General features: G+C 61.4%; 44 protein-coding genes (1 of these 44 running past the window's edge). 21 read left to right on the top strand and 23 right to left on the bottom strand.

Going from position 1 to position 57,671, the window contains the following annotated elements:
- Positions 1 to 212, bottom strand: partial view of a GntR family transcriptional regulator gene (locus tag GV818_RS15435; RefSeq protein WP_161753246.1) — the 5' end (the start) only. The gene continues 448 nt to the left of window position 1, outside the view; the window shows 212 of its 660 coding nt (coding positions 1-212); it begins with the start codon at positions 210 to 212; its stop codon lies beyond the left edge, outside the window.
- A gap of 358 nt (positions 213 to 570) precedes the next feature.
- Here GV818_RS15435 and xdhA point away from each other — a divergent pair, with 358 nt between their 5' ends.
- From xdhA to guaD, 4 genes are all read left to right on the top strand, one after another.
- The gene (xdhA, locus tag GV818_RS15430) at positions 571 to 2,025 is read left to right on the top strand and encodes a xanthine dehydrogenase small subunit (RefSeq protein ID WP_161753248.1); all 1,455 of its coding nucleotides are present in this window, start codon (positions 571 to 573) and stop codon (positions 2,023 to 2,025) included.
- On the top strand, positions 2,018 to 4,417 hold the full coding sequence (gene xdhB, locus GV818_RS15425) for a xanthine dehydrogenase molybdopterin binding subunit (RefSeq protein ID WP_161776940.1): 2,400 nt from the start codon (positions 2,018 to 2,020) through the stop codon (positions 4,415 to 4,417). Before xdhA ends, xdhB begins: the two co-directional genes overlap by 8 nt.
- A gap of 96 nt (positions 4,418 to 4,513) precedes the next feature.
- The gene (gene xdhC, locus GV818_RS15420) at positions 4,514 to 5,356 is read left to right on the top strand and encodes a xanthine dehydrogenase accessory protein XdhC (protein ID WP_161776939.1); all 843 of its coding nucleotides are present in this window, start codon (positions 4,514 to 4,516) and stop codon (positions 5,354 to 5,356) included.
- Between the two features lie 23 nt (positions 5,357 to 5,379).
- The gene (gene guaD / locus GV818_RS15415; protein WP_161776938.1) at positions 5,380 to 6,684 is read left to right on the top strand and encodes a guanine deaminase; all 1,305 of its coding nucleotides are present in this window, start codon (positions 5,380 to 5,382) and stop codon (positions 6,682 to 6,684) included.
- A gap of 81 nt (positions 6,685 to 6,765) precedes the next feature.
- Here the strand turns inward: guaD and GV818_RS15410 are convergent, their stop codons facing one another.
- The 3 genes from GV818_RS15410 to GV818_RS15400 form a co-directional block, all read right to left on the bottom strand.
- The gene (locus tag GV818_RS15410) at positions 6,766 to 7,599 is read right to left on the bottom strand and encodes a nucleoside-binding protein (RefSeq protein ID WP_161753256.1); all 834 of its coding nucleotides are present in this window, start codon (positions 7,597 to 7,599) and stop codon (positions 6,766 to 6,768) included.
- A gap of 148 nt (positions 7,600 to 7,747) precedes the next feature.
- Positions 7,748 to 8,698, bottom strand: coding sequence for a LysR family transcriptional regulator (locus tag GV818_RS15405; protein ID WP_161753258.1), 951 nt, complete (start codon positions 8,696 to 8,698; stop codon positions 7,748 to 7,750).
- Between the two features lie 199 nt (positions 8,699 to 8,897).
- Positions 8,898 to 9,662, bottom strand: coding sequence for a GntR family transcriptional regulator (locus GV818_RS15400; protein ID WP_025128787.1), 765 nt, complete (start codon positions 9,660 to 9,662; stop codon positions 8,898 to 8,900).
- A 318-nt stretch (positions 9,663 to 9,980) separates the two neighbouring features.
- Between GV818_RS15400 and GV818_RS15395 the strand changes: the two genes are divergently transcribed.
- Positions 9,981 to 11,171 (top strand): benzoate/H(+) symporter BenE family transporter, encoded by a 1,191-nt coding sequence (locus tag GV818_RS15395; RefSeq protein ID WP_161776937.1) that lies wholly within the window; start codon positions 9,981 to 9,983, stop codon positions 11,169 to 11,171.
- A gap of 187 nt (positions 11,172 to 11,358) precedes the next feature.
- Here GV818_RS15395 and GV818_RS15390 read toward each other — a convergent pair whose 3' ends face one another.
- Positions 11,359 to 11,703, bottom strand: coding sequence for a YggL family protein (locus GV818_RS15390; protein ID WP_161753261.1), 345 nt, complete (start codon positions 11,701 to 11,703; stop codon positions 11,359 to 11,361).
- A 234-nt stretch (positions 11,704 to 11,937) separates the two neighbouring features.
- Between GV818_RS15390 and dacB the strand changes: the two genes are divergently transcribed.
- A complete protein-coding gene (gene dacB, locus GV818_RS15385) occupies positions 11,938 to 13,398 on the top strand; it encodes a D-alanyl-D-alanine carboxypeptidase/D-alanyl-D-alanine endopeptidase (protein ID WP_161776936.1) in 1,461 nt (486 codons plus the stop codon).
- Between the two features lie 45 nt (positions 13,399 to 13,443).
- On the opposite strand, the gene GV818_RS15380 is transcribed toward dacB, so the two are convergent.
- Both GV818_RS15380 and rlmKL read right to left on the bottom strand, forming a co-directional pair.
- A complete protein-coding gene (locus GV818_RS15380; RefSeq protein WP_161776935.1) occupies positions 13,444 to 15,837 on the bottom strand; it encodes a sensor domain-containing diguanylate cyclase in 2,394 nt (797 codons plus the stop codon).
- A 137-nt stretch (positions 15,838 to 15,974) separates the two neighbouring features.
- Positions 15,975 to 18,254 carry a bifunctional 23S rRNA (guanine(2069)-N(7))-methyltransferase RlmK/23S rRNA (guanine(2445)-N(2))-methyltransferase RlmL gene (rlmKL, locus tag GV818_RS15375; RefSeq protein ID WP_161753267.1) on the bottom strand — a complete coding sequence of 760 codons (2,280 nt, stop codon included), beginning with the start codon at positions 18,252 to 18,254 and terminating at the stop codon, positions 15,975 to 15,977.
- A 545-nt stretch (positions 18,255 to 18,799) separates the two neighbouring features.
- On the opposite strand from rlmKL, the gene rmf reads away from it, so the two are divergent.
- Positions 18,800 to 19,015 (top strand): ribosome modulation factor, encoded by a 216-nt coding sequence (rmf, locus tag GV818_RS15370; protein WP_015634760.1) that lies wholly within the window; start codon positions 18,800 to 18,802, stop codon positions 19,013 to 19,015.
- Positions 19,016 to 19,159: 144 nt separating this feature from the next.
- On the opposite strand, the gene GV818_RS15365 is transcribed toward rmf, so the two are convergent.
- On the bottom strand, positions 19,160 to 20,179 hold the full coding sequence (locus GV818_RS15365; RefSeq protein WP_161753269.1) for a quinone-dependent dihydroorotate dehydrogenase: 1,020 nt from the start codon (positions 20,177 to 20,179) through the stop codon (positions 19,160 to 19,162).
- Positions 20,180 to 20,407: 228 nt separating this feature from the next.
- Here GV818_RS15365 and GV818_RS15360 point away from each other — a divergent pair, with 228 nt between their 5' ends.
- From GV818_RS15360 to cobA, 8 genes are all read left to right on the top strand, one after another.
- Positions 20,408 to 21,619 carry a CmpA/NrtA family ABC transporter substrate-binding protein gene (locus GV818_RS15360; RefSeq protein ID WP_161776934.1) on the top strand — a complete coding sequence of 404 codons (1,212 nt, stop codon included), beginning with the start codon at positions 20,408 to 20,410 and terminating at the stop codon, positions 21,617 to 21,619.
- Positions 21,620 to 21,634: 15 nt separating this feature from the next.
- The gene (locus GV818_RS15355) at positions 21,635 to 22,210 is read left to right on the top strand and encodes an ANTAR domain-containing response regulator (protein ID WP_161753273.1); all 576 of its coding nucleotides are present in this window, start codon (positions 21,635 to 21,637) and stop codon (positions 22,208 to 22,210) included.
- Between the two features lie 361 nt (positions 22,211 to 22,571).
- On the top strand, positions 22,572 to 23,783 hold the full coding sequence (locus tag GV818_RS15350) for a nitrate/nitrite transporter (protein WP_161776933.1): 1,212 nt from the start codon (positions 22,572 to 22,574) through the stop codon (positions 23,781 to 23,783).
- A gap of 7 nt (positions 23,784 to 23,790) precedes the next feature.
- Positions 23,791 to 25,461: a bifunctional protein-serine/threonine kinase/phosphatase gene (locus GV818_RS15345; protein WP_161753277.1), complete on the top strand. Its 1,671-nt coding sequence runs from the start codon at positions 23,791 to 23,793 to the stop codon at positions 25,459 to 25,461.
- Between the two features lie 328 nt (positions 25,462 to 25,789).
- Entirely contained in the window at positions 25,790 to 28,243 is a 2,454-nt protein-coding gene (gene nirB / locus GV818_RS15340) for a nitrite reductase large subunit NirB (protein ID WP_161776932.1), read from the top strand.
- Entirely contained in the window at positions 28,240 to 28,557 is a 318-nt protein-coding gene (gene nirD, locus GV818_RS15335; protein ID WP_161753281.1) for a nitrite reductase small subunit NirD, read from the top strand. Before nirB ends, nirD begins: the two co-directional genes overlap by 4 nt.
- Positions 28,557 to 31,274 carry a nitrate reductase gene (locus tag GV818_RS15330; RefSeq protein WP_161776931.1) on the top strand — a complete coding sequence of 906 codons (2,718 nt, stop codon included), beginning with the start codon at positions 28,557 to 28,559 and terminating at the stop codon, positions 31,272 to 31,274. The genes nirD and GV818_RS15330 overlap by 1 nt, the downstream gene beginning before the upstream one ends.
- A 9-nt stretch (positions 31,275 to 31,283) precedes the next feature.
- A complete protein-coding gene (gene cobA, locus GV818_RS15325; protein WP_161776930.1) occupies positions 31,284 to 32,024 on the top strand; it encodes a uroporphyrinogen-III C-methyltransferase in 741 nt (246 codons plus the stop codon).
- 78 nt (positions 32,025 to 32,102) lie between these two features.
- Here cobA and GV818_RS15320 read toward each other — a convergent pair whose 3' ends face one another.
- The 8 genes from GV818_RS15320 to ppsA form a co-directional block, all read right to left on the bottom strand.
- A complete protein-coding gene (locus tag GV818_RS15320; protein ID WP_161753287.1) occupies positions 32,103 to 33,080 on the bottom strand; it encodes an OmpA family protein in 978 nt (325 codons plus the stop codon).
- A 107-nt stretch (positions 33,081 to 33,187) separates the two neighbouring features.
- The gene (gene sigX, locus GV818_RS15315; RefSeq protein WP_161753289.1) at positions 33,188 to 33,778 is read right to left on the bottom strand and encodes an RNA polymerase sigma factor SigX; all 591 of its coding nucleotides are present in this window, start codon (positions 33,776 to 33,778) and stop codon (positions 33,188 to 33,190) included.
- Positions 33,779 to 33,867: 89 nt separating this feature from the next.
- On the bottom strand, positions 33,868 to 34,692 hold the full coding sequence (locus GV818_RS15310) for a mechanosensitive ion channel family protein (protein ID WP_008048604.1): 825 nt from the start codon (positions 34,690 to 34,692) through the stop codon (positions 33,868 to 33,870).
- Positions 34,693 to 34,694: 2 nt separating this feature from the next.
- Positions 34,695 to 34,940, bottom strand: coding sequence for a CrfX protein (locus tag GV818_RS15305; protein ID WP_161753291.1), 246 nt, complete (start codon positions 34,938 to 34,940; stop codon positions 34,695 to 34,697).
- Positions 34,941 to 35,003: 63 nt separating this feature from the next.
- On the bottom strand, positions 35,004 to 35,999 hold the full coding sequence (locus tag GV818_RS15300; RefSeq protein ID WP_161776929.1) for a zinc transporter ZntB: 996 nt from the start codon (positions 35,997 to 35,999) through the stop codon (positions 35,004 to 35,006).
- A gap of 25 nt (positions 36,000 to 36,024) precedes the next feature.
- Entirely contained in the window at positions 36,025 to 36,516 is a 492-nt protein-coding gene (rraA, locus tag GV818_RS15295) for a ribonuclease E activity regulator RraA (RefSeq protein ID WP_161753295.1), read from the bottom strand.
- Between the two features lie 255 nt (positions 36,517 to 36,771).
- Complete coding sequence (locus tag GV818_RS15290; RefSeq protein ID WP_161753297.1) at positions 36,772 to 37,761, bottom strand: alpha/beta fold hydrolase; 990 nt, start codon at positions 37,759 to 37,761, stop codon at positions 36,772 to 36,774.
- Positions 37,762 to 37,863: 102 nt separating this feature from the next.
- Positions 37,864 to 40,239, bottom strand: coding sequence for a phosphoenolpyruvate synthase (gene ppsA / locus GV818_RS15285; RefSeq protein WP_161753298.1), 2,376 nt, complete (start codon positions 40,237 to 40,239; stop codon positions 37,864 to 37,866).
- Positions 40,240 to 40,413: 174 nt separating this feature from the next.
- On the opposite strand from ppsA, the gene ppsR reads away from it, so the two are divergent.
- Entirely contained in the window at positions 40,414 to 41,232 is an 819-nt protein-coding gene (gene ppsR, locus GV818_RS15280; protein WP_161753300.1) for a posphoenolpyruvate synthetase regulatory kinase/phosphorylase PpsR, read from the top strand.
- Positions 41,233 to 41,387: 155 nt separating this feature from the next.
- Here ppsR and GV818_RS15275 read toward each other — a convergent pair whose 3' ends face one another.
- Positions 41,388 to 42,812: a PLP-dependent aminotransferase family protein gene (locus tag GV818_RS15275; protein WP_161753302.1), complete on the bottom strand. Its 1,425-nt coding sequence runs from the start codon at positions 42,810 to 42,812 to the stop codon at positions 41,388 to 41,390.
- 93 nt (positions 42,813 to 42,905) lie between these two features.
- Between GV818_RS15275 and GV818_RS15270 the strand changes: the two genes are divergently transcribed.
- Positions 42,906 to 43,856 (top strand): DMT family transporter, encoded by a 951-nt coding sequence (locus tag GV818_RS15270; RefSeq protein ID WP_161776928.1) that lies wholly within the window; start codon positions 42,906 to 42,908, stop codon positions 43,854 to 43,856.
- Between the two features lie 56 nt (positions 43,857 to 43,912).
- Here GV818_RS15270 and prpD read toward each other — a convergent pair whose 3' ends face one another.
- The 6 genes from prpD to GV818_RS15240 all read right to left on the bottom strand — a co-directional run bounded on the left by prpD (position 43,913) and on the right by GV818_RS15240 (position 52,423).
- The gene (gene prpD, locus GV818_RS15265; protein WP_161753306.1) at positions 43,913 to 45,397 is read right to left on the bottom strand and encodes a 2-methylcitrate dehydratase; all 1,485 of its coding nucleotides are present in this window, start codon (positions 45,395 to 45,397) and stop codon (positions 43,913 to 43,915) included.
- Positions 45,398 to 45,566: 169 nt separating this feature from the next.
- Entirely contained in the window at positions 45,567 to 46,757 is a 1,191-nt protein-coding gene (gene prpF / locus GV818_RS15260; protein ID WP_161753308.1) for a 2-methylaconitate cis-trans isomerase PrpF, read from the bottom strand.
- Positions 46,758 to 46,818: 61 nt separating this feature from the next.
- A complete protein-coding gene (gene acnD / locus GV818_RS15255; RefSeq protein ID WP_161753310.1) occupies positions 46,819 to 49,413 on the bottom strand; it encodes a Fe/S-dependent 2-methylisocitrate dehydratase AcnD in 2,595 nt (864 codons plus the stop codon).
- A 200-nt stretch (positions 49,414 to 49,613) separates the two neighbouring features.
- Positions 49,614 to 50,741, bottom strand: coding sequence for a bifunctional 2-methylcitrate synthase/citrate synthase (prpC, locus tag GV818_RS15250; protein ID WP_161753312.1), 1,128 nt, complete (start codon positions 50,739 to 50,741; stop codon positions 49,614 to 49,616).
- Between the two features lie 69 nt (positions 50,742 to 50,810).
- A complete protein-coding gene (gene prpB, locus GV818_RS15245; protein ID WP_161753314.1) occupies positions 50,811 to 51,704 on the bottom strand; it encodes a methylisocitrate lyase in 894 nt (297 codons plus the stop codon).
- The gene (locus GV818_RS15240) at positions 51,701 to 52,423 is read right to left on the bottom strand and encodes a GntR family transcriptional regulator (protein WP_161753316.1); all 723 of its coding nucleotides are present in this window, start codon (positions 52,421 to 52,423) and stop codon (positions 51,701 to 51,703) included. The genes prpB and GV818_RS15240 overlap by 4 nt, the downstream gene beginning before the upstream one ends.
- 270 nt (positions 52,424 to 52,693) lie before the next feature.
- On the opposite strand from GV818_RS15240, the gene GV818_RS15235 reads away from it, so the two are divergent.
- The 4 genes from GV818_RS15235 (at position 52,694) to pabB (ending at position 57,282) form a co-directional block, all read left to right on the top strand.
- Positions 52,694 to 53,230, top strand: a complete 537-nt coding sequence (locus tag GV818_RS15235) for an ATP-dependent zinc protease family protein (RefSeq protein WP_161753318.1) — start codon at positions 52,694 to 52,696, stop codon at positions 53,228 to 53,230.
- A 5-nt stretch (positions 53,231 to 53,235) separates the two neighbouring features.
- Positions 53,236 to 54,768: an inactive transglutaminase family protein gene (locus tag GV818_RS15230; protein ID WP_161753321.1), complete on the top strand. Its 1,533-nt coding sequence runs from the start codon at positions 53,236 to 53,238 to the stop codon at positions 54,766 to 54,768.
- Positions 54,768 to 55,754, top strand: coding sequence for an alpha-L-glutamate ligase-like protein (locus GV818_RS15225; RefSeq protein ID WP_161753323.1), 987 nt, complete (start codon positions 54,768 to 54,770; stop codon positions 55,752 to 55,754). The genes GV818_RS15230 and GV818_RS15225 overlap by 1 nt, the downstream gene beginning before the upstream one ends.
- A 184-nt stretch (positions 55,755 to 55,938) precedes the next feature.
- The gene (gene pabB, locus GV818_RS15220) at positions 55,939 to 57,282 is read left to right on the top strand and encodes an aminodeoxychorismate synthase component I (protein WP_161776993.1); all 1,344 of its coding nucleotides are present in this window, start codon (positions 55,939 to 55,941) and stop codon (positions 57,280 to 57,282) included.
- Positions 57,283 to 57,671: the final 389 nt, after the last annotated feature.

Genomic DNA, 57,671 nt, shown 5'->3' with positions numbered 1-57,671 from the left:
ACGTGGGCACCGCGGCGCGGCAGGATCGCGATCAGATGGCGACGCTCGAGAATCAGCAAGGCCTCGCGCACCGATCCACGGCTGACATTGAGGGCCAAGGTGACCTTCTGTTCCTGAATCCGCTCCCCAGGCTTGAGATCCCCGCGAATGATACGTTCGGCGAGGTGGTGAGCAATTTGCTCGGCGAGGCTGTCCGGCGCCTTGAACGTCATGGTTTTCCTTCAAAATCTTTAATCGGCACAAGCCGCGCAGTGTAGCGCAATTGATACCTCATGGCGGAGTGCCCCAACAGGGGAATTTGGCATGAAACAAGCAGATTGATACGGACTCTGTAGCCGCTGCCGCGGGCTGCGATCGCTTCCAGGGGCAGTGACCCTGTCGATCATGCACAAGGCCCTTCAGGCCTTATCGCAGCCCGCGGCAGCAGCGACCGGGATACCGTTCATACTTGAAATGTTGACCATCGAAATTTCCTGACCTTAAAGTCAGAAAATCATTGACCGAAAAGTCAGACATGACTAAATTCGGCTCACGTCGGTTAACAATAATAATGAGTCTGCGAGGCCTTCCGTGATCCAGTTTTTACTCAACCAGGAACTCCGTAGCGAGCACGCCCTGGACCCCAATCTGACCGTGCTCAACTATCTGCGCGAGCACTTGGGCAAACCCGGCACCAAAGAAGGTTGCGCCAGCGGTGACTGCGGCGCCTGCACCGTGGTGGTGGGCGAGCTGCAGGTGGATGCCCAGGGCAGCGAATCCATTCGCTATCGCAGCCTCAACTCATGCCTGACCTTCGTTTCGTCCCTGCACGGCAAGCATCTGATCAGCGTCGAAGGGCTCAAGCACCAGGGTCAACTGCACAGCGTGCAACAGGCCATGGTCGACTGCCACGGCTCGCAGTGCGGCTTCTGTACCCCGGGCTTCGTCATGTCACTGTTCGCCCTGCAAAAGAACAGCTCTGAACCCGACCTCCACAAGGCCCACGAAGCCCTGGCCGGCAACCTCTGCCGCTGCACCGGCTACCGGCCGATTCTCGCCGCAGCCGAACAATCCTGCTGCGGCCAGCAGCGCGATCAGTTCGATGCCCGCCAGGCCGAGACCATCGCCCGCCTCAAGGCCATTGCGCCCAAGGACACCGGCGAGCTCAACAGCGGTGACAAACGCTGCCTGGTGCCGCTGACCGTCGCCGACCTGGCCGACCTCTACGACGCCTATCCGCAAGCCCGGCTGCTGGCCGGCGGCACCGACCTGGCGCTGGAGGTGACCCAGTTCCATCGAACCCTGCCGGTCATGATCTACGTCGGCAACATTGCCGAGATGAAGCGCATCGAACGCTTCGACGATCGCCTGGAAATCGGCGCCGCCACCGCCCTCACCGACTGTTATGACGCACTGCATGCCGAGTACCCGGATTTCGGCGAACTGCTGCAGCGCTTCGCCTCATTGCAGATCCGTAACCAGGGCACCCTGGGCGGCAATATCGGCAATGCTTCGCCGATCGGCGACTCGCCGCCCCTGCTGATAGCCCTGGGCGCGCAGATCGTACTGTGCAAGGGCGACGTACGCCGGACCTTGGCCCTGGAAGACTATTTTATCGATTACCGGGTCACCGCCCGCCAGGACAGCGAGTTCATCGAAAAGATCATCGTGCCCCGGGCCAGTGCCGAACGGCTGTTCCGCGCCTACAAGGTGTCCAAGCGCCTGGATGACGATATTTCTGCGGTCTGCGCGGCCTTCAACCTGCGGATCGAAAACGGCATGGTCAGCGATGCCCGCATTGCCTTCGGCGGCATGGCGGCGATTCCGAAACGGGCCAAGAGCTGTGAAGCCGCCCTGGTCGGCGCGCCCTGGAACCAGGCCACCGTAGAACGCGCCTGCGCGGCTCTCGCGCAAGACTTCACCCCGCTCTCGGATTTTCGCGCGAGCAAGGAATACCGCCTGCTCAGCGCACAGAACCTGCTGCGCAAATACTTCATCGAACTGCACACACCGCACATCGAGACCCGGGTGACCGCTTATGTCTAATCATCACAAAGTCGAGAAGACCCAAGCCGAACTGACGGCCCTGTTTCACCAGGACCTGACCACCGGCGTCGGCCGCAGCGTCAAGCACGACAGCGCCGCCAAACACGTGTCAGGTGAAGCGGTGTACATCGACGACCGCCTGGAATTCCCCAACCAACTGCACGTCTTTGCACGACTCTCGGACCGTGCCCATGCCCGGGTCATCAGCATCGACACCGCGCCCTGCTACGCCTTCGAAGGGGTGCGCATCGCCATTACCCACGAGGATATTCCCGGCCTCAAGGACATTGGCCCGCTATTGCCCGGCGACCCGTTGCTGGCCATCGACACCGTCGAGTTTGTCGGCCAGCCGGTGCTGGCCGTAGCGGCCAAGGACCTGGATACCGCGCGCAAGGCGGCGATGGCCGCAATCATCGAATACCAGGACCTGGAGCCGGTGCTGGATGTGGTGGAAGCCCTGCGCAAACGCCACTTCGTGCTGGATAGCCACACCCACCAGCGCGGCGATTCGGCCGGCGCACTGGCCAGCGCCGAACACCGCATTCAAGGCACCTTGCACATCGGCGGCCAGGAACATTTCTACCTGGAAACCCAGATCTCCTCGGTGATGCCTACCGAAGACGGCGGCATGATCGTCTACTGCTCGACCCAGAACCCCACCGAAGTACAGAAACTGGTGGCGGAAGTGCTCGACGTATCAATGAACAAGATCGTGGTCGACATGCGGCGCATGGGCGGCGGTTTTGGCGGCAAGGAAACCCAGGCCGCCAGCCCCGCCTGCCTGTGCGCGGTGATCGCACGCCTCACCGGCCAGCCGACCAAGATGCGCCTGCCGCGGGTCGAAGACATGCTGATGACAGGTAAGCGTCACCCCTTCTACGTCGAGTACGACGTCGGCTTCGACAATAACGGTCGCCTGCACGGCATCCAGCTGGAGCTGGCGGGCAACTGCGGCTGCTCGCCGGACCTCTCGGCGTCTATCGTCGACCGGGCGATGTTCCATGCCGACAACGCCTACTACCTGGGCGATGCCACCATCAATGGCCATCGCTGCAAGACCAACACCGCGTCGAATACCGCCTACCGCGGCTTCGGTGGCCCGCAAGGCATGGTCGCCATCGAGGAAGTGATGGACGCCATCGCCCGCCACCTGCACCTGGACCCGCTGGCGGTGCGCAAGGCCAACTATTACGGCAAGACCGAACGCAACGTCACTCACTACTACCAGACCGTCGAGCACAACATGCTCGAGGAAATGACCACCGAACTGGAAGCCAGCAGCCAGTACGCCGAGCGCCGTGAAGCCATCCGCCGGTACAACGCCAACAGCTCGATCCTGAAAAAAGGCCTGGCGCTGACCCCGGTGAAATTCGGCATTTCCTTCACTGCCAGCTTCCTCAACCAGGCCGGCGCGCTGATCCACATCTACACCGACGGCAGCATTCACCTGAACCACGGCGGCACCGAAATGGGCCAGGGCCTGAACATCAAGGTGGCCCAGGTGGTGGCCGAGGTGTTCCAGGTGGACATCGACCGGGTACAGATCACCGCCACCAATACCGACAAGGTGCCCAACACTTCGCCCACCGCTGCGTCCAGCGGCGCCGACCTGAATGGCAAGGCGGCGCAGAATGCTGCGCAGACCATCAAGACACGCCTGGTGGAGTTCGCTGCGCGGCACTACAAGGTCAGCGAGGAGGATGTGCAGTTCCACAACGGCCATGTACGCGTACGTGAACATATCCTGACCTTCGAGGAGCTGATCCAGCAGGCGTATTTCGCCCAGGTTTCACTCTCCAGCACCGGCTTCTACAAGACCCCGAAAATCTACTACGACCGCAGCCAGGCCCGGGGCCGGCCGTTCTACTACTTCGCCTTCGGTGCGGCCTGTGCCGAGGTGATCGTCGATACCTTGACCGGCGAGTACAAGATGTTGCGCACCGACATCCTGCACGACGTTGGCGCCTCGCTGAACCCGGCCATCGACATCGGCCAGGTCGAAGGCGGGTACATCCAGGGCATGGGCTGGCTGACCACCGAAGAGCTGGTGTGGAATGCCAAGGGCAAACTGATGACCAATGGCCCCGCCAGCTACAAGATCCCTGCGGTGGCCGATATGCCCCTGGACCTGCGGGTCAAGCTGGTGGAAAACCGCAAGAACCCGGAAGACACAGTGTTCCACTCCAAGGCCGTGGGCGAACCACCGTTCATGCTCGGCATCGCCGCCTGGTGTGCGATCAAGGACGCAGTGGCCAGCCTCGGCGACTACCGGCACCAGCCGCAGATCGACGCGCCGGCCACGCCGGAGCGGGTGTTATGGGGCTGCGAGCAGATGCGCCGCTTGCAGGTAACCAAGGCCGCGGACCCGCAAACCGAGCTGGCGCCGCTGTAACGGCCTGCGCCGACAAGCCGGCTCCTACAACACACCTGTAGGAGCCGGCTTGCCGGCGAAAAGTCCCGAACAGACAACCAAGATGTCGAGGTGAACATGTACAACTGGATCAGCGCCCTCGCCGACCTGCAAATCCAGGGGGAACCCTGTGTGCTGGTGACCATCATCGAGGAGCTCGGCTCGACGCCACGCAACGCCGGCTCGAAAATGGTGGTCAGTGCCAACCAATCCTTCGACACCATCGGCGGCGGCCACCTGGAATACAAGGCCATGCAGATCGCCCGGGAGATGCTGGCCAGCGGCAAGCAGTCCACTCATCTGGAGCGCTTCAGTCTCGGCGCCAGCCTTGGCCAGTGCTGTGGCGGGGCCACAGTGCTGCTGTTCGAACCCATGGGCCAAGTACAGGCGCACATTGCCGTGTTCGGCGCCGGGCACGTCGGGCGCGCCCTGGTGCCGCTGCTGGCCAGCCTGCCCTGCCGGGTGCGCTGGATCGACTCGCGGGAACAGGAGTTCCCGGAACAGATTCCCCCAGGCGTACGCAAGATCATCAGCGAAGAACCGGTGGACGAGGTCGATAACCTACCCCCTGGCAGCTATTGCATTGTCATGACCCATAATCACCAACTGGACCTGGAGTTGACCGCAGCCCTGCTCGAGCGCAACGACTTCAGCTATTTCGGCCTGATCGGCTCGAAGACCAAGCGGGTCAAGTTCGAACACCGCCTGCGCGATCGCGGCTTTGACGCCGCCACCTTGCAACGCATGCGCTGCCCGATGGGGCTTGGCGAAGTCAAAGGCAAGCTGCCTGTGGAAATCGCCATTTCCATCGCCGGTGAGATAATCGCCACCTATAACGCACATTTCGGCCAGCCCAGCGTCAGTGCCGAACCGATTGCCAAACTGCTGCCGGCCTCGCGCCGCAGCCACGCTTCAAACTGACAAGCCACACACTGAGAACGACAATGCCCCTGACTCGCAAAGCCTACCGTGCCGCCATCCTGCACAGCATCGCCGACCCGGCCGAAGTCGGAATCGAAGCCTCCTATGAGTATTTCGAAGACGGCCTGCTGGTGGTCAAGGACGGTCGGATCAGCGCCCTCGGCCACGCCAGCGAACTGCTCGCCGGCCTGCCCGCAGACGTGCAGATCAACCACTACCCGGATGCCCTGATCACCCCGGGTTTCATCGACACCCATATCCACCTGCCCCAGACCGGCATGGTCGGGGCTTATGGCGAACAGTTGCTGGACTGGCTGAACACCTACACCTTCCCCTGTGAAAGCCAGTTCGCCGATCAGGACCACGCCAACCAAGTGGCGGACATCTTCATCAAGGAACTGCTGCGCAACGGCACCACCACCGCCCTGGTGTTTGGCAGCGTGCACCCGCAGTCCGTCAACGCATTCTTCGCCGCTGCCGAGAAACTCGACCTGCGGATGATTGCCGGCAAGGTGATGATGGATCGCAACGCCCCGGACTACCTGACCGATACTGCGGAATCGGGCTACCAGGAAAGCAAGGCACTGATCGAGCGCTGGCACGGCAAGGGCCGCTTGCACTACGCGGTGACCCCACGTTTCGCACCAACCAGCACTCCCGAGCAACTGACCCTCGCCGGCCAGCTGCTAACCGAGTACCCCGACCTCTACATGCAGACCCACATCAGTGAAAACCTGCAGGAGATCGAATGGGTCAAGGAGTTGTTCCCGGAGCGCAAGGGCTACCTGGACGTCTACGACCACTACCAGTTGCTGGGAGAGCGCTCAGTGTTTGCCCACGGCGTGCACCTGTGCGATGAGGAATGCGCGCGGCTGGCGGAAACCGGCTCGGCCGTGGCCTTCTGCCCGACCTCGAACCTGTTCCTCGGCAGTGGCCTGTTCAATCTGCCGATGGCGGAAAAACACAAGCTCAATGTCGGCCTGGGCACCGACGTCGGCGGCGGTACCAGTTTCTCGCTGCTGCAAACCCTCAACGAAGCCTACAAGGTCATGCAGCTGCAAGGTGCGCGCCTGAGCGCCTTCAAGTCGCTGTACCTGGCCACCCTCGGCGGTGCCCGGGCACTGCGCCTGGAAGATCGGATCGGCACCCTGCACCCCGGTACCGATGCCGACTTCGTGGTCCTCGACTACAACGCCACACCACTGCTCAGCTACCGCCTGAAGCAGGCCAACAACATCGCCGAAACCCTGTTCGTGTTGATTACCCTGGGGGATGACCGTACCGTGCTGCAGACCTATGCTGCCGGCCAGCAAGTTCACCAGCGCTAAGCCCTGAAAGCAGAAATCCCCCGTTCGCGGCAAGCCGAACGGGGGATTTTTATGCCTGAAGCCCAAGTGGCAAGGTACAGGCTAGAAGGTCACTTCCATGTTCAAGGTCGGTGCTGAAGTGCGGGTACCACGCCCACCGTCCACCCCGAACTTGTTGTGCCAATACTCGTAACCGACCCCCAGGTAGAGGTTGGGCTTGACGTTCTTGCCCGGTAATACGGCAAACATCAACGAGGTGCGCATCAGGGTTTCCGGGGCAGTATCGCGATAGTTGTAATCGTGACCCTTTTCCCCGGTGTAGTTGACGAAGCCCTGGAACTTGGCTGCGTGGCTACCGACCTCGAACGGACGCATCCAGGCCAGGTTGAGCAGATAGGTATCGTCGAAGGTGTGATCCGGATCCTTCGCCCCGGGAATACCGGAATGGTTGTTTTCCTTGTAGTACAACAAGCTCAGGTCGAGTACGCCGACCGTGTTGAACTTCAGGGTCGGACCAAAGACCAGGGCACGCTTTTTCGCTGAGCCCAAGTTGTTGTTGCGGCTGGCATCAAAGCCCATGGTCAACGCGTAGTCCTTGATCAGGCCTGTACCCACAGGCGTATCGAATACCCGGGAGGCAAAGAGCTGGTGACGGTAGACACCATAGACTTCACTGCTGCCCTTGTTGGTGCCTTTGCGCGGATCGTCGTTGTCGGAGAGCAGTACGTCCAGGTGCAGGTAGTTGCTGCCGTACTGGTACCCACTGGCATGGGTGAAGCTGTAGATGCGCTTGCTGATGTAGTGCGGGTTGTTCGGGTTGGTGAACTCCTTGCCGTACCGAAAGCCGACGCTGTTGTTCATCCACTCCACGGCGGCGGCTTCCCCTGCGCCGATCAATGTCATCAGCAGGGTTGCGCCTTGTAATGCCTTTTTCATTTTTATTATGTCCTGTGGCGGTGTGGCTTATGGCAGCTTCGCTGGCTGCCGACCGGACGCAGTATCGGCACAAGCACCACAGGGCCCAAAGAACAGAATATCGACCAGCGCGCTGCCAAAATGGCAACAGCCGCCCACAGCCATGGACTCAGAGCACTGGCTGGCCGAAGGCGCGCTCGGCCCGTTCGCGTATGGCAATCTCTTCACTGAGCAGATGCGCTAGCGCCTCCACGGCGCTGGGCAAGTCGCGCCCGCTGCGGGCATAGAGCCCCAGGTCACTGTAGATGCCGCCCTGGTCGCTCAGCGGGATATGCAGCAACTCGCCCTTGCTCAGGTCCGACTCGACCCCGACCCGAGTCTGAAACGCCACGCCCATGTTGTGCCGGGCCATCTGCCGCGCCAGCTCCATGGAATTGCTCTGCAGTGGCGGCTTGTCCAGCAGGCCCAGGCGCTTGTGCAACGGCGCCAACAGGTGGTGGATCGACAGATCGCTCTTGGCCAGGATCAGCCCGTGCTCGGCACAGGTGGCAAAGTTGACGCTGCCCCGCTCGGCTAGCGGGTGATCGGGGCTGACCAGAGCGCCGAGGCGAAAATGGCCGACGCTCAATTGACGTATTTCCGCAGCCCTGGGCAAGGCGAAGGCCAGGCCCAGGTCCGCACGACTGTTGATCAAGGCCAGAGGAATCGATTGCGAACCTTGCACCGTGACGCCGATGGTCACCTGCGGGTAGTGATCGCGCATGCGCTTGAGCACCGAGGGCAGCAGGTCCACCGTGGCGCCCTCTACAGTGGCGATCTCCACGTGCCCGCTTTTCAGCCCCCGCAACGCATCGAACTCCAGGCGCACCCGCTCCAGGTCCTGCAACACCAGGTTGACGTGACGACTGAGAATTTCTCCGGCCAGGGTCAAGCGCAACCCTCCGGGCAGGCGTTCGAACAGCGGCGCCCCGATTTCATCCTCGATCTTGAGAATCTGCCGGTTCACCGCCGAGGAGGCGACATTCAGGCGCCGGGCGGCCTCGCGGATCGAGTGACAGCGCCGCACCATGTCGAAGTAGTGAATCGCGGAGGAATGAATACGTAGCGTTCTGCCGCTCATGCCGCGGGCTCCTTTCGCAGGGCGAGAGGCGGGCCTTGGCGGGCTGATCTTCCGCCACGCGCCTCGAAGCGGGCACTGTATACAATTTTAAATAAAAACCGCAACAATCGATCAGGTCCAGACTCAATCGCCTTCCCCAAACAAAAATCCCCCGCTCCGTGCAGCGCACGTAGCGAGGGATTTCTTCAAGCCTGCGGCCTCAGAGCTTGGCGGTCGGCCGCCCCGGCTTCTTGGTCTGCAGCAGGTGCGAGAACACCGCATGCAGATCGTCCGAAGCGCTTTCCTCGTCAAGGTTGAGCTTGCTGTCGATGTGATCCATGTGATGCATCATCAGGTTCACTGCCAACTCGCCATCTCGCGCTTCGATGGCATCGATCAACTGGGTGTGCTCGTCGTAGGAACAGTGAGAGCGGTTGCCACTTTCATACTGGGCAATGATCAACGAAGTCTGGGACACCAGGCTGCGCTGGAAACTGATCAGTGGTGCATTCTTCGCCGCCTCCGCCAACTTCAGGTGGAACTCGCCGGACAAGCGGATACCCGCACCCCGGTCACCTCGGGAAAAGCTGTCGCGTTCCTCGTTGACCATCTGCCGCAGTTCCAGCAACTGCTCGGCGGTAGCGTGCTGCACCGCCAGTTCGGTAATGGCCCGCTCCACCAGGCGCCGGGCGAGAAACACCTGACGGGCTTCCTCGACACTCGGACTGGCTACCACCGCACCACGGTTGGGGCGCAACAGGACCACGCCTTCGTGGGCCAGACGCGACAAGGCACGACGGATGATGGTCCGACTGACTCCAAATATTTCTCCCAGCGCCTCTTCACTCAACTTGGTGCCGGGCGCCAGGCGCTGTTCGAGGATGGCCTCGAAGATATGCGCGTAGACAATATCGTCCTGGGTTCCGCTGCGACCGGCTTTGCCTGCTCGCGGTTGTTTCTTGAGAGGTTGCAACTGTTCGTTCATGGGCACTCGGGTCGGAAGGACTGCGGCGATTTCGCGTGACTTTAATACGTCACGATGGGTCGCTGGCAAGTATCGCGTTAAAACAGGGACACATTGTACACAACCCATGGGGATCATTAGTAAAAACTGTTACTGCCCCGCCACTTATTCAGCGACTGTACGGCTATTTGTAGTCGCGGCTGTATTGCAATGCAAAGTTGCTTTTAAGTTTAGGCTTGGACCCTGAACCCCATTTCCGGCCCACCGATCGAAGCATGCTTCGCTCAGTGCGGGCTGGATATGCCTGGTTGCGCCTTTCAAGAACAAGGAATAGCAGTAATGTCCGATGCCACCCCCGCGCAGATACGCCCCCTGGCCGACACTTCGCCCTCAGCCATCGTTGCCGGCTTCATCGCCATGATGACCGGCTATACCAGTTCCCTGGTGCTGATGTTCCAGGCTGGACAAGCCGCCGGCCTGACCAGCGGTCAAATTTCCTCCTGGATCTGGGCCATCTCCATCGGCATGGCGGTGTGCAGCATCGGCCTGTCCCTGCGCTATCGCACCCCCATCACTATCGCCTGGTCGACACCCGGCGCCGCCCTGCTGATTACCAGCCTGTCCGGAGTGACCTACGGCGAAGCCATTGGCGCCTATATCACCTGCGCGGTATTGGTCACGGTCTGCGGGCTCACCGGCAGCTTCGAGCGCCTGATGAAAAAAATCCCGGCCTCCCTGGCAGCGGCCTTGCTGGCAGGGATTCTGTTCAAGATCGGCAGTGAGATTTTCGTGGCCGCGCAACACCGCACCGGCCTGGTACTGGGCATGTTCTTCACCTACCTGGTGGTCAAGCGCCTGTCGCCGCGTTATGCGGTGCTGGCGGCGCTGTTGATCGGCACCGCCCTTTCCGGGCTGATGGGCTTGTTGGACTTCAGCGGCTTTCACCTGGAAGTGGCAACCCCGGTCTGGACCACGCCGCACTTCTCCCTGGCAGCCACCATCAGCATTGGCATCCCGCTGTTCGTGGTGGCCATGACCTCGCAGAACATGCCCGGAATCGCCGTGCTGCGCGCCGACGGCTACAACGTTCCGGCCTCGCCGCTGATCACCGCCACGGGCCTGGCCTCACTGCTGCTGGCGCCCTTTGGCTCACACGGCATCAACCTCGCGGCCATCAGCGCAGCAATCTGTACCGGCCCTCACGCCCACGAAGATCACAGCAAGCGTTATACCGCGGCAGTCTGGTGCGGGATTTTCTACGGCATCGCCGGGGTCTTCGGTGCCACCCTGGCCGCGCTGTTCGCCGCGCTGCCCAAGGAACTGGTGCTGTCCATCGCGGCTCTGGCGCTGTTTGGCTCGATCATCAATGGCTTGAGCATCGCCATGAGCGAAGTGAAGGAACGGGAAGCCGCACTGATCACCTTCATGGTGACGGCATCGGGCCTGACGCTATTTTCCATCGGCTCGGCATTCTGGGGAATTGTCGCCGGGGTGGTGACCTTGATGATCCTGAATTGGCGCAGTGCCTGAAGCGCTTCGCTGGCAAGCCTGCTTTTGCGCCCACCCACTGTAGAAGCCGGCTTGCCGGCGAAATGCCGCCCACGACAAAACCCGGGACCAGCCCGCGGCAGATGCAAAAAAACAGAAGGGAAAATTCGACAGGTTGCCCTGAGGCAACAACGCATGAGCGGCCCGGACGGGCCGCCCATGCATGACATTACGCGACTGGGTTGATCGCGTTGTCCGGGTACCACACGTCCAGCAGCGGGCTGACTTCAACGCTGGTCAGCTCGGTGCGAGCCTTGAGCCAGGCTTCAACAGCGGCACGTTGCTCTTCGCTAACGCAGCCGCGCTTGCTCAGGCAAACCAGACCGAAGTCATCGCCACCTACATAGCCCAGGCCGTTGGCTTCCATCGCTTCTTTGAGGAATGCGTCGAGGAAAGCGTCAATAGCTTCGTCAGCCAGATCTTCTTTGAAATCCAGGTTCAGCTCAAAACCCAGCTCCTGAAATTCATCTACGCAGAGTTTTTTGCGCAGACGGCGGGAACGGTTAGTGGCCATGGAACAATCCTCATAAGTAATAACGGGCGGCACTTTACCAGTTTAGGCGGGCGATTGCCTGACTCTATGAGGATGCCGGACTGCCATTGGTAAAAAAAATACCGCTCCTGCGGCCCGTGGCACGGCACAAGCCGCTATACCTTGGGGCATAATGCCGACACTTTCATGACCACTGAGGGATTTTATCTGCATGCCCTCGCCTTTTTTCCCCTCGACTGCAGGGTTCCATTTCATATGATCAAATCGTTGCGTCCTCTACTGCTTGCCAGTGTTTTCCTCCCCCTGGCATTCCAGGCCTCCGCGGCCCCGGTCAACACCACCCTGACCCCCAAGGTTCAACAAGCCCTCAAAGCCAGCAAACTCCCGGACAATGCCTTGTCGCTGGTGATGATTCCCCTGAACGGCCCAGGCACCCCGACCATCTTCAACGCCGACGTGTCGGTCAACCCAGCCTCCACCATGAAGCTGGTGACCACCTACGCCGCCCTGGAAATGCTTGGTCCGACCCACCAGTGGAAGACCGAGTTCTACACCGACGGCACCCTCAGCGGCGGCATCCTCAATGGCAACCTCTACCTCAAGGGCGGCGGCGATCCCAAGCTGAACATGGAGAAGCTCTGGCTGCTGATGCGCGACCTGCGGGCCAACGGCGTGCAGCAAGTCACCGGTGACCTGGTGCTGGACCGCAACTTCTTCGTGCAACCCCAGTTGCCGGAGTTCAATGATGACGGCAACGACGAGAACAAGCCGTTCCTGGTCAAGCCCGACTCACTGATGGTCAACCTCAAGGCCCTGCGCTTTGTCGCTCGCAACGATTCCGGCCGAGTGCTGGTGTCAGTGGAGCCGCCGATTGCCAAGATTCGCATCGACAATCAGATCAAGGCCATCAACACCAAGCAATGCACCGGCGATGTCCGCTACAACCCGGTGACCCAGGCCGATGGCAGTGTGATTGTCACCGTCGGCGGCCAGTTGGGTGATGGCTGCAGCTCCCAGACCTACCTGTCGCTGCTGGACCATGCCACCTACACCGCCGGCGCCGTGCGGGCGATCTGGAGCGAGCTGGGTGGCAGCATCCAGGGCCAGGACCGCCTGGCAGTGGTACCCAAGGACGCCAAGGTACTGGCCCGCGCATTCTCCCCGGACCTGGCGGAAATCATCCGCGACATCAACAAATACAGTAACAACACCATGGCCCAGCAGCTGTTCCTGAGCCTGGGAGCGAAGTACCGCAACGACGCCGATGGCGACGACGCCAAAGCCGCCCAGCGCGTGGTGCGTCAGTGGCTGGCGAAAAAAGGCATCACTTCACCGCACTTGGTGATGGAGAACGGTTCCGGCCTGTCCCGTGCCGAACGGGTCAGCGCTCGGGAAATGGCGGGCTTGCTGCAAGCTGCGTGGAAAAGCCCCTACGCCGCGGAGTTCATCAGTTCGATGCCGATTGCCGGCATGGACGGCACCATGCGCAAGCGCTTGAAGCGCACCGCCATGTCGGGTGAAGCCCATATCAAGACCGGTACCCTGAACACCGTCCGCGCCATTGCCGGCTACAGCCGCGATGACAACGGCAACACCTGGGCGGTGGTGGCGATTCTCAACGATCCACGTCCGTTCGGCGCCTCATCGGTGCTGGACCAGGTGCTGCTGGACCTCTATCGCCAGCCCAAGCTGGCCACCAGCGCCTCGGTGTTGTAAAGGCCTGCATCGAGGGCGGCGAGGACCACTCACCGCCCTCGGCAATCAAGGCAACTCCGCTTGCACCCGGTCGCGCCCGGCCTGCTTGGCGGCATAGACCCCGGAGTCGGCCCGCAACAACAAACCATCCGCGCCCTCGCCTTCACGCCAACTGGCAATACCGAAACTGGCGGTGACGATGCCCACCGGTTCAATCGGTGAACTACGCAAGCCTTGCCACAGCTCCTCGGCCAGGATCAGCGCTTGCTGACCATCAGTGTCCGGGCACAGGACCATGAACTCCTCCCCGCCCAGGCGACAGAACACATCGGTACGCCGCAGGCGCCGAGCGGTACGCTCGCACAGCCCCTTCAACACCTGATCGCCCACGCCATGCCCGTGCAGATCGTTGACCCGCTTGAAATGATCGATATCCAGCATGATCACTGCCATCTTGCCGCCACCACGTTCCAGGCGCTGCATTTCGCTTTGCAGTTGCTCCTGGAAATAGCGCCGGTTGTGAATCCCGGTCAGCGAGTCCGTGACCGACAACGCCCGCAGTTCTTCCTCGACCCGCTTGAGATCGGAGATGTCCGAGATATAGCCGTGCCATAACACCCCGCCGCCCGGCAGTCGCTCCGGCGTCGCTGCACCCCGCATCCAGCGCAGACCACGCTGGGGCAGGCAGACCCGGAACTCTTCGCGCCAGGGACTGAGTTGCTCCGCCGAGGCCTGGATCGACGCTCGCACCCGCCGCACATCCTCAGGATGAATGCGCTCGAACGCCGGCGCGGCATTCTCCTGCAATTGCTGCGGCTCGATCTCGTAGATCTCGCGAATACCGTCGCTGGCATAAGTGAAACTCGCATGCCCTTCGGCATCCAGCTTGAACTGGTAGATCCCCCCCGGGACATGGGCACTGAGTCTTTTCAGCAGACGATCCCGGGCCGCCAGGGCCTCATGTACGCGCTTGCGCTCGGTGATGTCGATGCAAATGGCCAGGTGGCCGATCCACAAGCCCTGATCATCCAGTACCGGGGTCGCCAGCATGTTCACTTGCAAGTGGCTGCCGTCCTGGCGCACCAGGGTCCATTCCCGGGCTTCGTGGCCGCCGGCCATGCCCGCCTCCACCAACATCGCCTGGGACATCGGGATCGGCTTGCCATACCGCTGGCTGAGGCTATGGGCCCAAGGCTCGAGCTCGCTGGGCAGATGCAGGCTTTCCAGGGTCAGGTGCCCCACTGCCTCGCTGCTGCTGTAGCCGAGCATCTGCTCGGCCCCGGCATTGAAGGTGCTGATGACCCCACGCAGGTCCGTGGCGATGATCGCCACCTGGGTGGCGGCATTCAGCACGCTACGCAACTGACTGTGGGTACCGCGCAGTTCATGCTCGCGACTGCGCAACTCTTCAGTTTGCTGTTCCACCAGGGCCAGGGCCCGTTGCCGCTGGCTCACCAATACATAGAGCAAGGCACTGAGCAGTACGCTGAGCAAGCCGCCGAGGACCACCAAGCTGCTCAGGGAAGAATGGTTGGCATGCACGAATGCAGCGCTGGGACGGATGTCCACCTGGTAGTCGCGATCCGCCAGGCGCAACAGTCGGCTGGCGATCAGGGGGCTGCTGATCGGCGGATTGTTCGACTCATAGAGCACCTCATGCTGCCCCTCGCTGGAGAGGTCGAGAATCCGCACCGACAGATTGTCGCTGGCCGGCACCGGCAAGCCATCTGCCACCAGTTGTCGCAAGCTGATCACCGCCAGCACATAGCCTTCTGGCCGGGCAGCGGCATTGCTTGCAGAGCGCCGAACCGGAGCGGCCAACAGCACGCCACGGGCATACGCCGGATCGACCGCCACCAGATGCACCGGCGGCGAAACCGCCAGCCCGTCAAGCTCACGGGCTCGCTCCAGGGTAATGCGGCGCTGGGGTTGAGCCAGCAGGTCATACCCCAAAGGCGAACCTAGCGAGCTCTGGGTCTGGCTGTACAGGACCGGCACATACTCTTCACGCACGCCGGCCGGTTCCATCTGGCCACTGGAGGCCAACTGGCGGATGGAGAATCCCGACAGTCCCTGGTCCCGCACCGACTGCTCGAACGCCGGGCGCTGGGCAAGACTGACCAGCGGCGCCCAGGCATAGGCTTGGGTGCGACGTAGCAGGGGTTTGGCGTAGCCATCGAAGTCCTGGCGCGACACCAGATCGGAATTGACAAAGAAACGCCGCAGGCCATCCAGGCGTTGCTCCTGGTCCTGAAAACGTTCTTCGATGCGACTGTAGCGTTCGCCAGCGAGCAACTGGAAACGCTGTCGCAGTTGCTGCTGGTTCACATTGAAAGTGGACCAGGCCAACAGCCCGGTCAGAATGCCGCCCGCAAGTAATACCAGTAAGGCTACCAGCCAGGCAGAGACCTCTTCACTTATGAAACCCAGGATTTTCGGGCGTACCACTTGCAACGGCATAAGCAGAACTCATCACGCCAACGAGTTTGGGTGTCATCTGGACTTGGTGAGAGTTATAGCTATTAGCCACTAATTTGACCAGTGCTAAACAGCCGCCGAAGCCTTAAAAAATCGGGCTTCGGGAGCTGATCCGATGATTAGCGGGCGGTGATTTTCCAGGCGCGGTGAATTTTGCTGTTACGGGCAAAATCCGGGTCGATGGTTTTCGCCGTGATCTCCTCGACCTGATAGCGCGTGGCAAGATTTTCATCCAGCTGGAACTTGCGGAAGTTGTTGGAGAAGTACAGCACGCCACCCGGCGCCAGGCGCGCCATGGCCAGGTCGAGCAACTGCACCTGGTCACGTTGCACGTCGAACACCCCTTCCATGCGCTTGGAGTTGGAGAAGGTCGGCGGATCGATGAAAATCAGCTCGAACTCGTCACGGCAGGTTTCCAGCCAAGCCATCACGTCACCCTGCTCCAGACGGTTCTTGTCGGAAAAACCGTTGAGGGAGAAGTTGCGCCGTGCCCAGTCCAGGTAGGTCTTCGACAGGTCGACGCTGGTGGTGCTGCGAGCTCCGCCCTTGGCCGCGTGCACACTGGCGGTAGCGGTGTAGCAGTACAAGTTGAGGAAACGCTTGCCGGCAGCCTCTTTCTGGATACGCATGCGCATCGGCCGGTGATCGAGGAACAGCCCGGTGTCCAGGTAGTCGGTCAGGTTGACCAGCAGCTTGACCCCGCCCTCGGTGACCTCGGTGAACTTGCCTTGGGCGCTCTGGCGCTCGTATTGCTTGGTGCCGCTCTGGCGTTCGCGACGCTTGATCACCACCCGGCTCTTGTCGACGTTCAACGCTTGCGGAATCGCCGCCAGGGCATCAAACAGGCGCGCCTGGGCCTTCTCAGGATCCACCGACTTGGGGGCTGCATATTCCTGGACGTGGACCCAATCGTGGTAGAGGTCGATGGCCAGGGAGTATTCAGGCATGTCGGCGTCGTAGACCCGATAGCACTCCACGCCTTCGCGCTTGGCCCACTTGCCCAACTGCTTGAAGTTCTTCTGCAGACGGTTGGCAAACATCTGCCCGCCTTCACTCAAGCGCGCCTGTTCCACCACCGGGGCGGGCACTGGAGCCGGTTTGATCGGGTTGCCATTCTTGTTGTACTGACGCTCTTGCGGCGCGGTGTCGGCCTGGCTTTCAGCCTGGGCCTGGGCTTGTTCGCGCTCGATCTGGCGTTGTTCCGGGGTGCGGCGCTCACCGGTAACGAACTGATCCGGCAGCACCTTGATCAGCAACAGCTTGCACGGCAGCGCACCGTTCCAGAACGAATACTGCTTGTGGCTGCGGATCCCCATGCGCTTGCCCAGGTCCGGGGCACCGGTGAATACCGCGGCTTCCCAGTTCAGGCAGGCCTGGCGCAAGCGCTCGCCAAGGTTCTGGTAGAGGTACAAGAGGCTGGCCTCGTCTCCCAGGCGCTCGCCGTAGGGAGGGTTGCAGATCACCAGGCCTTTCTGGTTCTGGTCCGGGCGCGGTTCAAAGGTCGCCACTTCGCCCTGGTAGATTTTGATCCACTCGCTCAAACCGGCACGTTCGACGTTGTTACGCCCCGGCTGGATCAGGCGTGGGTCGGCTTCATAGCCGCGAATCCACAGCGGTGGCTTGGCCAGGCCTGCGTGAGCGCGGGCCTGCGCTTCGTCGTGCAGCTTGCGCCACAGGGCCGGCACGTGGCCGAGCCAGGCAGTGAAGCCCCATTGCTCACGCTTGAGGTTCGGCGCGATATCGGCGGCGATCATCGCCGCTTCCACCAAAAAGGTACCCACACCGCACATCGGGTCAGCGAGCGCGCCGCCGTCAGCGGCAATTCGCGGCCAGCCCGCGCGGATCAGGATCGCCGCCGCCAGGTTTTCCTTCAGCGGCGCAGCGCCTTGCTGCAGGCGATAACCGCGCTGGTGCAGGCTGTGGCCGGAGAGGTCCAGGGAGAGAATGGCTTCGCCACGATCCAGGCGCAGGTGAATGCGCAGGTCCGGGTTGAGCTTGTCCACCGACGGACGCTCGCCGGACGGCGTGCGTAGTTTGTCGACGATGGCGTCCTTGACCTTCAGGGCGCCGAAGTGCGTGTTGTCGATTCCCGAACCGTGGCCGCTGAACTCCACCGCCAGGGTGCCGTCAGCCAGCATGTGGTCCTGCCACTCGATGTCCAGCACACCGTGATAGAGATCCTCGGCATCCTTCATCGGGAAGCGCTTGAGCACCAGCAGCACCCGGTTGGCCAGGCGTGACCACAGGCACAAGCGATAAGCCGTCTCCATGTCGGCCATGCCGCGCACCGCGGAAGTGTGCTCGCGGGCTTCCTCAAGGCCAAGCCCGACGGCTTCCTCGATCAGCAGGCCTTCGAGGCCTTTGGGGCAAGTGAGGAAGAGTTCGTAACGATCCGACATGGGAATTCCAGGGCCTTTGGCAATTAATGAACGGGCAACGCATCGCCCGCTCGGTTTTCAATCAAGCGCTTTTCTTCAAGAGCGCTCGTGTGGCACGAAACTGTGCCGTCCCACCCCGGCTGGAAAGCTGTCTTGCAGGGCAAAAGAGCTTAGAGGCCAGGGCAGATAAAAAGTCAGGGCAACAAAATGACATAAGTCGACCCTTCGTCGAATAGTAGTTGAGTGCAACCGCTCGACATTCTCACTAAAGCATTAACCTCATCATCTAGTGAAAGGCCGATCACAGCAGGCTTTGCATGACAACGCGGATACAAAACCATTCCCGGCTTATGGCCGGGACAACATTAACGTTACGTCCTTATGACAAAACGATCATTCACTTGCTGTGACCTATTGGTTAGAACTCAACACAGGTTGGCGCCGCAACGGTGTCAACATCAAGGCTCGCGACGCCGGCAGCGAGCACCAACGGCAGAAGCAATCTGCCCGACCCTAAACGAAGGTCGATAGGACATAAGACAGTCAACAAGTGAGGGAAACACCCTATGAGAAGACTAAAGCGTGATCCGTTGGAAAAAGCATTTTTACGCGGATATCAGTATGGCGTTAATGGCAAATCCCGTGAGCTTTGCCCATTTACTCTACCGTCGGTACGCCAAGCCTGGATCAACGGCTGGCGAGAAGGACGCGGCGACAACTGGGACGGTATGACAGGCACTGCGGGCATCCACAGACTCAACGAACTTCGCGCTGTCGGCTGATCAGGGCACACTCCGACACCTAAAACTTGAATAGATGACGACTTAACCACGCACGCCCCATCCGGGCGGCGGGCTTCGGCCCAGGGGCTCCTTCAAGGAGCCCTTTTTTATTGCTCGCTTTCAGCCCGTCAGCAGCAAATTTTCTCAGCCCATGGCCGCGATGGCATCCACCGACTCGCGAATCAATGCCGGGCCTTTGTAGATGAACCCCGAATACAGCTGCACCAGGCTGGCGCCTGCAGCGATCTTCTCAGCCGCGTGCTTGCCTTCGGTGATGCCGCCTACCGCGATGATCGGCAAACGCCCGGCCAGTTCAGCCGCCAGGACCTTGACCGTGTGGGTGCTCTTCTCGCGAACCGGGGCGCCGGACAGACCGCCCGCCTCGGCACCGTGCTCCATACCTTCGACACCTTCACGACTCAAGGTGGTGTTGGTGGCAATGACTGCATCCATGCCGGTTTCCAGCAAGGCCCTAGCCACATCCATGGTTTCTTCATCGCTCATGTCCGGGGCGATCTTGATCGCCAGCGGCACGCGCTTGCCGTGAATCGCCGTCAACTCCTGCTGGCGCTGGCTCAAGGCCGACAACAGCTGCTTGAGCGACTCGCCAAACTGCAGGCTGCGCAGACCCGGAGTATTGGGCGAACTGACGTTGACCGTAACGTAGCTGGCATGGGCATAGACCTTGTCCAGGCAGATCAGGTAGTCATCCACCGCCCGCTCCACCGGTGTGTCGAAGTTCTTGCCGATATTGATCCCCAGCACGCCCTTGTATTGTGCGGCGGCGACCCGTGCCAACAGATTGTCGACCCCAAGGTTGTTGAAGCCCATGCGATTGATGATGGCTTCGGCCTGGGGCAGGCGGAAAATCCGTGGCTTGGGGTTGCCCGGCTGCGGGCGCGGAGTGACGGTCCCGATTTCGACGAAACCGAACCCCAGTTGGGCGAAGCCGTCGATGGCCGCACCGTTCTTGTCCAGGCCGGCAGCCAGCCCCACCGGGTTTGCAAACTCCAGGCCCATGACCTTGACCGGCATTTGCGCCGGTGCCTTGCACAACAGACCGTTGAGGCCCAAACGCCCGCCCGCGCCGATCAGGTCCAGGGACAGATCGTGGGAGGTTTCCGGGGAGAGTTTGAACAACAGCTGGCGGGCCAGGGTATACATGGGCGGGATGAACTCGGTTGGCGGCGAAATTAAGGCACCGATTATAGCCGCGCCCGAGGCTTGCAGGCGAGGCGCAGAGTGAAATCCCCCAGCAATGGCATATGCCTTGCACCCACTTGTTCCATCAAGCCTCGGCCAATGGCGGTCCAGGTCAAAGGACAACGGCGTCGTCACCCGTCCAGGCTCTGCCCGGCCGCGGGGACGACGCCTTTTCATGCAAGGTGCCCCATGAGCGAACTCCCACATGACCCATTGGCCTGGGTCAACGGCAGCGATGCTGTGGAAAAATCCGTGATCAACCTGGGCTTCATGGCATTGACCGATTGCGCCTCGGTAGTGGTCGCCGCCACCCAGGGGTTTGCCCAGCCCTACGGGCTGACCCTGAACCTCAAGCGCCAGAGTTCCTGGGCCAATCTGCGGGACAAACTGGTGAGCGGCGAACTGGATGCCGCCCACAGCCTGTATGGCCTGATCTATGCCGTGCACCTGGGCATCGGCGGAATCAACCCCTGCGACATGGTAGTGCTCATGGGCCTGAACCAGAACGGCCAGAGCATCAACCTGTCCCGGGAACTGCAAGCGCTGAAGGTGACCAGCCCTGAAGCACTCGATCGCCACGTGCACCAAAGCCGGGCAAGAATGACCTTCGCCCAGACCTTCCCCACCGGCACCCACGCCATGTGGTTGTACTACTGGCTGGCCAGCCAGGGCATCCACCCGTTGCAGGATGTCGACAGCGTAGTGGTGCCGCCGCCACAGATGGTTGCCCACCTGCAGGCCGGACGCATCGATGGCTTCTGCGTCGGCGAACCCTGGAGCGCCAGCGCGGTGCAACAAGATCTCGGCTTCACCCTGGCCACCAGCCAGACGATCTGGCCCGACCATCCGGAAAAGGTCCTCGGCTGTACCCGTGCCTTCGTCGAGCAGAATCCCAACACCGCCCGCGCCCTGGTGATGGCGATCCTCGAGGCCAGCCGCTTCATCGAGCAAAGCCCGGAAAACCGCCGCAGTACCGCACAGCTATTGAGCGCCACGGACTACCTGAATGCCCCGCTGGACTGCATCGAGCCGCGGCTGCAGGGCGACTACGCCGACGGCCTGGGCAATCGCTGGCAGGATCCCCACGCCTTGCGCTTTCACGACCACGGCGCGGTCAACCTGCCCTACCTGTCCGACGGCATGTGGTTCATGACCCAGTTCCGCCGCTGGGGCCTGCTGCGCGAAGATCCAGACTATTTGGGCGTCGCCCGCCAGGTGCAACAGCTTGAACTCTATCGAGACGCAGCCTCCGCGCTGGGCGTCGCCGCCTGGGGCCAGGACATGCGCAGCAGCCAGTTGATCGACGGCAAGGTCTGGGACGGCTCGCAACCGGCCGCCTATGCCCGCAGCTTTCGCCTGCACGCCCTGAACGACAGCCCTCCCCTTGTCGCCCAGCGCTGACCGGAGCCCGCGAACATGCTGCGTATCCTGTTGATCAACGACACCGCGAAAAAAGTCGGACGGCTCAAGGCCGCCCTCAGCGAAGCCGGCTTCGAGGTCATCGACGAATCCGGCCTGACCATCGACCTGCCGGGCCGCGTCGAAACAGTGCGCCCGGACGTGATCCTGATCGATACCGAGTCACCCAGCCGCGACGTCATGGAACAAGTGGTCCTGGTGAGCCGCGACCAACCGCGCCCCATCGTGATGTTCACCGACGAACACGATCCGCTGGTGATGCGCCAGGCGATCAAATCCGGGGTCAGTGCCTACATAGTCGAAGGCATCCAGGTCCAGCGCCTGCAACCGATCCTCGATGTGGCCATGGCTCGCTTTGAAAGCGACCAGGCCCTGCGCGCGCAACTGCAGGCCCGGGACCAGCAACTGGCGGAGCGCAAGCGCATCGAGCTGGCCAAGGGCCTACTGATGAAAATGAAGGACTGCAACGAAGAACAGGCCTACACCCTGATGCGCCGGCAGGCCATGAGCAAACAGCAAAAGCTGATCCAGGTGGCGGAACAAATCATCGCCATGCAGGAACTCCTCGGCTGACCGAGCCCCGGTAGGAGCCGGCTTGCCGGCGAATAGGCCTCTGAACCTTGTGCCAGTCTTGAGGGCGCCTTCGCTGGCAAGCCAGCTCCTACAGCCAGTTCCACAGCCAGGTCCTGAGCCAGTTCCTGCTGCTGGGGTCGACAAGGGTTGGCCCGGCTCTTGCTGTCAGATCCGCACCGGTAACCAACGGCGGTTGCCCACCTACGACAAAGACGTCGCGCACCCTGCCCACCCACAGCGAGCCAGGTGCCGACGTCTTTTCGTTTTGGCCCCACTGCACGGGGCCGGTGGCGCGGCCAGGGCGGCGCTCCACCTGCAAGCTCATGACGACTCCAACGACTCTTATCAGCTGAGGTGCGCGATGAATTCAAGCTTCTGGAAATCCGGCCATACCCCGACCCTGTTCGCAGCCTTTCTGTATTTCGACCTGAGTTTCATGGTCTGGTACCTGCTGGGCCCCCTGGCGGTGCAGATCGCCGCGGACCTGCACCTGAGCACCCAGCAACGCGGGCTGATGGTGGCGACGCCGATCCTCGCCGGCGCGGTATTGCGCTTCATCATGGGCCTGCTGGCCGATCGCCTGTCACCCAAAACCGCCGGTCTGATCGGCCAGGTGATTGTGCTAGTGGCCCTGTTCGGCGCCTGGCAGATGGGCATCCACAGCTATGAGCAGGCCCTGCTCCTGGGGGTATTTCTCGGCATGGCCGGGGCCTCCTTCGCCGTGGCCCTGCCCCTGGCATCGCAATGGTATCCGCCGCAACACCAGGGCAAGGCCATGGGTATCGCCGGCGCCGGCAACTCCGGCACCGTGTTCGCTGCGCTGATCGCCCCGATGCTGGCGGCGGCCTTCGGCTGGAGCAACGTCTTCGGCTTTGCCCTGATCCCGCTGATCCTGACCCTGGTGCTGTTTGCCTGGCTGGCGAAAAACGCGCCCGAACGGCCCAGGGCCAAGTCCATGAGCGACTACTTCAAGGCCCTTGGCGACCGCGACAGCTGGTGGTTCATGTGTTTCTACAGCGTCACCTTCGGTGGCTTCATCGGCCTGGCCAGCGCCCTGCCCGGCTACTTCAACGACCAGTACGGCCTGAGCCCGGTAACCGCCGGCTATTACACCGCCGCCTGCGTCTTCGGCGGCAGTCTGATGCGCCCCTTGGGCGGCGCCCTGGCGGACCGTTTCGGCGGCATCCGCACCTTGCTGGCGATGTATAGCGTCGCGGTGGTCTGCATCGCCGCCGTGGGTTTCAACCTGCCCAACTCCTATGCCGCCCTAGCGCTGTTCGTCTGCACCATGCTTGGCCTGGGAGCGGGCAACGGCGCGGTGTTCCAACTGGTGCCGCAACGCTTCCGCCGGGAAATCGGGGTCATGACCGGACTGATCGGCATGGCCGGCGGCATCGGCGGTTTTGCCCTGGCAGCGGGCATGGGCGCAATCAAGCAAAGTACCGGCAGCTATCAACTGGCACTGTGGTTGTTCGCCAGCCTCGGGGTACTGGCCTGGTTCGGCCTGCATGGGGTCAAACGTCGCTGGAGAACCACCTGGGGTTCCGCCGCTGTGACTGCGGCGCGAGTCTGAGACCGTCATGGGCCTGCAACTGAGCCACGCCCAGGCCAGCGCCACCGGCCCTCGCCCGGAGAATCAGGACGCCCTGCGCCGGGTGACGCCGGCGCCAGCCCTGGCGGCGAGCAAAGGCCTGCTGTTCGCCATCGCCGACGGCGTCAGCCAGTGTGCCGATGGTGGCCTGGCCGCGCGCTCGAGCTTGCAGGCCCTGGCCCTGGACTACTACGCCACGCCAGAAACCTGGGCCGTGGCCGAGGCCCTGGAACGCCTGCTGATCGCCCAGAACCGCTGGCTCCAGGCCAACGGCGGCGGCCAGCCCCTGCTCACCACCCTCAGCGCCCTGGTGCTGCGGGGACGGCGCTTCACCCTGGCCCACGTCGGCGACTGCCGGGTCTATCGCTGGTATCAACAGCAGTTGCAACGCATCAGCGAAGACCACGTCTGGGAACAACCGGGCATGCAGCATGTGCTCAAGCGCGCCCTGGGCCTGGATCAGCATCTGGTAGTGGATTTTCGCGATGGTGAACTGCGCCAGGGAGAATCCTTCCTGATGCTCAGCGACGGGGTCTGGGCCACCCTGGGCGACACCGCGATTGCCGCCATCCTGCGGGACCAGCTGGACCTGGACAGCGCGGTCAACACCCTGGTCAGTGCGGCGCACCTGGCCGGCAGCCAGGACAACGCCAGCGCCCTGCTGGTCCGGGTCGACGCACTGGGAGAAAGCAGCATTGGCGATGCCCTGCTGCACCTGCAGCGATGGCCCCTGCCACCGCCCCTGAAGCCCGGGCAGCGCTTCGAGGGCTGGCAGATCGAGGCGTTGATCAGCCACAGTCAGCAATCGCTGCTGTATCGCGTGCGTGACGAGCAACAACAGGCCTGGCTGCTGAAAACCCTGCCCGCGGTCTTGCACGACGACCTACCAGCCTGCCAGGCGCTGCTGTCCGAGGAATGGCTGCTGCGCCGGGTCGCCGGGCGGCACTTTCCCCAGGTGCACGGCGGCACCTCGCGCCAGCACTTGTATTACCTGATGCGCGAATACCCCGGCCTGACCCTGGCGCAGCTGTTTCACCAGAACGGGCCGCTGCCCCTGGCCCAATGGCAGACCCTCGCCGAACACCTGCTGCGGGCCGTCGGCCTGCTGCATCGACGACAAATCCTGCACCGGGATATCAAGCCGGAGAACCTGCTATTGGGGGACGATGGCGAACTGCGAGTGCTGGATTTTGGCCTGGCCTACTGCCCTGGGCTGTCGGCAGATCCCGCGCATCTGCTGCCCGGCACCCCGAGTTTCATCGCCCCCGAGGCCTTCAGCGGCGAACCTCCCAGCCCTCAGCAAGACCTGTATGCCGTGGGCGTCTGCCTGTATTACCTGCTGAGCGGGCACTATCCCCACGGCGAGATCGAAGCCTTCCAGCGACCACGCTTCGGCCTACCGGTGAGCCCCGGCCGCTACCGCCCGGACCTGCCGGAATGGCTGGAGCAATGCCTGGAACGCGGGGTCAGCGCCAACCCGGCGCAGCGCTATGAAACCGCCGAGGAATGGCTGCTGGTACTGGAACAAGGCGAGCGGCGCAGCTTGAGCCTGCGCCCACTGCCCCTGCTGGAGCGCGAGCCGTTAAAGGTATGGCGCGGGGTGGCCCTTGCCGCACTGTTGCTCAACCTGGTGCTGTTGTTGCTATTGCTGCACCAGTGACGCCACACCAGCACTGCCGACTTCGTCTGCGCCTACGCAGCGCCGAAAGAGAGCGTGCTGCCTTGATTCGGTGCAGTCATCACCATCGACAAGGGCAAAACTTGCGCCAGCCCCTTTAAAACCGGGCCTTCGGCAACTTGGCACAGGCACTGCATTACTCCACGCAACAGACATAAAGCCCGGCCTTCAACGACGAAGACGGGCTTCCCGAGAGAACGGGATCGGACAAAGGCGTCCTCGTCAGGCCACTGACGGGACGCCTTTTTTGTTTGCGCGCATTTTGTCGAGCCAGGCCTCACCCCCTCTGCCTGTGCTCCCGGAGCAGCCCATGAAAAAACTCAAACTGGTGATGATCGGCAACGGCATGGCCGGGGTACGCACCCTGGAAGAGCTGCTCAAGCTGAGCGACGAGCTGTACGAGATCACGATCTTCGGCGCCGAGCCCCACCCCAACTACAACCGTATCCTGCTATCGCCAGTGCTGGCCGGTGAACAGACCTTCGAGGAAATCGTCCTCAACGACCTGGACTGGTACCTGGACCACGACATCAAGCTGCTGCTCAACCGCAAGGTGCTGCACATCGACCGGAGCCGGCGCCGGGTGATCGCCGAGGACGGCAGCGAGGCCGAGTACGATCGGCTGCTGATCGCCACCGGCTCAACGCCCTTTATCCTGCCGATCCCCGGCAACCAGTTGCAGGGGGTGATCGGCTATCGCGATATTGCCGATACCCAGGCGATGATCGATACCGCGAAAATCCACCAGCATGCGGTGGTGATTGGCGGTGGGCTGCTGGGCCTGGAAGCTGCCAACGGTCTCAAGCTGCGGGGCATGGACGTGACCGTGGTGCATATCGGCGAATGGCTGCTGGAACGACAACTGGACCAGACCAGCGGCCAGTTGCTGCAAAACGCCCTGGAAAACCGCGGCCTGAAGTTTCGCCTGTGCGAACAGACCCAGGCCTTGCTCGATGCCGGCAATGGCCGGGTCGGTTCGGTACAGTTCAAGAACGGCGAGATCATCCCCGCCGACCTGGTGGTGATGGCCGCCGGCATCCGTCCCAACACTGAACTGGCAGAGCGGGCCGGCCTGCCCTGCAATCGCGGGATCCTGGTCAACGACACCCTGCAGACCTACGACCCGCGCATCTACGCCATTGGCGAGTGCGCCAGCCACCGCGGCATCGCCTACGGCCTGGTGGCACCGTTGTTCGAACAAGCCAAGGTCTGCGCCAACCACCTGGCCCAGTTGGGTTTCGCCCGCTACCAAGGCTCGGTAACGTCCACCAAATTGAAGGTCACCGGCATCGACCTGTTTTCCGCCGGGGATTTCATGGGCGGCGATGGCACCGAAACCATCACCCTCGCCGACCCCATTGGCGGGGTCTACAAGAAGTTGGTGATCAAGGACGACGTACTGGTCGGCGCCTGCCTGTACGGCGATACCGCAGACGGCGGCTGGTACTTCCGGCAGATCCGCGAGCAACAGACTATCGGCGAGATTCGCGACCACCTGATGTTCGGCGAGAACGCTTTGGGCGATGTCGGCCACCAGGGCCAGGACAAAGCCATGAGCATGGCCGACACCGCCGAAGTCTGTGGCTGCAACGGTGTGTGCAAGGGCACCATCGTCAAGGCCATCCAGGAACAGGGGCTGTTCAGTGTCGACGAGGTCAAGAAACACACCAAGGCCGCCAGCTCCTGCGGCTCCTGTGCCGGCCTGGTGGAACAGATCCTGATCAACACCGTGGGCGGCGCGGCGGACGTCAAACCGAAAAGCGAAAAAGCCATCTGCGGTTGCAGCGACTTGACCCACGGGCAGATCCGCCAGGCGATTCGAGAGCAGCGCCTGCTGACCATTGCCGGCACCATGAGCTACCTCAACTGGCGCACCGCCAACGGCTGCGCCACCTGCCGCCCGGCGCTGAACTACTACCTGATTTCCACCTGGCCGGGTGAGGCCAAGGACGATCCACAGTCGCGGCTGATCAATGAACGGGCCCACGCCAATATCCAGAAGGACGGCACCTACTCGGTAGTCCCACGGATGTGGGGCGGCGTGACCAACCCGTCCGAGCTGCGGCGCATCGCCGATGTCGCCGACAAGTACCAGGTGCCCATGGTCAAGGTCACCGGCGGCCAGCGCATCGACCTGCTGGGAATACGCAAGGAAGACCTGCCCGGGGTCTGGAAGGACCTGGACATGCCCTCCGGCCACGCCTACGGCAAATCCATTCGCACCGTGAAGACCTGCGTCGGCAGTGAGTTCTGCCGCTTTGGCACGCAGAACTCCACCCAACTGGGCATCGAGCTGGAACATGACCTGTTCAACATGTGGTCGCCGCACAAGGTCAAGCTGGCGGTCTCCGGCTGCCCGCGCAATTGCTCGGAAGCAGGAATCAAGGACGTGGGCATCATCGGCGTCGATTCCGGCTGGGAGATGTACATCGGCGGCAACGGCGGGATCAAGACCGAAGTCGCGGAGTTCTTCGTCAAGCTCAAGACCGCCGACGAAGTCCGCGAGTACAACGGCGCCTTTCTCCAGCTGTACCGCGAAGAAGCCTTCTACCTCGAACGCACAGTGCATTACCTGCAGCGGGTCGGCATGGAGCACGTAAAAAAGGCCGTGCTGGAGGACCCGCAACGGCGCAAGTCGCTGAACGAGCGCCTGCAATTCTCCCTGTCCTTCGAGCAGGACCCGTGGCAGGAGCGACTGACCCAACCGCAGCTGAAAAAAGAGTACGAGCCCATTGTCGTGAAACAACTGGAGGTGTCGGCATGAACTGGCTGGATATCTGCGCCCTGGAAGAAATCAACACCCTGGGCTCGCGCATCATCAAGGGCCCCAAGGGCGATATCGCGATTTTTCGCACGAGTGACGATCAGGTCTTTGCCCTCGACGATCGCTGCCCGCACAAGGGCGGTCCGCTGTCCCAGGGGCTGGTCTACGGCAAGCGGGTGGCCTGCCCGCTGCACAACTGGCAGATCGACCTGGAGTCCGGCGCGGCCCAGGCGCCAGACACTGGCTGCGCCCATCACCATTGCGCGCGGGTGGAAGCTGGCAGGGTGCAACTGGCCCTGCGGGATGCCGGGTGATGAAGCGCCAGAGCACCGCCTCGACCTGTTGCTATTGCGGGGTCGGCTGCGGCGTGCTGATCGAGCATGACGGCCGGCAGATCTTCGGAGTGAGTGGCGATCCTGCGCACCCAGCCAACTTCGGCAAGCTGTGCAGCAAGGGCGCCAGCCTGCACTTGACCGGCGACCCCGCTGCCCGGGCCTTGTACCCGGAGCTACGCCTGGGCAAGGCCCTGGCCCGTGATCGTTGTGACTGGGACAGCGCCCTGGAACATGCCGCCGGGGTATTTGCCGAGACCATCGCCGAACACGGCGCCGACAGCGTGGCGTTCTACATTTCCGGGCAGTTGCTGACCGAGGACTACTACGCCTTCAACAAGCTGGCCCGGGCCTTGGTGGGCACCCACAACATCGACAGCAATTCCAGGCTGTGCATGTCCTCGGCAGTGGTCGGCTACAAGCGCAGCCTGGGGGCCGATGCGCCGCCCTGCAGCTACGAGGACTTGGAGCAGAGCGATTGCGTGATGATCGTCGGCAGCAATATGGCTTATGCCCATCCGGTGCTGTTTCGCCGCCTGGAGCAGGCGAAAAGCCTGCGCCCGCAGATGAAAGTCATCGTCATCGACCCGCGCCGTACCGATACCTGCGATCTGGCTGACCTGCACCTGGCCATTCTGCCCGGCACCGATGTCGCCCTGTTTCATGGAATTCTCCACCTGTTGCTGTGGGAAGACTGGATCGACCGCGACTTCATCCTGGCCCATACCGAGGGCCTGGCCGAGCTCAAGGCACTGGTCCGCGACTACACCCCACCGATGGTGGCGCAACTCTGCGGTATCAGCGTCGAACAGTTGCAGCAATGCGCCCATTGGATCGGCACCACAGCGAGCTTTCTGTCCCTGTGGTGCATGGGGCTGAATCAGTCCAGTGCCGGTAGCGCGAAAAACAGCGCGCTGATCAACCTGCACCTGGCCACTGGGCAGATTGGCCGTCCCGGTGCCGGCCCCTTCTCTCTCACTGGTCAGCCCAATGCCATGGGCGGGCGCGAAACCGGCAGCCTCAGCAACCTGCTACCCGGGCACCGCGAAGCCACCGACCCTCAGCATCGCGCTGAAGTTGCCGCCTACTGGGGCGTGGACCAGCTCCCCGAGAGCTCCGGGCTGACGGCCATCGAGTTGTTTGATCAGTTGCACAATGGCCGTATCAAGGCGCTGTGGATCGCCTGCACCAACCCGGCGCAATCGCTACCCGACCAGAATCGTATACGTGCGGCCCTGCAGAACTGCCCTTTTGTTGTCCTGCAGGAAGCCTTCGCCACCACTGAAACGGTCGAGTTTGCCGATCTGCTGCTGCCCGCGGCCAGCTGGGGCGAAAAGGAAGGCTCGGTGACCAACTCGGAGCGACGGGTTTCCCACGTACGCCAGGCAGTAATCGCACCCGGCGAGGCACGCGCGGATTGGGCGATTACGGTGGATTTCGCCCAACGCCTGGAACGTCGCCTGCGGCCCGGTCGGCCCAGCCTGTTTGCCTTCGACAATGCCGCTCAGTTGTTCGATGAGTACAAGGGATTGACCCGAGGTCGGGACCTTGACCTGTCCGGTCTCAGTCATGAACTGATCGACCGCCTCGGCCCACAGCAATGGCCCTTCCCAGAAGGGGCCACACAAGGCACTCCACGTTTGTATGAAGATGGTCGCTTCCCTACCGCCAATGGTCGTGCGCGTTTCGTCAGCGACCCCTACGTAGCGGCCAAGGAACAACGGGATGCACGTTTTCCCCTGACCCTGATCACCGGCCGGCTGCGAGATCAATGGCATGGCATGAGCCGCACCGGCACCGCCGCGCAGTTGTTCGGTCATGTCAGCGAAGCGCTGCTGAGCCTGCACCCGGACGAACTGCGACGCCAACGTCTGCGCGACGGTGCCCTGGTGAACCTGAAGAGTCGTCGTGGCAGCGTAATTGTCGCGGTGGCCAGTGATGATAGCGTGCGACCCGGACAGGCTTTTCTGCCGATGCACTGGGGGGATCGCTTTCTCAAGGGTGGCGTCAACGCCGTTACCCAACCAGCCTTTGACCCACTGTCAAAGCAACCAGAGCTCAAGCACAGCGGCGTGCGCTTGGAGCCGGTGCATCTGCCCTGGCAGCTGTTCGCACTGATCGAAGGCGATGTACAGGCTCACTTCAGTGTCCTGCGCCCACTGTGCGAGTCCTTTGCCTATGCCAGCCTCAGCCTGGTCGGTCGCGAGCGCCCGGCACTGGTGATCCGTGCGGCCCATCAAGAGGCGCCACAAGCACTGTTACTCCAGGCCATCGACCGGCAGCTGGGGCTCGTCGTTGGGCCGGTGCTGGCCTACGACGACCCACGCCGGGCCATCGGCAAGCGGGTACGTATCGAACAGGGCCGAATCACCGCCATCCGCCTGGCAGGGGAAACCCTGGCCCAGCACTGGTTGCAGCAGCTGTGGCTCGAGGGGCGCGCCGATGAACAACTGCGGCGCTGGTTACTGGCCCCAATGAGCACGCCCCCCGAGGCCAGCGGCTTGGGCGGAGCACGGGAGCGCACACTGTGCAACTGCAAGAACGTCAGCTACCGCGCGGTCTGTGCCGGTATCGCCGCGGGGTTGGACCTCGATCAACTGAAACAACAATTGGGTTGCGGCAGCCAATGTGGCTCCTGCGTGCCGGAGATCAAGCGCCTGCTGGCGACTCCGGTGCACCCTGTCGCCGTCCCTGTGTGAGGAAACCCCATGAGTGCAAAAGTCTGGCTGGTAGGCGCGGGTCCCGGAGATCCGGAACTGCTGACGCTGAAGGCTGTACGCGCCCTCGGCGAAGCCGACGTGGTGCTGATCGACGATCTGGTGAACAACGCGGTACTGGTGCATTGCCCCAACGCGCGGATCATTCCGGTGGGCAAGCGTGGCGGCTGTCGCTCCACGCCTCAGGCCTTCATCCATCGCCTGATGCTGCGCTATGCGCGCCAGGGCCGCTGCGTAGTGCGTCTGAAGGGCGGTGATCCGTGCATTTTCGGACGTGGCGGAGAAGAGGCCCAATGGCTCAAAGAGCATGGAATCGAGGTGGAATTGGTCAACGGCATCACTGCAGGCCTGGCCGGCGCTACTCGATGCGATATTCCCTTGACCCTGCGCGGCGTAGCGCGAGGCGTGACCCTGGTGACTGCCCACACTCAAGACGACAGCCGCCTGAATTGGCAGGCCTTAGCCCAAAGCGGCACAACCCTAGTGATCTACATGGGCGTGGCGAAGCTGGCGGAGATCAGCGAACAGTTGCTAAGCGGCGGGCTGGCAGCCGATACAGCAGTGGCGATGATTGAAAATGCCTCACTGCCTGAACAACGGGAATGTCGCAGCAATCTGATGCGAATGGAGCAGGATGCCCAGCGCTTCGAACTCAAGAGCCCAGCGATCCTGGTGATTGGTGCAGTCGCGGCAAGCGCCTCTGCCGGCCAAGCATGCATGTTGCAGGCCTGAGCCGCGCTGATCGGCAGAGCAAACTGCAGACAAAGAAAAACCCGGCCTAGGCCGGGTTTTTCCAAGCTACAAAGCTAATTACTTAGCTTGAGCTTCTACCGAGGCTTCTACGCGACGGTTGATAGCGCGACCAGCTTCAGTTGCGTTGTCGGCAACTGGGCGGGACTCACCGTAACCAACGGATTGAACGCGGTTAGCGCCAACGCCGTACTGGTTGACCAGAACTTGTTTAACGGCGTTTGCACGACGCTCAGACAGTTTCTGGTTGTAAGCGTCAGGACCGACGGAGTCAGTGTGACCTTCAACAACGGTGGTGGTCTGTGGGTACTGCTTCATGAAGTCAGCGAGGTTCTTGATGTCAGCGTAGCTGTTAGGCTTGACGACCGACTTGTCGAAGTCGAACTTCACGTCCAGCTCAACACGAACAACTTCAGCAACCGGAGCTTCTGGAGCTGGTTCTGGAGCAGGTGCTGGTGCTACTGGGGCTGGAGCAACTTTGCCGCCGCTGCCACCGAAGTTCACACCCAGACCGATAGTAGGAGCGTAGTCCCACTTGCCGTTGTCCAGCTTGTAGTCAGCTTCAACGCCAGCACGGGCGAACAGGTTGTCGGTGAAGTAGTACTTAACACCGGCGCCTGCAGTCAGGAAAGTCGACTGGTCGCGACCGCTGTGGCCGTCGGCCACAACGTTGGTCATGCTCTTGTGAGCAACACCGCCAGAAACGTATGGACGCAGAGCGTCACCCACAGTACCAAAGTGGTACTGAGCGTTCAGGCCGAAGTTGTCGCCCTTGATTTTCTGGTTACCAGTACCGTCGTTAGAACGGGTGTGGTTGGTAGTGTCGTAGGTGGCGTTCAACGACAGGTCGTCGGTCAGGAAGTAACCGATCGATGCGCCAGGGTTGAAGCCGTCTTCAACGTGCTTAACGCTGTCGTTGTACTGTTTTTTGTAAAACAGTTCACCCTCGACCGCGCCTTGGCCTTGCGCCAGAACGCCGAACGAAGTCACGGCAACAATAGAACCAATGGCAATGCCCAAGGTGTTTTTCAGTTTCATCCGTTAAATCCCCATCTGGTGATTGTAAAGCAGTCCCACATACCGGGGGACAACTCGGCGGTAAGTCTATCAGAACTCACCTAGACGTAAGAGATATTTGCGCCGAACTAAGTTTCAGCAATACCTGCAAATTTCTCACGCAATTTATCAAGAGCACGTTTGTACCGCATCTTTGTAGCACTCAATCCCATGTGCATGATGTCCGCAATTTCCTGAAATTCCAGCTCTGCGACAAATCGTAGCACCAGAATTTCCCGGTCAATCGGGTTCACATACACCAACCAGCGGTCAAGTCCGCCCTTCTCCTCAGGTTTCGGCATCTTCTCTTCAGAAGCCTCCTCGAGGGGGTCAAGACTTAAAGCGTCCATCAACCGACGCTTGCGCCGCTCCTTGCGATACTGCGTGATGCATTCGTTGTACGTGATGCTATATAGCCATGTCTTGAACTTCGATTTACCCTCAAAGTTCTTAAGGCCATACAACACCTTCAACATCACTTCCTGACAGACATCATCCGCATCCCGATCGTTCCCCAGATAACGTGCACAAACATTAAATAGGGTCCTCTGATAGCGCCGCATCAACTCTTCATAGGCGCGGGTTACGTGAAACAGCTCCGTATGTGAGCGCGCAACCAACTCCTCATCAGAGAGCTCACGGGGGTCATAGCGCATGGATAACGATTGGGTTTTATTCAAAACGAGTCGTGCCGACAGTCAGGTCAATGTCCGCCGCTGCCCGGTGAGGGGTATTTTCGCGGCGGCATACATTAGCAGGGTTTGCCGGGTTAGCGGCTACTTACATGCTGCTCCAGCAGGATCCGATTGGAGAGAGAGACTAGCTCACCCTCATCGGTCAGCAATGTAGTTTTAACCGTGCCGATCTCTTCGATCTGGCCTTCGACCTCACCAACACGTACTTGTTGCCCAACCTGATACAACTCACGCACATAGATTCCCGCAAGAATCTGTCCGGCAATTTCCCGGCTTCCCAAACCCATGGCCAATGCAACGGCCAGACCAACGGTAATCAAAACAATGACGATCACATGGTTGAGCAGGTCGGTTTTGACCTCCAACTGGCTGATCGCCACGGAAATACTGATGATGATCACCAGTCCCTGAGCAATCCGCCCCAGGCCACTGGCGTAATCCAGGCCCACACCTTCTGCCGCTCCGCGCACCAGCCCGTTGGCCAATTGCGCCAGCAAAACGCCCACCAACAACACCAGCGCAGCACCAAAAACCTTCGGCAAATACAACGCGAGCATGTCGAGCGTAGCCGAAACTCGCTCAAGACCAAGGGATTCAGCAGCAGAAACCAGGAAAATCAGCAGTACAAACCAATAGACAATCTTGCCGATCAAGGTCGAGATCGGTACTTGCAGGCCGGCACGCGACAGCAACTTGGTCAAGCCGGTGCCACCCATCAGGCGATCCAGGCCCAGCTTGGCCAGCAATTTCGACAGCAGGGTATCCAGCAGTTTGGCTACCACGAAACCCAGCAACAGCACCACCAACGCGCCGAACAGGTTCGGAATGAAGTTCGCCACTTTGGTCCACAAGGCAGTCATTGCCGTGACGAGGCTCTGCGTCCAGAGATCAAGTTCCATATTCAATCAGCCTTATCAGCAGTGCGAGCAGTAGATTTACGACGGGAAACCGGCGCGATATGAGCCGATCCGTTATTCAGGGCAATCATCAGTGCCGGCAGCCAACGGCCCAGCAGACTGAATAGATCCCCCGCACCCACCTGACGGTTGGCGGTTTTCAATACGCGACCCAGGCAGGCATCGTCATCGCGGCTCGATGGCGAGGCTTTGAGCATGTCACGCAAAGACTGTTCAAACGGATCGTGCATACGCACCTCTGGTGATGTCTGAAAAAGACGCGATCAGATTTATTCGGGTCACATGAAGCCTCATCACACCCAGCGCAAACGTCGAAACAACCACCATTGTCCCAGAGCCACCGCCACCAATAGCAGGCAGGCACCAACGAATCCATAGGGGCTGGCGGAGAACGGAATACCGCCGACATTGATCCCCAAAAGCCCGGTGAGAAAACTCATGGGCAGGAAGATCCCGGTAATGATTCCGAAGCGGTACATGGTGCGATTCATGCGTACGCTCAAACGCCGGTCTTCGGCCTCGAGCACAAGCCCCACGCGCTCTCGAGTCAATTCCAGCTCTTCCAGGTAACGGGTCAGGCTGTTGTGCAACTCGTTCCAGTAATCACCATCATCGGCCGCAAACCAAGGCAGTTTTATCCGGCTCAGTTGCGCGAAAATATCCCGCTGCGGCGCCAGAAAACGCTTCAGTCCAGCAGCCCGTCGACGGATCTGCAAAATGCTGCCGTGCTCGGGGGTATACCGTTCGTCGGCATCCAGCTTTTCCTCTTCGTCATCGACCACTTCAGAGAGGTCGCTGACCAGATTTTGCACTTTGTGGGTCAGGTACTCGGCCATATAAAGGAGGAGTTCGGCGGCAGTTTTCGGTCCCTTGCCTTCTGCCAACTGCATAAGCAGTTCATCGGTGGCCCGCAAGGGGCGCAAACGCAGAGAGATCACACGCTGGGCGGAAGCAAAAATGCGCACCGAGACCATGTCTTCTGGTTCAGCCCCCGGATTTAGGTTGATGCCCCGCAAAAACAGCAACAGTTCCGCGTCCGGCAGCGCCAACAGGCGCGGCCGGGTATTCTCCTCCAGCAGCAGATCACAGCTGAACTCGCTCAGGCCGCTGGAACGGCGCAGCCAGGTCTGGGTTTGCGGATGACTGCGATCCCAATGCAGCCACAGGCTCTCGTGGGCCTGCAGTTGCAGATCGTCGAGCTCAGTCCGGGCAATTGAACGCGCACCGCCTTCACCATCCAGTACCAGGGCATGCACCAGCCCCCATTGCGCGTTTTCTTCCTCGAACATCCTCATCCCTTGTCAGGCCGATTGTTTATTCAGGCATTTTCAGCAGGCTTGGCGAAACGATCACGCCATTGTTATCGGCATAGACATACTCGCCCGGACGGAAAGTCACACCGGCAAAGGTGACCGCCACGTTGAGGTCGCCGATGCCGCGCTTGTCGGTCTTCATCGGATGACTGGCCAGGGCCTGAACCCCCAGATCGGTCTGTGCAATGACATCCACGTCGCGGATGCAACCATAGATCAGCAGACCTTCCCAGCCGTTTTTCGCGGCCTTCTCGGCCAGCATGTCGCCCAACAACGCGCGACGCAGGGAACCGCCCCCATCGACCACCAACACCTTGCCGTGTCCCTTGAGTTCCACCTGCTCCTTGACCAGCGAGTTGTCTTCGAAGCACTTGATGGTGACGATTTCACCGCCAAAGGAATCGCGACCACCGAAATTGCTGAACATGGGCTCAACCACCTGCACCAGGTCCGGGTAGGCGTCGCACAGGTCGGGAGTGAGGTAATGGTTCATCGAGAAACTCCTGTAACAGAAAGAACACGATAGAGGGTGTCGGTTATTCCAGGGGCAGTCCTGGAAATACGAGCCCAAGCAGCAGATGCTTAAACCACGCGGCCTGAGCACCTGATCAGCCTGTCGGGTATTTTCACAGCCATGCCAGCGGAACGGAAAACCGACTCAACAACTGAATATGACCAAAACAGCGTAATGCGTCATATCTTAGCCGCAAGCGCTATCGAGCGAAATGCCCTTCTCAGAGCCTTCGCGTCAAACTGCAGCCACCTGCTCTGGAGCACAAACCAGTAACGGCGTCTGCTGATCCTTGAGCCAGCGCGCCACTAGCGGCCAGACCTCAGTCTGCGCCTGTTTGCTCACCAGCATCTCGACATGGTCGAAATTACCGCTGAACCCTTGCTCACGTCCCAGACAGACAAACTGTTTCTGTTCGCTTCCCAGTTGTTCGAACAATTTGCGACAGGCCCAGGTCGGATCCTGATGATCCCCTGCAGCACTGACCGCCAGCGCCGGTACCGCCACCTCCGCCAGCCCAGCCCACCAATCTTTGTCAGCGTCGCCAAAGCGTCCGAACAGCCCGTGCCAGCGCATGCTTTCCAACGCCAGGCCAATAGGTTCGTCTTCTGGCCCACGCTTGAGCCGAGAACCGGACAACTGGGCAAAACGCTTGATCACCAGACGCCCGCCCCACTCCACCAAAGGAACCTTCAAGGGCCAATAGGTACGACTGACTTGAGTGCCGAAAAATGCCGCTGAGGCTACGCTCGCATCCCCCAGGTACTGCCCGCCGAGGGCCGCCGCCAAGGTAGTGCCGCCCAGGGAATGACCGAGCCAGTGGGGAATCTGCGCGCTTTGCTCGCGAACGAAAGCGGCAATCGCCGGCAGATCGTAACGCGCGTAGTCGGCCACTCGGTTCTTGCGGTAATCGGCATTGCGTCGCGATAAACCATGGCCGCGCATTTCCGGGATCCACACATCGAAACCGGCGCGAGCCAGATAGGCCCCCAAACCTATGCCCTTGGGTGAATACCAGAAGCGTCGGTTGGAAAAACTGCCATGTAGCAGGATCACCGGAACGCCCCGAGGCTCGGCCTCATCGGCCAGCCCCAGGCGGGTGACTGCCAGTTCCACTGAAGGATCAGGGCTGTTGCCAGGTTTTAAGCGATAGACATCTTCGCTGAGGTCGCCTCGACGCTCGGCACTGGTCAAGGCGACGGGAAATAGATTGCTGCTGCTTTGCATATTCTTCTTGCACAAAAAAGGGCGGCATCCAGAAGAAGCACGCCCTGCTTGAATCTTCAAGAGCCGACCAGCCTCACGACCGATCGGCTCTGCATTCAGCGATTACGCCGCGCCCTGACCTTCAGCCAGGAAGAACCAGGTTTCCAGCACCGAATCCGGGTTCAACGAAACGCTTTCGATGCCCTGCTCCATCAGCCATTTGGCCAGGTCCGGGTGGTCGGAAGGCCCCTGGCCACAGATGCCGATGTACTTGCCGGCCTTGTTACAGGCAGCAATGGCATTGGCCAGCAGTTTCTTGACCGCGGGATTACGCTCGTCGAACAGGTGGGCGATGATCCCCGAGTCACGGTCCAGGCCCAGGGTCAACTGAGTCAGGTCGTTGGAGCCGATGGAGAAACCATCGAAGTACTCGAGGAACTCTTCGGCGAGGATGGCGTTGGACGGCAGTTCGCACATCATGATCACGCGCAAGCCGTTTTCGCCGCGCTTGAGGCCATTTTCAGCCAGCAGGTCAACTACTTGGCTGGCTTCGCCGAGGGTACGTACGAACGGCACCATGATTTCAACGTTGGTCAGGCCCATCTCGTTGCGCACGCGCTTCAGCGCACGGCATTCGAGCTCAAAGCAGTCACGGAAGGATTCGCTGATGTAACGCGAAGCACCGCGGAAGCCCAGCATCGGGTTCTCTTCTTCCGGCTCATAGAGCTTGCCGCCGATCAGGTTGGCGTATTCGTTGGACTTGAAGTCCGACAGGCGCACGATGACTTTCTTCGGCGTGAAGGCTGCCGCCAGGGTGCTGATGCCTTCAACCAGCTTGTCGACATAGAAGTCCACCGGATCGTGGTAGCCGGCGATGCGCTTGTCGACGCTGTCCTTGATCTCTTGTGGCAGCCCGGCATAGTTCAGCAGTGCCTTGGGGTGCACACCGATCATGCGGTTGATGATGAACTCCAGACGGGCCAGGCCTACGCCGGCGTTCGGCAACTGCGCGAAGTCGAAGGCACGATCAGGGTTGCCGACGTTCATCATGATCTTGAACGGCAGTTCCGGCATGGCATCCACGGAGTTTTTCTTGATATCAAAACCCAGTTCGCCTTCGAAAATGAAACCCGTGTCGCCTTCGGCGCAGGAAACAGTCACGCCCTGGCCATCTTTCAGCAACTGAGTGGCGTTGCCGCAACCCACCACCGCAGGAATGCCCAGCTCGCGAGCGATGATCGCCGCGTGGCAGGTACGGCCGCCACGGTTGGTGACGATGGCGCTGGCGCGCTTCATCACCGGCTCCCAGTCCGGGTCGGTCATGTCGGAGACCAGCACGTCACCGGGCTGGACTTTGTCCATTTCCGAAACGTCCTTGATGATCCGCACCTTGCCGGCGCCGATGCGCTGGCCAATGGCACGACCTTCCACCAGCACGGTGCCGGTTTCCTTGAGCAGGTAGCGTTCCATGACATTGGCCGAAGTACGGCTCTTCACGGTTTCCGGACGCGCCTGAACGATGTACAGCTTACCGTCGTCACCGTCTTTGGCCCATTCGATGTCCATCGGGCACTGGTAGTGCTTCTCGATGATCATGGCCTGCTTGGCCAGCTCGCTGACTTCCGCGTCGGACAGGCAGAAACGTGCGCGATCGGCCTTGTCCACGTCCACGGTTTTCACCGAGCGGCCGGCCTTGGCTTCGTCGCCGTAGATCATCTTGATCGCCTTGCTGCCCAGGTTGCGACGCAGGATCGCCGGGCGGCCAGCTTCAAGGGTGTTCTTGTGAACGTAGAACTCGTCCGGGTTGACTGCCCCCTGGACCACGGTTTCACCCAGGCCGTAAGCACCGGTGATGAACACCACGTCACGGAAGCCCGACTCGGTATCGAGGGTGAACATCACGCCGGCAGTGCCGGTTTCCGAACGCACCATGCGTTGCACGCCGGCAGACAGGGCTACCAGCTTGTGGTCGAAACCCTGGTGCACGCGGTAGGAAATGGCGCGGTCGTTGAACAAGGAAGCGAACACTTCCTTGGCGGCGCGAATCACATTCTCCACGCCACGAATATTGAGGAAGGTTTCCTGCTGGCCGGCAAAAGAGGCATCCGGCAAGTCTTCGGCGGTGGCCGAAGAACGCACGGCCACGGCCATCTCGGGATTGCCTGCCGACAGCGCGGCGAAAGCCGTACGGATCTCGGCATTGAGGCGCTCGGGGAACTCGGCCTCCATGATCCACTGACGGATCTGCGCGCCGGTCTTGGCCAGAGCGTTCACGTCATCGACATCCAGCGCGTCGAGCGCCGCATGGATCTGGCCGTTCAGACCACTCAATTCAAGAAAATCACGATAAGCCTGAGCTGTCGTGGCGAAGCCACCAGGGACCGATACGCCCGCACCTGCGAGGTTGCTGATCATCTCGCCCAGGGATGCGTTCTTGCCCCCCACATGCTCAACATCGTGTTTGCCGAGCTTATCGAGGGAAACTACGTACTCTACCAAGGTGATCTCTCCACTAACTGTGTTGGAAAAGCTCAGAAGCCGGCTGCTCTATGGAGCATTTGCCCGCTATATGGCCTGGACCTGGAAAATAAGTGAGAATGCGGGCCATTCCCGGCCGACAAATCGCGCCTATCATATCCAAGAATCGTCACTAGCTTAAGGCCCAAGCCTCAAATGAAACGATCTGCTTTCTTTATCTCCGACGGTACCGGTATCACAGCGGAAACCCTCGGCCAGAGCCTGTTGGCGCAGTTCGAAAACGTTACCTTCAGCAAATTCACGCGCCCGTACATCGACAGCATGGAAAAAGCGCGGGCCATGGTACAACAAATCAATATAGCCGCCGAAAAAGACGGTCATCGACCAATTATCTTCGACACCATCGTCAATCAGAACATTCGTGAGATTCTCGCAACCTCCAATGGTTTCATGATCGACATCTTCTCGACCTTCCTCGCGCCCCTGGAACAGGAGCTGAGCGAGCACTCCTCCTACTCCGTCGGCAAATCCCATTCCATCGGCCACAACTCCAACTACATGGAGCGGATCGAGGCGGTGAACTTCGCCCTGGACAACGACGACGGCGCCCGCACCCACTATTACGACAAGGCCGACCTGATCCTGGTGGGCGTATCCCGCTGTGGCAAGACTCCGACCTGCCTGTACATGGCCATGCAATTCGGCATCCGCGCGGCCAACTACCCGCTGACCGAAGAGGACATGGAGCGCCTGCAACTGCCCAATGCCCTGCGCGCCCACAAACACAAGCTGTTCGGCCTGACCATCGACCCCGACCGCCTCACCGCGATCCGCAACGAGCGCAAACCCAACAGTCGCTATTCGAGCTACGCCCAGTGCGAGTTCGAAGTCCGCGAAGTGGAAAACCTGTTCCGCCGCGAGAATATTCCCCACATCAACTCTACACATTTCTCGGTGGAGGAAATCTCGGCCAAGATCCTAGTGGAAAAAGGCGTGGAGCGGCGTTTCAAGTAACCCCCCAAGCCCCTTCCCTGGCTATGTATCGTGGCGAAGGGCTTATCACCCGGAGCGGTCAACCGGGCTCTCCAGGCAGATCGCAGACTCAGGAACTGCGACTGCTTCACACTCGTGTACGAGTCATTGCCCTCACCACTGCCCGCTCCCGCACCTTACCAACCCGCTACTCCACGCTCCTGGCTCAAGGCCGCAGCCAGCGCGGCAAACCCTTCGATCAATTTCCGATCATCCGCCGTGGTGTTGCAGACACTCGCCCGAATGAACTGCGGCACTGCCGCCTGCCCTACGGCAAAGGCTTCGGCAGTCGCCACCAGGTACCCCTGGCGCTTCAACTGCTGCTCGATTTCCGAAGCTCGCCACGGCTCGGGAACCCTGATCCAGAAATGCGGACATCCATTCGGGCTGCGCCATTCCAGCCCTTCCAGCAGGCCCGTGAGCCGGTCCTTGCGCCGGGCGATCTCGGCCATCTGCTGCTGTCGCAGGCGCTCGGCAACCCCAGTGTCGATCCACCCAGCCGCCAACTCCAGCGGCAACGGCGTAGCCATCCAGCAGGTGGCGCGCAGCGCTGCGGCTAATCGCCCCACCAGAGACGGTGGTGCATGAACAAAGCCGACCCGTAGTCCCGAAGCCACGGCTTTGCTCAGGCTACTGATCAGCACCGTACGTTCCGCCGCGAAATACGCCAGCGGCGCCGGGCGTTTATCCACCAGCACAGCGTGGGTTTCATCTTCCAGGATCAATAGATTATGCCGCCTGCAGACCTCGGCAATCGCCGCACGCCGCGCCGCCGACTGCACCGCCGTGGTGGGGTTCTGCAACGTCGGCGTGCAGTACAAGGCCGATACCCGGTGATGCTGGCAGGCCTCATCCAGCGCCTCGGGCAGCAAGCCCTGTTCATCCATGGCCAAGCCCAGCAGCTTGATGCCCAGCATCCGCGCCGTGCTGATCAACCCCGGATAAGTCAGGTGCTCGGTGGCCAGGGTATCCCCGGCCTTGAGCAGCGCCAGCAAGGCAATATGCAACCCGTGCTGGGCGCCGTTGACGCAAATGACCTGCCCGGGATCAACCTGCAGTCCTTCCTGCGCCAACCAGCGTGCTCCCGCTTCACGGTAACGCGCCAACCCGGCCTCGGGACTGTAGCGACTGATCTCCAGCAAGCCATCAGGGTCTTGCGCCAGCGCACGCAGGCTCTGGGCGATGAAGTGGCTCTCCGGCCCGGGAATATGGGTGTTGCGGCTCATGTCGAAAGCCGCTGGCGGCTCATCATCGACGTTGCGAAACCCTGAATCACGCTGGCGCTGCAAACCGTCCTGGCGCACATAAGTGCCAGCCCCGACTCGCGCCACCACCTGCCCCAGGCGCTCCAGCTCGGCGTAGGCCCGACTGATGGTGCCAATCGTCACCCCCAACTGGTCTGCCAGCAGGCGATGCGGTGGCAGCTTGCTGCCTGCGGCAAGGCTGCCCTGGTCAATCGCCTGGTCCAGGGCTTCAGCCAGTCGCTTGTACTTGGCGCCAACGCCATCCTGCAGCGCAGAACGCAACATTGACACCATGTCAATACTTACTTTGACAGCCATCAATTCACCCAATAGCTTGGTTAACGGGTTCAATTACCGAAAATGACTCGCTCAATATAGGGGTCAATTACCAATCACGGAAGGAATGTCAGCGTGAGCACTACCACGGCCGTACCGAATAACGAGGCGTTACCCCGTCACTGGCTCGGCACCCTGGTGACCTGCGTCCTGTTCCTGGTTGTCTGCCTGAGCTGGGGCACCACCTGGCTGGGGATCAAGATTGCAGTGGAAAGCGTGCCGCCGCTGACCGCTGCCGGGCTGCGTTTTCTGATCGCCTTCCCACTGTTTGCCTGCTTCGCCTGGATGCGCCGCGAGCCGCTGATGTTTCCCAAGGGCAGCCGGGGCTTCCTGGTGTTCGTCACCCTGTGTTATTTCAGCCTGCCCTACACCTTGCTCAACTACGGAGAACTGCACGTCTCTTCCGGCCTCACCGCGCTGCTGTTCAGTTGCATGCCGGTGTTCATCCTGATCTTTTCCGCCCTGCTGCTGCGGGAAAAAATCCACTTCACGCAGATGCTCGGCATCGCCATCGGTTTTGCCAGCCTGTACCAGATCATCCGTGGCCAAGGCCTGCACCTGGAGCACAGCGGACTCTCGGGAATACTGGCGATTTTCGCGGCGGCACTGATGCACGCCCTCTGCTACGTGGTCACCAAGAAACACGGCAGCGCCATCAGCGTCATCACCTACAACACGCTGCCCATCGGCATCGCCGGGCTATTGCTGTGCCTGTCCGGACTCTGGTTGGAAAGCCCTGACTTCAGCGCCATCAGCCCACGCTCCTGGGGCGCCCTGCTGTACTTGGGACTCGCCGCCTCGGTGGGTGGGTTCATCGTCTATTTCTTCTTGCTCAAACGCCTCAGCCCGGTGATCCTGTCCTTTGTCTTCATCATCTTCCCGGTGTTCGCGGTGATGATCGGCGCCTGGTACGAAGGCCAGAGCCTGTCCCGTGACTTGTTGCTGTATTCCTCGACCCTGCTCGGCGGCTTCGCCATCACCAAACTGCCCCTGGAAAAATGGCTGTCCCGACGAACGAAACACTGAAATAGCGCCCATGAAAAAGCCCGCTCATGCGGGCTTTTCCGTCACCACCAACAACGTCAGATCACCAGCAAATCGACAAACCGCTGCACCGGCGTGGCCGAGAGTTGCACCTGGTCCTTGCACAGGGCAAAGATCTGCGCCGAACGCTGGGCGGTGAAGCGCGTGGCAAGGTTGGCCTTGAACTTGTCCTCCAGCAGCGGAATGCCTTCGGCACGCCGGCGCCGGTGACCGATGGGGTACTCCACCGCCACCTGCTCGGTGCTCGAACCATCCTTGAAAAACACCTGCACCGCGTTGGCAATGGAACGCTTGTCGGCTTCCAGGTATTCGCGGGTGTAACGCGGGTCTTCGACGATCTCCATCTTGCCGCGCAACTGATCGATGATCGGGTGCGCAGCGTGGAAATCATCTTCGTACTGCTCAGCCACCAGGGTGCCGAACGCCAGGGGCACGGCGGTCATGTATTGCAGGCAGTGGTCACGATCAGCGGCGTTGGCCAGCGGGCCAACCTTGGAAATGATGCGAATCGCCGACTCATGGGTGGTAATCACGATCCGCTCGATCTCATGCAGGCGATTACGTACCAGCGGGTGCAAGGTCACCGCAGCTTCACAGGCGGTTTGCGCGTGGAACTCCGCCGGGAAGCTGATCTTGAACAGCACGTTTTCCATCACGTAGCTGGCGTATTTCTGCGACAGGCTGAAGCGCCGCTGATCCTCGGGCTTCAGCGCCAGATCCTTGTTGGTGTGACTGAACAGCACATCGTAGAACCCCCATTGCGGCGCACTGAGCACCCCGGGAATGCCCATTTCACCGCGCAGGGCGATGTCGGCCAGGCGCACCCCGCGACTCGAGGCATCCCCCGCAGCCCAAGACTTGCGTGAACCGGCGTTGGGCGCATGGCGATAGGTACGCAGCGCCTGACCGTCGACAAACGCATGGGACAGCGCAGCCAGCAACTGCTCGCGATTGGCCCCCATCAGCTTGGCGCAGACCGCAGTGGAGGCAACTTTCACCAGCAGCACATGATCGAGACCGACCCGATTGAAAGAGTTTTCCAGAGCGATCACGCCTTGAATCTCATGAGCCATGATCATGGCTTTCAGCACATCCCCCATGGTCAGAGGCGCCTCAGCATTGGCCACGCGTTTTTGCGAAAGATGATCGGCCACCGCCAGGATGCCGCCGAGGTTGTCCGAAGGATGCCCCCACTCCGCCGCCAGCCAGGTGTCGTTGTAATCCAGCCAACGCACGATGCAGCCGATGTCCCAGGCAGCCTTGACCGGATCCAGGCGATAACTGGTGCCCGGAACCCGAGCGCCGAAGGGCACCACGGTGCCTTCGACAATGGGCCCCAGGTGCTTGGTGCATTCAGGGAAACGCAGGGCCAGCAGGCCACAGCCAAGGGTGTCCATCAGGCAATTGCGGGCAGTGTCGAGGGCTTCTGGTGAGTCGATGCAATAGCTCAGGACATAGTCGGCGATGTCCTGCAGGACCTGGTCGTAATCGGGACGGTTGTTCAGGTCAACGTTGGCGCTCATGAGTGATTCACTCCTGTTACAGGGTTGAAGGTGCGTGTGATTCCTCAGCTACAGGTTCAGGTCAATAACGGCATCGCAGGTCTGCGCCTGCTCAGCAATTCAATTATCGGGCAGGGCTTGCCCAAGCAAGTCCTGCCCCGGTGGCTCCGATCAATCCACGTCCGCCAGGTTAAAAACTGTCGCCTGGCACCCGCACCCAGCCTTCCATCAGCACGCGGGCGCTGCGGCTCATGATCGCCTTGAGCACCGTCCACTCACCCTTGGCCTGGGTCGCCTCGGCGCCCACTCGCAAGGTGCCCGAAGGGTGACCGAAACGCACCGCGCTACGCGAACCGGCGCCGGCCGCGAGGTTGACCAAAGTGCCCGGGATCGCCGCCGCAGTACCGATGGCCACCGCCGCCGTGCCCATCATCGCGTGGTGCAGCTTGCCCATGGACATGGCCCGCACCAGCAGGTCGACATCAGCAGCCTTGATCGCCTTGCCACTGGAAGCCTGGTAATCCGCCGGCGCGGCGACGAAAGCCACTTTCGGTGTGTGCTGGCGCTGGGCGGCTTCATCCAGGTGCTTGATCAAGCCCATGCGCAGAGCGCCGTGGGCACGAATGCTTTCGAACATCGCCAGGGCCTTGGGATCACCGTTGATATCGCCCTGCAACTCGGTGCCGTGATAACCGATGTCTGTCGCATTGACGAAGATGGTCGGAATCCCGGCATTGATCAGGGTCGCCTTGAACGTGCCAACGCCGGGCACTTCCAGGTCATCCACCAGGTTGCCGGTGGGAAACATCGAGCCAGCACCGCCCTCTTCTTCGGCCGCCGGATCAAGGAACTCCAGTTGCACTTCGGCCGCCGGAAAAGTCACCCCATCCAGTTCGAAATCACCGGTTTCCTGGACCGCGCCATCGGTGATCGGCACATGGGCAATGATGCTCTTGCCAATGTTGGCCTGCCAGATGCGCACCACCGCCACACCGTTCTGTGGAATACGGCTGGCATCCACCAGACCGCTGCTGATGGCAAACGAACCCACTGCCGCCGAGAGATTGCCGCAGTTGCCACTCCAGTCGACAAACGCCTTGTCGATCGCGACCTGGCCGAACAGGTAATCCACGTCGTGATCGGCCTTGATGCTCTTGGACAGGATCACCGTCTTGCTGGTACTGGAGGTTGCACCGCCCATCCCATCGATCTGCTTGTCGTAGGGATCGGGGCTGCCGATCACCCGCAGCAGCAGGGCATCGCGGGCCGCGCCCGGGAGCTGCGCCGCCTCGGGCAGGTCCTGCAGATTGAAGAACACGCCCTTGCTGGTGCCGCCACGCATGTAGGTGGCGGGAATCTTGATTTGCGCTACAAATGCCATGGTTTTCAGATCCCGATAAAGACCGGGGACGGCGCCTGGCGGCCCGCCCCCGGTACGTCACTTAACTGGCCACTGCCGATTCCAGGAAGTCCTGGGCGAAGCGTTGCAACACACCACCCGCCTCGTAGATCGATACCTCTTCGGCGGTGTCGAGGCGGCAGGTCACCGGCACCTCGAGCCGCTCGCCGTTGCGGCGGTTGATCACCAGGAGCAGTTGCGCCCGGGGCGTACGCCCGCCGATCACGTCGTAGGTTTCAGTGCCGTCGATGCCCAGGGTCTTGCGATTGGTGCCTGCAAGGAACTCCAGCGGCAGCACGCCCATGCCCACCAGGTTGGTCCGGTGGATACGCTCGAAGCCTTCGGCGACGATGGCCTCCACACCGGCCAGGCGTACGCCCTTGGCTGCCCAGTCGCGGGACGAGCCCTGGCCGTAGTCGGCACCGGCAATGATGATCAAAGGCTGCTTGCGCTGCATGTAGGTTTCGATGGCTTCCCACATCCGCGTCACCTGGCCTTCCGGCTCGATCCGCGCCAGGGAACCCTGCTTGACCTGGCCGTTTTCCTTGACCATTTCGTTGAACAGCTTCGGGTTGGCGAAGGTCGCGCGCTGGGCGGTCAAATGATCGCCGCGGTGGGTCGCGTAAGAGTTGAAGTCCTCTTCCGGCAGGCCCATTTTCGCCAGGTACTCGCCCGCCGCGCTGTCGAGCATGATGGCGTTGGACGGCGACAAGTGGTCAGTGGTGATGTTGTCCGGCAGCACCGCCAGCGGACGCATGCCCGTCAGGCTGCGTGCACCGGCCAAGGCCCCTTCCCAGTACGGCGGACGGCGGATGTAGGTGCTCATTTCGCGCCAGTCGTACAGCGGCTCGACTTTCGGACCGGTGTCTGGGTGAATCGCGAACATCGGGATATAGACCTTGCGGAATTGCTCCGGCTTCACCGAGGCCTTGACCACCGCGTCGATTTCCTCGTCGCTCGGCCAGATGTCCTTGAGACGGATTTCCCGGCCTGCGGCATCCAGGCCCAGCACGTCCTTCTCGATATCGAAGCGGATGGTCCCGGCAATCGCGTAAGCCACTACCAGGGGTGGCGACGCCAGGAACGCCTGCTTGGCATACGGGTGGATGCGTCCATCGAAGTTGCGGTTACCCGACAACACCGCAGTGGCGTAGAGATCACGGTCGATGATCTCTTTCTGGATCACCGGGTCCAGCGCGCCGGACATGCCATTGCACGTGGTGCAGGCGAAAGCCACCACGCCAAAACCCAGCTGCTCCAGTTCATGATCCAGGCCGGCCTCTTCCAGGTACATGGCCACGGTTTTCGAACCTGGGGCCAGGGACGACTTGACCCATGGCTTGCGGGCCAGGCCCAGCCGGTTGGCATTGCGCGCCAGCAGGCCGGCGGCAATCACGTTGCGCGGGTTGCTGGTGTTGGTGCAGCTGGTAATGGCTGCGATGATCACCGCACCGTCGGGCATCTGCCCCGGGGTTTCGGACCATTGCCCAGCAATACCCTTGGCCGCCAGATCGCTGGTGGCGACCCGGGCGTGAGGGTTGCTCGGCCCGGCCATGTTGCGCACCACCGACGACAGGTCGAACTGCAGGCCGCGCTCGTAACGGGCACTCTTCAGGCTGTCGGCCCAGAGGCCGGTGTGCTTGGCGTAAGACTCCACCAGGCGCACCTGCTCATCTTCACGACCGGTGAGTTTCAGGTAGTCGATGGTCTGTTGGTCGATGTAGAACATCGCCGCGGTGGCACCGTATTCCGGGGCCATGTTGGAGATGGTCGCGCGGTCACCGAGGGTCAGCGCCGCAGCGCCTTCGCCGAAGAACTCCAGCCAGGCCCCGACCACTTTCTGCTTGCGCAGGAACTCAGTCAGCGCCAGCACCATGTCGGTGGCGGTGATGCCCGGTTGCAACTTGCCGGTGAGCTCGACACCGACGATTTCCGGCAGGCGCATCCACGACGCGCGGCCCAGCATGACGCTCTCGGCTTCCAGGCCGCCAACGCCGATGGCGATCACCCCCAGGGCATCCACATGGGGCGTGTGGCTGTCGGTACCGACGCAGGTATCGGGGAAGGCCACACCGTCGCGCACCTGGATCACCGGAGACATTTTCTCCAGGTTGATCTGGTGCATGATGCCGTTGCCCGGCGGAATCACATCGACGTTCTTGAAGGCCTTCTTGGTCCAGTTGATGAAGTGGAAACGGTCTTCGTTGCGCCGATCTTCAATGGCCCGGTTCTTGTCGAAGGCATCCGGATCAAAGCCCCCGCACTCTACCGCCAACGAGTGGTCGACGATCAGTTGGGTCGGCACCACCGGGTTGACCAAGGCGGGGTCGCCGCCCTGATCGGCGATCGCGTCGCGCAAGCCGGCCAGGTCCACCAGCGCGGTCTGGCCGAGAATGTCGTGGCACACCACACGGGCCGGAAACCAGGGGAAGTCCAGGTCATCGCGACGTTCGATCAACTGGCTCAGGGAAGCATTCAGGGTTGCCGGATCACAGCGGCGTACCAGGTTTTCCGCCAACACCCGCGAGGTGTAAGGCAGGCTGTCATAGGCACCGGGCTGGAGGGCATCGACCGCCGCCCGGGTGTCGAAGTAGTCCAACCGGCTGCCGGGCAGCGTCTTGCGAAATTCAGTGTTCATGGTCTGGGCTCGGTCACGGTAGTTTCAAAGGGAGCGCCTGGCACTGGCTTGAATGGCCTCCATCCCTTGTAGGAGCGAGCTTGCTCGCGATGACTCGATCAGCTCCGGCATCGCCGTTGGCTGATCCATGGCGATCGCGAGCAAGCTCGCTCCTACAGGGTTTGTGGTTCATTCAAGCAGCAGTGTCGGCGCCCTCCCGGTCAGCGACGTTCGATTGGCACGAACTTGCGCTGTTCTACGCCGATGTATTCGGCGCTTGGACGGATGATGCGGTTGTTGCCACGCTGCTCGAACACGTGGGCGGCCCAGCCGGTCAGGCGCGAGCAGACAAAGATCGGCGTGAACAGCTTGGTCGGGATGCCCATGAAGTGGTATGCCGAAGCGTGGTAGAAGTCGGCGTTGGGGAACAGCTTCTTCTGCTCCCACATAGTCTGGTCGATGGCCTCGGAGACCGGGAACAGCACCTTGTCACCCGCTTCGTCGGCAAGCTTTTTCGACCATCCCTTGATCACCTCGTTACGCGGGTCGCTGTCTTTGTAGATCGCGTGGCCGAAGCCCATGATCTTGTCCTTGCGCTCAAGCATGCCGAGGGTGCCCTTGATCGCCTCTTCCGCCGAGCCGAAGCGCTCGATCATTTCCATCGCCGCTTCGTTGGCGCCACCGTGCAGCGGGCCGCGCAGTGAACCGATGGCCGCAGTGATGCAGGAATACAGGTCGGACAAGGTCGAGGCACAAACCCGGGCGGTAAAGGTCGAGGCGTTGAACTCGTGCTCGGCGTAAAGGATCAGCGATACGTTCATCACCTTGACGTGCAGGTCGCTGGGCTTCTTGCCGTGCAGCAGGTGCAGGAAGTGGCCGCCGATGGAGGGCTCGTCGCTGACGCAGTTGATGCGCGCGCCTTCATGACTGAAGCGATACCAGTAGCACATGATCGCCGGGAAGGCCGCCAGCAGGCGGTCGGTGACGTCATGCTGCTGGGAGAAATCCTTCTCCGGCTCGATATTGCCGAGGAACGAGCAACCGGTTCGCATCACATCCATCGGGTGAGCCTGGGCGGGAATACGCTCCAGCACTTCCTTCAGGGCCTGGGGCAGATCCCGCAGTTTGCTCAGTTTGCTGACGTAGGCCGCCAATTGCTCGGTGTTCGGCAGTTCGCCGTACAGCAGCAGGTAGGCCACTTCTTCGAACTGCGCATCGGCGGCCAGTTCGCGTACGTCATAGCCGCGATAGGTCAGCCCGGCACCGGCCTGGCCCACGGTGGACAACGCGGTTTGCCCGGCCACCTGGCCGCGCAGACCTGCGCCACTCAATACTTTTGCTTCGGCCATTGCTCTCTCCAATCTTGAATTTGTTAGGGATGTGGCAACTTCATCAACGGTCAGGTCGTGGTTCGCGGATCAGCCTTTCTTCTGTGCGAACAATGCATCGAGCTTCTGCTCAAAGCTGTGGTAGTCGATGCGCTCGTACAGTTCCATGCGGGTCTGCATGGTGTCGATCACGTTCTGCTGGGTGCCGTCACGACGAATCGCGGTGTAGACGTTTTCTGCCGCCTTGTTCATCGCACGGAACGCCGACAGCGGGTACAGCACCAGGGAAACATCCACAGATTTCAACTGTTCGGTGGTGTACAGCGGGGTGGCGCCGAACTCGGTGATGTTGGCCAGAATCGGTGCCTTCACCCGATCAGCGAAGATCTTGTACATCTCCAGTTCAGTGATGGCTTCCGGGAACACCATGTCGGCGCCGGCCTCGATGCACGCCGCGGCGCGTTCCAGGGCCGACTCCAGGCCTTCCACCGCCAGGGCGTCGGTACGCGCCATGATCACGAAGCTGTCGTCGGTACGGGCATCCACCGCAGCCTTGATGCGGTCGACCATTTCCTGCTGGGACACGATCTCTTTATTGGGCCGATGACCGCAGCGCTTGGCGCCCACCTGGTCTTCAATGTGAATCGCCGCGGCGCCGAACTTGATCATCGACTTGACGGTGCGTGCCACGTTGAACGCCGAGGAACCAAAGCCGGTGTCCACGTCCACCAGCAAGGGCAGGTCGCAGACGTCGGTGATACGGCGTACGTCGGTGAGGACGTCATCGAGGCCGGTGATACCCAGGTCAGGCACGCCGAGGGAACCGGCGGCGACCCCGCCACCGGAGAGGTAGATCGCCTTGAATCCGGCGCGCTTGGCCAGCAGGGCATGGTTGGCGTTGATCGCGCCGACCACTTGCAATGGCTGTTCGCTGGCGACCGCATCGCGGAAACGCTGACCTGGAGTGCTTTTGTTGAAACTCATGACTCACCTCGTGGAGTGGCTGTCTGATGGGCGCTGTCCTGATAGTGACGCGCAATGTTGCGTTTCGAAGCGCCGATGTGGCGGCGCATCAACAACTCGGCCAGTTCGCCGTCGCGATCGGCAATGGCGTCGAGAATCCGGTGGTGTTCGGCAAAGGCCTGGCGCGGGCGATTGGGGGTCGCGGAGAACTGGATGCGGTACATGCGCACCAACTGATACAACTCGCCGCAGAGCATTTGCGTGAGGGTGCGGTTGCCGGCGCCCTGGATGATCCGGTAGTGGAAGTCGAAATCCCCTTCCTGCTGGTAATAGCCGACGCCAGCCTGAAACGCGGCGTCCCGCTCATGGGTATCCAGCACCTGGCGCAGCTCGTCGATTTCCTCGGCCGTCATGCGCTCCGCTGCCAAGCGACAGGCCATGCCTTCCAGGGATTCGCGGATTTCGTAGAGTTCGATCAGCTCGGCATGGCTCAGTGAGACCACCCGGGCACCGACATGGGGCACTCGCACCAGCAGGCGCTGGCCTTCCAGGCGGTGGATGGCCTCGCGCAGCGGACCCCGGCTGATGCCGTAGGTGCGGGCCAGTTCCGGCTCGGAGATCTTGCTGCCCGGGGCGATCTCGCCCTTGACGATGGCGGCCTGGATACGCCGAAAGACGTTTTCAGACAAGGTTTCCGAATCGTCCTGCACCGGCATCGGGTGTTCGAGTTGATCCAGCATATTGTCGACACCTTTAAAATCAATGAGGCAAAAATTAGCCAATAGCCCCATAACAGTCAAAGGAAAAATGCAGATTGTCGACAATCGTCTAATAGGCCCTTGCACCAAGATGCAACAAAAGGCCCGCTCCCGACGCTGGCGCCATAAAACCAGCATGCTAGAATGCCGCCCGCATCGGCCTGTCATCTTTTTATGGCAAGCACACGAGGGAGCTTGCGCAGCAGTGCCGGTCGCCTTGAACTGAAGAACCCATGTCATGCATCAGGATCTATGAGACTCAAGGCACTCCCCCCTCTGCTCTGCCTGCTGGCCCTGCCCGGCATCAGCATCGCCGCCGGCAAGACCGTGTACGGATTGAATGAATACGCGCGCCTGTCGGGCATCGACCTGGAGGTCGCCGCCAAACTCGACACCGGCGCCAAGACCGCTTCCTTAAGTGCCCGCGACATCAAGCGCTTCAAGCGCAATGGCGAATCCTGGGTGCGTTTCTACCTGGCCATCGACACCGCCCATTCCCACCCCATCGAACGGCCTCTGGCCCGGGTCAGCAAAATCAAGCGCCGCGCCGGCGACTATGACCCCGATGAGGACAAGAACTACACCGCACGGCCTGTGATCGCCCTGGATGTCTGCATGGGCAGCGCTTTACGCAGCATCGAAGTGAACTTGACCGACCGCAGCGCATTCCAATACCCGCTCCTGATTGGCTCCGAGGCCCTGAAACGCTTCGATGCGCTGGTCGACCCCAGTCTTAAATACGCTGCTGGCAAACCCGCCTGCGCCACCGACGCTCATACCGCAGAGTAATTCCAATGCGCTCTCTTACCCTTCATCTGAAAGTCCTGATCGCGATCCTGGTGGTGCTGGGCATTTCGATCACGGCCTATCAGATTTTCGTGCTCGGCATTCCGGTGACTGAAGACGCCACCGACGATCTGTGGAACATCGATGCCAAGGTCGAGTTCGTCGCCAACGGCAAGGACCCGATCAAGATCCAGATGTTCGTGCCGCCCCTGAGCCGCGACTATGTGAGCCTCAACGAGAGCTTCATTTCCAATAACTACGGGGTCGCGGTGAACCGCGTCGACGGCAACCGCAAGGTCACTTGGTCGGCACGCCGGGCCAAGGGCAACCAGACCCTGTACTACCGCCTGGTACTGACCAAGCGCTACAGCGCCGAGAAATCCAAGGTCAAGGGCCCGACATTCCGCGACAGCATGGCCGTGGAAGGCCCGGAAAAAATTGCCGCCGACGCCCTGCTGGCGCCGATCCGCCAGCACTCGGCAGACGTCGAGACCTTCATCAGCGAGGCCATCAAGCGGGTCAACAACAGCAGCGACGACAATGCCAAGCTGCTGCTGGCCGGAGACACCTCCAGCGCCAACAAGGCCAAGATCGTCGAGTTGCTGCTGTCCATTGCCCACGTACCAATGGAAAAGGTCCACACCATCCGCCTGGTGGCCGACCAGCCGCAAACCCCAGAACTCTGGCTGCGCAGCTTCAACGGCACCGACTGGTTGTACTTCAACCCGGAAACCGGTGAACGGGGCATGCCCAGCGACCGCCTGTTGTGGTGGACCGGTGACGACAACCTGATCAGCGTCGATGGCGGCAAGAAAGCCAACGTCACCTTCAGCCTCAACAACAGCGAAATGAACGCCATTCGCCTGGCCAAGCTGACCGACGAGAACACCGACGCCAACTTCCTCGAATACTCGCTGTATGGCCTGCCGCTGCAGACCCAGCAGACCTTCATGATCATGGTGATGATCCCGATTGGCGTACTGGTGATCCTGGTGCTGCGCAACCTGATCGGCCTGCAGACCCTGGGGACCTTTACCCCGGTACTGATCGCCCTGGCCTTTCGCGAGACGCAGCTGGGCTTCGGCATCGTGCTGTTTACCGTGATTACCGCCCTGGGCCTGTCGCTGCGCTCCTACCTTGAGCACCTCAAGCTGCAAATGCTGCCGCGACTCTCGGTGGTGCTGACCTTTGTCGTGGTGCTGATCGCCGCCATCAGCCTGTTCAGCCACAAGCTGGGCCTGGAGCGCGGCCTGTCGGTGGCGCTGTTCCCGATGGTGATCCTGACCATGACCATCGAACGCCTGTCCATTACCTGGGAAGAGCGCGGCGGCGGCCATGCGATGAAAGTCGCCATCGGCACCCTGTTCGCCGCCTCCCTGGCACACCTGATCATGAGCGTGCCGGAGCTTACGTACTTCGTCTTCACCTTCCCGGCGATACTGCTGATCCTGGTGGGCTTCATGCTGGCGATGGGTCGCTACCGCGGCTACCGCCTGACGGAACTGGTGCGTTTCAAAGCCTTCCTCAAGGCTGACTCCTGATGTTCGGCCTGTGGAAGACCTGGAAAGCCCTGGAAGCGCGAGGAATCATGGGCATCAACCGGCGTAATGCCGACTACGTGCTCAAGTACAACAAGCGCAGCCTGTACCCCATCGTCGATGACAAGATCATCACCAAGGAGCGGGCGATCAAGGCCGGCATCCATGTGCCGGAACTGTACGGGGTGATCTCCACCGAGAAGGAAATCGACAAGCTCGGCGAGATCATCGGCGAGCGCAACGACTTCGTGATCAAGCCGGCCCAGGGCGCCGGCGGTGACGGCATCATTGTGATTGCCGACCGCTTCGAGGGCCGTTATCGCACGGTGTCGGGCAAGATCATCAGCCACGAGGAAATCGAGCACCATATTTCCAGCATCCTCACCGGCCTGTACTCCCTGGGCGGCCACCGCGACCGGGCGCTGATCGAGTACCGGGTGACCCCGGACCAGATCTTCAAGAGCATCAGCTACGAAGGCGTGCCGGACATCCGCATCATCGTGCTCATGGGCTACCCGGTGATGGCCATGCTGCGCCTGCCGACCCGCCAATCCGGGGGCAAGGCCAACCTGCACCAGGGCGCCATCGGCGTCGGCGTCGACCTGGCCACCGGCCTGACCCTGCGCGGCACCTGGCTGAACAACATCATTACCAAGCACCCGGACACCACCAATGCCGTGGACGGTGTGCAACTGCCCTACTGGGACGGTTTCATGAAGCTGGCGGCCGGCTGCCACGAACTCTGCGGCCTGGGCTACATCGGCGTGGACATGGTGCTGGACCAAGACAAAGGCCCGCTGATTCTCGAGCTCAACGCCCGGCCGGGGCTGAACATCCAGATCGCCAACGATTGCGGCCTGACCCTGCGCACCCATGCCATCGAAGCCCACCTGGAACAACTCAAGGCCCGTGGCATCGTGGAAACCGTTGAACAACGGGTGCGTTTCGCCCAAGAGCTGTTCGGCCACATCCCTGCCGTCGAAGGCTGATACCTGTAGCCGCTGGCTCAGACCACGTTCGGACGATCAAATCCGCAGCAGGTACCGCTCTAGCGGGCCTTGTCCGAGCCAGCGACAGCAACTACAGGTCAATCAATACGTCGCATCCCTCTAGGAGCAACTCCAGCAGAGGATTACAATCGCCAGCCGCGCTCCGATGGCTGATCTGCCCCGCATGTTGACCTGTTCCGTACACCCGCTTCCCTATCGCGCCAACCCCGCCGAGTATTTCGCGGCCATCGAACACGCCCCTGGCGCCGTGCTGCTGGACAGTGGCCGACCCAGCGCCGAGCGGGGACGGTATGACTTGCTCAGTGCCTGGCCCCTGGCGGAACTGACGGTGGCCGCCGACGAAAACGGTAGCGGATTCCTGCAGCGCCTGCGGGACAACCTGACGCTGCTGGGCCAGGCGCAAGTGCCCGCACCTTATGAACTGCCCTTCGCCGGCGGCCTGATCGGCTACCTCAGTTATGACTTCGGTCGTCATCTGGAGCGCCTGCCGAGCCAGGCCCGGGACGATCTGCAACTGCCCGACGCACGCTTTGGCCTGTATGCCTGGGCACTGATCAACGACCACCAAGCGGGCACCAGCCAACTGCTGTTCCACCCCCACCTGGAGGCAGCCGAGCGCCAGCGGCTGATTGAGCTGTTCAGCCAGCCGCCGGCAACCACGTCGGGCTCGTTCAAGCTGAGCGGCCCCATGCTTGCCGACCTGACGGCCGACGACTACCGCCAGGCATTCCAGCGCATCCAGCACTACATCCAGGCTGGCGACTGCTATCAGGTGAACTTCGCCCAGCGTTTTCGCGGCCAGTACCAAGGTGATCCCTGGGTCGCCTACTGCGCCTTGCGCGCCGCCTGCCCAACACCCTTTTCGGGCTTCCAGCGCCTGCCGGACGGCGGCGCGGTGCTCAGCCTGTCACCGGAGCGCTTCGTTCACCTCAGCCAGGGGCAGGTGGAAACCCGGCCGATCAAGGGCACCCGCCCTCGCGGCCAGGACGCCGTCGAAGACGCGGCCAATGCCGCCGAGCTGTTGGCCAGCCCCAAGGACCGGGCGGAAAACCTGATGATCGTCGATCTGTTGCGCAATGACCTGGGACGCACCTGTCGTACCGGCTCGGTACGAGTGCCGGAGCTGTTCAGCCTGGAGAGCTACCCCAACGTGCACCACCTGGTGAGCAGCGTCACCGGTGAGCTGGCGGACGATAAGGACGCCCTGGACCTGATCGCCGGCAGCTTTCCCGGCGGCTCGATCACCGGCGCACCGAAAATCCGCTCGATGCAGATCATCGACGAGCTGGAACCCACCAGGCGGGCACTGTATTGCGGCTCCTTGCTGTACCTGGACGTACGCGGGGAAATGGACAGCTCGATTGCCATTCGCAGCCTGCTGGCCAAGGACGGGCAGATCTGCTGCTGGGGCGGCGGCGGGATTGTTGCGGACTCGGACTGGCAGGAGGAGTACCAGGAATCCATCACCAAGGTGCGGGTGTTGCTGGAAACCCTGCAGGGGCTTTAGGGCCTCTTCGCCGGCAAGCCGGCGCCTACAAGAGCACCCCGTTCACCAGCCCGTAGGAGCTGGCTTGCCAGCGAAGGCGTCGGCAGGATTTGCGCAAAATCCAAGGGCCCCTTCGCCGGCAAGCCGGCTCCTACAAGAGCACCCCGTTCACCAGCCCGTAGGAGCTGGCTTGCCAGCGAAGGCGTCGGCAGGATTTGCGCAAAATCCAAGGGCCTCTTCGCCGGCAAGCCGGCTCCTACAAGAGCACGTCGTTCACCAGCCTGTAGGAGCTGGCTTGTAGTGGTCCAGTTTTTTTGGACCATCCTGTAGGAGTATTAGGCCGCCAGCCTTTCAAAAGCAGCTGGCGGCAGGTTGTTCGAGGCAGAGTGACAACGCCGATGGTTGTAATG

The sequence above is a fragment of the Pseudomonas sp. Fl4BN1 genome (genome assembly GCF_009908285.1).
Taxonomy (GTDB): domain Bacteria; phylum Pseudomonadota; class Gammaproteobacteria; order Pseudomonadales; family Pseudomonadaceae; genus Aquipseudomonas.
This window is presented reverse-complemented; position numbering and strand designations above follow the sequence as displayed.

What these genes read in the sequence shown, in the direction of transcription:
- acnD (WP_161753310.1), bottom strand. Translation starts at nt 49,413, where the DNA reads ATGAACACTGAATTTCGCAAGACGCTGCCCGGCAGCCGGTTGGACTAC.
- guaD (WP_161776938.1), top strand. Translation starts at nt 5,380, where the DNA reads ATGCCCCTGACTCGCAAAGCCTACCGTGCCGCCATCCTGCACAGCATC.
- pabB (WP_161776993.1), top strand. Translation starts at nt 55,939, where the DNA reads ATGTTGACCTGTTCCGTACACCCGCTTCCCTATCGCGCCAACCCCGCC.
- GV818_RS15305 (WP_161753291.1), bottom strand. Translation starts at nt 34,940, where the DNA reads ATGCACGATCCGTTTGAACAGTCTTTGCGTGACATGCTCAAAGCCTCG.
- GV818_RS15290 (WP_161753297.1), bottom strand. Translation starts at nt 37,761, where the DNA reads ATGCAAAGCAGCAGCAATCTATTTCCCGTCGCCTTGACCAGTGCCGAG.
- GV818_RS15300 (WP_161776929.1), bottom strand. Translation starts at nt 35,999, where the DNA reads ATGTTCGAGGAAGAAAACGCGCAATGGGGGCTGGTGCATGCCCTGGTA.
- GV818_RS15365 (WP_161753269.1), bottom strand. Translation starts at nt 20,179, where the DNA reads ATGTATACCCTGGCCCGCCAGCTGTTGTTCAAACTCTCCCCGGAAACC.
- GV818_RS15400 (WP_025128787.1), bottom strand. Translation starts at nt 9,662, where the DNA reads ATGAACGAACAGTTGCAACCTCTCAAGAAACAACCGCGAGCAGGCAAA.
- xdhB (WP_161776940.1), top strand. Translation starts at nt 2,018, where the DNA reads ATGTCTAATCATCACAAAGTCGAGAAGACCCAAGCCGAACTGACGGCC.
- GV818_RS15350 (WP_161776933.1), top strand. Translation starts at nt 22,572, where the DNA reads ATGAATTCAAGCTTCTGGAAATCCGGCCATACCCCGACCCTGTTCGCA.
- GV818_RS15410 (WP_161753256.1), bottom strand. Translation starts at nt 7,599, where the DNA reads ATGAAAAAGGCATTACAAGGCGCAACCCTGCTGATGACATTGATCGGC.
- xdhC (WP_161776939.1), top strand. Translation starts at nt 4,514, where the DNA reads ATGTACAACTGGATCAGCGCCCTCGCCGACCTGCAAATCCAGGGGGAA.
- GV818_RS15380 (WP_161776935.1), bottom strand. Translation starts at nt 15,837, where the DNA reads ATGCCGTTGCAAGTGGTACGCCCGAAAATCCTGGGTTTCATAAGTGAA.
- GV818_RS15395 (WP_161776937.1), top strand. Translation starts at nt 9,981, where the DNA reads ATGTCCGATGCCACCCCCGCGCAGATACGCCCCCTGGCCGACACTTCG.
- GV818_RS15405 (WP_161753258.1), bottom strand. Translation starts at nt 8,698, where the DNA reads ATGAGCGGCAGAACGCTACGTATTCATTCCTCCGCGATTCACTACTTC.
- GV818_RS15240 (WP_161753316.1), bottom strand. Translation starts at nt 52,423, where the DNA reads ATGCTGGATCAACTCGAACACCCGATGCCGGTGCAGGACGATTCGGAA.
- nirB (WP_161776932.1), top strand. Translation starts at nt 25,790, where the DNA reads ATGAAAAAACTCAAACTGGTGATGATCGGCAACGGCATGGCCGGGGTA.
- GV818_RS15230 (WP_161753321.1), top strand. Translation starts at nt 53,236, where the DNA reads ATGCGCTCTCTTACCCTTCATCTGAAAGTCCTGATCGCGATCCTGGTG.
- GV818_RS15320 (WP_161753287.1), bottom strand. Translation starts at nt 33,080, where the DNA reads ATGAAACTGAAAAACACCTTGGGCATTGCCATTGGTTCTATTGTTGCC.
- dacB (WP_161776936.1), top strand. Translation starts at nt 11,938, where the DNA reads ATGATCAAATCGTTGCGTCCTCTACTGCTTGCCAGTGTTTTCCTCCCC.
- prpF (WP_161753308.1), bottom strand. Translation starts at nt 46,757, where the DNA reads ATGGCATTTGTAGCGCAAATCAAGATTCCCGCCACCTACATGCGTGGC.
- prpC (WP_161753312.1), bottom strand. Translation starts at nt 50,741, where the DNA reads ATGGCCGAAGCAAAAGTATTGAGTGGCGCAGGTCTGCGCGGCCAGGTG.
- prpD (WP_161753306.1), bottom strand. Translation starts at nt 45,397, where the DNA reads ATGAGCGCCAACGTTGACCTGAACAACCGTCCCGATTACGACCAGGTC.
- GV818_RS15225 (WP_161753323.1), top strand. Translation starts at nt 54,768, where the DNA reads ATGTTCGGCCTGTGGAAGACCTGGAAAGCCCTGGAAGCGCGAGGAATC.
- GV818_RS15345 (WP_161753277.1), top strand. Translation starts at nt 23,791, where the DNA reads ATGGGCCTGCAACTGAGCCACGCCCAGGCCAGCGCCACCGGCCCTCGC.
- rlmKL (WP_161753267.1), bottom strand. Translation starts at nt 18,254, where the DNA reads ATGTCGGATCGTTACGAACTCTTCCTCACTTGCCCCAAAGGCCTCGAA.
- rmf (WP_015634760.1), top strand. Translation starts at nt 18,800, where the DNA reads ATGAGAAGACTAAAGCGTGATCCGTTGGAAAAAGCATTTTTACGCGGA.
- nirD (WP_161753281.1), top strand. Translation starts at nt 28,240, where the DNA reads ATGAACTGGCTGGATATCTGCGCCCTGGAAGAAATCAACACCCTGGGC.
- GV818_RS15330 (WP_161776931.1), top strand. Translation starts at nt 28,557, where the DNA reads ATGAAGCGCCAGAGCACCGCCTCGACCTGTTGCTATTGCGGGGTCGGC.
- GV818_RS15360 (WP_161776934.1), top strand. Translation starts at nt 20,408, where the DNA reads ATGAGCGAACTCCCACATGACCCATTGGCCTGGGTCAACGGCAGCGAT.
- GV818_RS15355 (WP_161753273.1), top strand. Translation starts at nt 21,635, where the DNA reads ATGCTGCGTATCCTGTTGATCAACGACACCGCGAAAAAAGTCGGACGG.
- GV818_RS15390 (WP_161753261.1), bottom strand. Translation starts at nt 11,703, where the DNA reads ATGGCCACTAACCGTTCCCGCCGTCTGCGCAAAAAACTCTGCGTAGAT.
- ppsR (WP_161753300.1), top strand. Translation starts at nt 40,414, where the DNA reads ATGAAACGATCTGCTTTCTTTATCTCCGACGGTACCGGTATCACAGCG.
- cobA (WP_161776930.1), top strand. Translation starts at nt 31,284, where the DNA reads ATGAGTGCAAAAGTCTGGCTGGTAGGCGCGGGTCCCGGAGATCCGGAA.
- GV818_RS15310 (WP_008048604.1), bottom strand. Translation starts at nt 34,692, where the DNA reads ATGGAACTTGATCTCTGGACGCAGAGCCTCGTCACGGCAATGACTGCC.
- rraA (WP_161753295.1), bottom strand. Translation starts at nt 36,516, where the DNA reads ATGAACCATTACCTCACTCCCGACCTGTGCGACGCCTACCCGGACCTG.
- GV818_RS15275 (WP_161753302.1), bottom strand. Translation starts at nt 42,812, where the DNA reads ATGGCTGTCAAAGTAAGTATTGACATGGTGTCAATGTTGCGTTCTGCG.
- GV818_RS15235 (WP_161753318.1), top strand. Translation starts at nt 52,694, where the DNA reads ATGAGACTCAAGGCACTCCCCCCTCTGCTCTGCCTGCTGGCCCTGCCC.
- prpB (WP_161753314.1), bottom strand. Translation starts at nt 51,704, where the DNA reads ATGAGTTTCAACAAAAGCACTCCAGGTCAGCGTTTCCGCGATGCGGTC.